The organism is Archangium lansingense (assembly GCF_026626635.1).
GTDB lineage: Bacteria > Myxococcota > Myxococcia > Myxococcales > Myxococcaceae > Archangium > Archangium lansingense.
In genome coordinates this window covers 12,516,091-12,572,379 of the sequence record NZ_JAPNKA010000001.1, presented here as the reverse complement: position 1 = coordinate 12,572,379, position 56,289 = coordinate 12,516,091, and the positions used below count along the sequence as shown (strand labels likewise).

Here is a 56,289-nt window from a genome sequence, read left to right as displayed (position 1 = left end):
ACGGTGATGATGCCCGGCCGGCCCGGGGAGCCGGTGCTGCCGGGGGCGCTGAAGGACGAGGAGGGCACGGTGACGTGGAAGCTCGCGGAGAGCTTCGGGCGCGTGCCCGGGATGGCGGTGGTGGCGGTGGCCAACCGCTTCGGCGAGCTCTACGGGGTGGTGGACGTGCACGGCCGGCCCACGGCACAGGTGCTCGGCGAGGCGCTGGAGTGGCTGGACCTGGCGCAGCGCCAGTGCGGCGAGTGCTCCGCGCCGCTCTGGGACTGAGACTACGGGCCGGGGCTCCGGGGAGGCATCACTCGGATGGGCGGCTCGATGAGGCGGGGCGGAGTGGCCTCGGGGTCGTCCGGCTCGTAGGCGGGCGCATAGGGGCTGGCGTGCGTCTCCTTCCACTTGCGAGGCACGCGCTCGAGGCCCACGGGGAAGACGGTGAGCTGCCCGTCCTTGTCGATGCGCAGCCGCAGGAAGTTCTTCCAGTCGGCGACGGCCAGGGAGATGAAGGCCTCGTTGGAGTGGGCCTTGAAGGTGTTGACGCTCACCATCAGGTACAGGCCCATGATGAAGGGCCCGACGAGGAAGCCGCCGAGGAAGGTGAAGAAGGCGCCCATGAAGAACTTGCCCCACACGTGCATCCACCCGGCGGCGCACAGGGTGGCTCCGGGGACGAGGATGGTGTTGCCGGGGAGGATCTCCTGACAGATGCCCATCCCGTTGGCGGTGAAGTACATGCCGCCCCAGGCCACGAGGAAGGCGGCGGTGATGTGCGCGAGGCCGTGCAGTCCGCCGGCCAGCCAGCGCCAGCGTCCGAAGTCCTTGTCCGCGAAGCCGACGAGCCCGCCGAGGGTGGCCAGCCCCAGGGTGAGTGACCAGGGACGGGTCACCACCGAGGAGGCCACGGCGGAGAGCACCTGGGGGAGCTGCGTGAGCCCGTAGGAGCCGATCTCCGTGTACGTCGCCAGCGCGAGCAGCAGGTAGAGCGCGCCCGTCATCAGCCCGAAGAGGGGGCTGTGGCGGATGAGCATGAGGTTCTGCCGCGCCAGCTTCCGGGATGTTTTTTCGTCCGGGAAGCTCTTCTTGTGCACGTACCCGTCGCGCAGCCGCCGTGCCGCCGGAGCGTGGGTGGGGTGGAGGAAGGCCCCGCCGCCGCCCGCGATGATCTTGTGTTTGCCGTCGGGATTCTCGTGGCGCCGGTAGTGGTGCAGGTCGCCGGCGAGGAAGAGGCTGATGCGCCGGCCGAACACCTTCTCCTGGAGGTAGTCGAGGTTGTTCTCCAGGTAGCCGCGGCGCCGCTTGGAGGTAGCGGCCATGACCCAGGCGGGCTCGGCGTTGCAGAGGATGATGCGATCCTCGGGCTGCATGTGCGTGGCCACCTGGCGGAAGTACTCCACCTGGGGCACGTCGATGTCGCTGTCGAGCTGCACGTCGGTGCCGATGAGCCACCAGCCCTGGGGCAGCTTGAGAGCGAAGTAGCTGCGGCTCTGCCGGGTGCGCCGGCCGGCCAGCCAGCGGTTGGCGCAGAACAGGCGCATGAAGGAGGACAGCCCGTCGTACCAGTCGTGGTTGCCGGGGATGGCGAACAGGTCCGGGCTGGGGTGCTGGGTGCGGCCCAGGGCCTCCTCGTAGGGCTGCACGAGGCGCTCCTCGTACGTGTCGCGGCTGGCGCCCGGGTACACCTGGTCCCCGCCGAAGACGAGGATGCGTCCGCGCTCGATGGCGTGGGCCTGGCCCTGGGGATCCTCCACCTCGAGCGAGGGCAGCGCGAGGAGCCGGGCCACGGCGTAGGTGGAGTTCCACCCGTCGCCAGTGTCGGCCACGTAGTCCAGCCAGAAGTCCTCGCCGGGGGACTCCTGCGAGTAGTCGAAGTAGGGAGGCTGCGGGCGCACCACGGCCTCGATGAGGCGGTGGTCCGCGCGAGCGCCGAAGACGGCGGCGACCAGTGCGTCCATGCCGGTGCGGATGAGCATGGACGGGTGGAGCCAGCGCACCATGTCCGCGTGCTGGTGGGGTTTCGTCGCGGTCCCGGTGTCGTCGGGAGGGCCGGCCTCGTGGAGGGTGCGGTCGACGGAGGGCTCTTCGTACCTCTCCGCGGGCTGCGGCTTCTTCGCGGTGGCGGGCTCGTGGGGTGTCACTGGAGGTGACGGTCTCCCAGCCCCGTGCTCCGGTCAACTCCCCGACCTGATGCGTGAGGTGGCTGGTGGGTGGACACGGAGAGCGCTTCCGCTCTCGCTCTCTTGGCGGGCGAGCAGGCTGACGATTCCGGTTGCTCGGAAGCACCCACCGTGATGCATGCCGGCTCCATGAACGAATTTCCCATCACCGTGCGCTTCCCCGTGCAGTGGGGCGAGATGGACGCGTATGGCCACGTGAACAACGCGCGCTACTTCACCTGGTTCGAGGCGGCCCGGATTGCCTACATGGCGCGGGTGGGACTGGTGAGCCCCGAGATGCAGAAGCCGGAGGGAGGGGTGGGCCCCATCGTCGCGGCGACGAACGCGGAGTACCTGCGTCCGGTCGTCTTCCCGGCGGACGTGGTGGTGGGTGCGCGGGTGACGCGGATTGGCACCACCAGCCTCACGATGGAGTACGCGGTGGAGGATGCTCAGAGCGGGGTGCGCTACGCGCGCGGCGGCGCGGTGCTCGTGACCCTGCGCTACCCCACCTACGAGAAGGTGCCCGTGCCTTCGGAGATTCGCGCCGCCATCGAGGCGCTCGAGGGCCGCATCTTCGAGTGACGCCCTACGGGGCGGAGTTGCGGGAGGCGCGTGGGGTGGGCACGCACCTCCACGGTTCCTGCTCTGTCTTGCGGTGGCAGGTGAAGCCGGGTTCGCAGGACGAGGCGTCCTCGGGGGCGCAGGACGGGTGGCAGCGGTACTGATGGCAGACAGTGCCCTCGGGGCAGGCAGGAGCGCCCTGGCCGCAGGCAGAGGTGCACTGCATCCATACCGCATCTGCGGGCTGCGGGGATGTCTGGAGCAGGCAGAACTGATCCTGGGGACAGGGGCTCTGCTGGCAATCCTGCCCATACACCGTGGCGCAGATGGAGGCGTGCCGGCCTTCGAGCACGGGTTTGTCGAGGGCAATGCACCGCTGGCCATCAGGGCAGGTACGGCCCTCACAGGTAGGCAGACAGGAGGGGCCGTCCAATGGCCCCTCCTGACAGAAGAAGCCTTCGGGACAGGACGAGGGCTCCTCCGGTTGGCAGGGTCGGCCACATCGGGACTGGCAGAGCAGGTCCTTCTCGCAGGCGTAATCGTTGGAGGGAGAATGCTCGATGCAGACTTCCCCCTCCTTGCGCTCGCCTGCCAGGGAGCAGACTCGGAGGGGAGTTCCGTCCGAGGTGCTCTGGGTCCGGCAGACGAATCCTTCCCGGCATTGCAGATCCGTCACGCACCGGCTGTCCGTGCAGTAACGGCTCATCGTGTGGCTGCTGAAGAAGCACCTCAGGGGCGCTTCGCAGTCCTTATCCGAGACGCACGATTGCCCGTAGGTGAGCAGCTCTCGGCGCTGCTCGTTGGAGAGCATGGGGACGGGCGTCTTTCCCTTCGCGTGTGGCGGGTTCATGCCCTGCTCGAACATGGCGGCATGGAGCAGCCACACCAGGGGCAGCATCAAGAGGATGCCGGACAGGGCGGCCAGGAGTGCATGCCATCTCATGGGGCTCTCCAGCCTCACGGGTTGCCGGGAGGGCGACTGGGACGGCACTCCGGTGGGCAGAGTTGCCGGGCCATGGAATTGCTCTCTCTTTCGTAAAACGTCGCGCAGAGGTCGAACCACTCTTGTTTGTCGAGCGTGCAGTCTCTCAGCGAGTAGTACTCGCTTACGTCCCGCTCCAGGGCTTGCTCGATCGTTCCATTCCTGCCCCATGCATGGGGGCAACCCACCGTCGCGATGAGCAGCAGGGGCAACAGCGTCAGCAGCGTGACTCGGTTTGTCATGCGGCCTCTTCCTGGACGCGGCGGTTCGGCTCGGACGCTACCCCCCGCGGCGCGCGTCCGCGGGGGCGTTGGGGTGGCGCTGGAGTAACTGGCGCAGCTGCGGTTGCCGGCGGACGGCCTCCTGTTTGAGCAGGTGGACGATGAGGGCCGGCGGCGCTGCGCTCCAGCGCGCGATGTTCTGGATGAGCATGGGCGAGCGGTAGGTGCGTCCGCACAGCAGCGCCGCCGTCTTGCCGTCCACCGCCAGTCCCACCAGCGAGGCCAGCACCCGGCCTTCGGTGTTGAGGATGAGCTCCACACGCTCCTCGGCCGGCGCCGTGTTGAAGCGCGTGCGCATCACCTCGCGCGCGGTGCGGCGCGTGCCCTCAGGCACGTCCCGGTCCATCGCCACCTTGTACTGCTCCATCAGCCGGCGGCCACTCCACAGCCGGCGGAAGAGACTCGAGGAGAGCTGCGGGTTGCGCACCAGCCAGCGGCGCACTCCGGCGTCCGACGCGAAGGCCGCGCGGCCACACAGCGCCTCCAGTCCCACCGGGTTGTGGTGGTGCCTCGCGATGAGCCGTGCGTGCCCCAGCCCCACCCGCATGTTCTCCAGCACGGACTTGATGACGGCGGGCACCGGGTCGAAGCAGAAGGCGGACAGCTCCGGGTCCTCGGCCCCCCGGGCGCGGCTGGCCCGCTCGTCCTCGGGCAGCGGGTGCAATCTCCGCTCGAAGAGCTGCCTCCAGTTGCCCGCGGCAGCCTCGGCCTCGGCGTCTTCGGGTTCCTCCTCTTCTTCCCTCGCGGGCTCCTCCTCTCCGGTGGGCAGGGGCTCTTCACCTCCGGCCTGTCGCTCCTCGGAGGTGGCCCCAGCCTTCGGAGAGGGTGGTGACGCAGGGGCCGGGGTGGGCGCAGGTAGCACGGCGCCGTGCTCGACCAGCCGGGCCAGGATGGCCTGGATGCGCTCGGGGGGAAACCCGGTGAGTGCGGGCAGGTGCCGCACGGCCGTGAAACCGTCCAGACGCGACAGGACGAAGCCCTCTTCCGGCGTGAGGGGGAGGCTCGCGAGGGCGGCGGAGGGAATGGGCTTGGGCGTCCAGTCGTTCACGATCCGTCTTCCCGGAGTGCGTCAACCCTAGGCCGAATGACACCAGATCGCCAAAGAGACGTGGCAGAGGGTTGACGAATGGGGAGGCTCCGGACGCACAATTCTCCCATGAACGAGCGCATCCCGACCTACGCCGAGTTCTGGCCGTACTATCTGCGTGAGCACTCGCTGCCCATCACGCGCTGGTTGCACTTCCTGGGCACCTCGGTGGCGGTGTGTTTGGCAGTCACCGCCGGGCTGACGGGCAAGGCGAACCTGCTCCCGTTCGCGCTGGTGTCCGGCTACGGCTTCGCCTGGGTGAGCCACTTCACGCTCGAGAAGAACCGCCCGGCGACCTTCAAGTACCCGCTGTGGTCGCTCTTCTCCGACTTCCGCATGGCGGGGCTGATGCTCGTGGGCCGCCTGTCCAAGCACCTCGCGCGCGCGGGTGTGCGGGACGAGGACGACCAGTCCGGGGGTCATTGGCGGCGGGTGCCGGTACCGGTTCCGGTCCGTACCCGCCGCAACGGCCGCTAGAACGCGGCACTCCCTTCGGGGAACAGGCGCCTGGGACTCGTCCTGGGCGCTGGTGTACACCAGGGCGTGATGCGCACCCGACTGCTCGCCGCTCTGTGTTTCCTGCTTCCCTCCCTCGCCGTCGCCGGTGATGCCCGCTGCAAGGGCACTCCCAAGGCCCGCGCCGCCCGCTTCTCCGAGAAGGCGCTGAAGGGCAAGTCGCCGGCCGAGCGCTACGCCGAGTACGTCCGCGCCTGCTCGCTGGATGCGGTGGTGGAGCTCACGAAGTCACTTGTCCGCTTCAAGACCGTCAGCAGCGAACTGCCCGCGGCGAAGAGCCCGGAGGTCGCCGCCATGGGTCGCTTCCTGGGGCAGTGGGCCAAGATGCACGGCCTGGCCTTCCGCACCGTGGGCGACAACGAGGTCTTCGAGCTGTCGTGGGGGGAGGGGGAGCCGAGGCTGGGGCTCGTCTTCCACGGCGACGTCGTCCCAGCGCCTGCGCACGAGTGGAAGAAGCCTCCCTTCGAGCCGTATGTCGAGCAGGGCCGCCTGTATGGCCGTGGTGTCGAGGACGACAAGGGGCCGCTGGCCTCCACCCTCGTGGCGCTCGCGATGGCAAAGGAGCTGGGGCTGAGTCCGACCCAAGGCCGGGTGCTCGTCATCATCGGCAACGGTGAGGAGAGCGACTGGCGCGGCATGGTGCAGTACGCGGAGACGCAGAAGCCACATCCCACGCACGTCATCTCGGTGGACTCGAACTTCCCGGTGGTGGCGGCGCAGGGGGGCTTCGTCGCCTGGACGCTCGAGGCCGCGCTGGGCCCGCCACCTGCGCAACCCACGCCGGGCCAGCTGCGCGCCGTGGACGTCTCCGCTGGCGAGTTCCTCACCCAGGTGCCCGGTGCCGCCGCGCTGAAGCTGGAGCCCGCGGGCATGGAGCCGGAGAAGGCGCTCGCCGTCATGAGGGAGGCCGTGACCGCTGTGCGCACGGCACGTCCGTCGCTGAGGGCCGAGGTGAAGCAGGAGGGCTCCCGGCTCGTGCTCACCACCCACGGCACGGCTGTGCACGCCTCGGTGGCGGAGGAGGGGGCCAACGCGATGTGGGACCTGGCCGCCATCGCCGCGAAGCTGCCGCTGGAGCCCAACGGCATCGAGGCCATGCTGCGCTTGGTGGCGGAGCGCTTCGATGGAGACCACTGGGGCGAGAAGCTGGGGATGGCCTACCAGGACGCGCTGATGGGCCGACTGCTCGTCGCGCCCACCGTGCTGAGGGTGAAGGATGGCAAGGTGAGCCTGGGGGTGAACATGCGCCGACCCCAGGGAAAGGACTCCGCCGCCTTCCACGCCTCGCTCGACGAGGCCGCGGCCCAGCTCGAGCGCGACTCCGGCGGCCGGGTGAAGGAGCTGAAGGGGGGCGAGGGTGGCCGCTACGTGGGGGACCCGCACGTGGCGGACACCTCGGGGCCGCTCGTCACCACGCTGCTCGACATCTACAAGCGGCACCGCAATGCCCCGGACGCCAAGCCTCAGTCCGTGCGCGGCGGCACCTACGCGCGTCTCTTCCCGCGTGCCGTGGACTTCGGGCCTGCCTTCCCCGGAGACCTCTACATGGGCCACGCCCCGGACGAGTCCATCTCACTCGACAACCTCGATGCCACCACGCGAATGGTCGCCGAGGCCCTCTACACTCTCGCCCTCACGCCGCCCGCGAAGTGAGGACGGGGGGACTCTTCGGGCTACTGCGTCAGGTCGTCCAGCACATCCGCGAGTGTGCTGGCTTTCAGGGCCCGGTCGAACCAGCGATCCAGGGTAGCCACGTCCATGCAGGTGAGGATGCGTTGCCGGGCCTCATCGCCGACGTGTACGCCTCGCGCGGCGAGAATCCGCAGCACATCCTCGGCACGCCCTCTCGCCAGCCCCTGTTCGATGAGCTCCTCGCCCCAACTCTTCATCAGCTCCTCCGCGTGCTGCGCGTCCACCACCGAATGTAGCACCCGCCCCGTTGCTTCGCGGGCTGTGCGGTCCCCGATATAGAGCAGGTAACGGACGACCATCCGGAGGTTCTCGGCGCCGTCTGGGGCAGCCTGCACCTGTGTGAAGAGTGCCATCCAATCCGGTAGACGCTCGGCCAGCTCCTCGGTGCGCCCATAGCGCAGAGCCAGCCACGCCAGCCGCACCAGGGGCGGACCGGGACACTGGAAGGGGATGTGCGACAGCGAGTGCAGGGGGAGAGTGTGATACTTCTATCCCTGGCATGAGCACTTGGTCCCCCACCTCCTGGAAGACGAAGCCCATCACCCAAGACGTCCGCTACCAGGAGCCGAAGGAGGTGGAGGATGTCGTCGCGGCGCTCGGCCGGCTGCCTCCGCTGGTCACCTCCTGGGAGGTGGAGCGGCTGCGCGCGCTGCTGGCGGAGGCCCAACAGGGCCGTCGCTTCCTGCTGCAGGGCGGGGACTGCGCCGAGTCGCTCTCCGACTGCCGCCCGGACATCATCACCAACCGGCAGAAGATCATCCTCCAGATGTCGCTGGTGCTCATCCACGGAGGGCACCGGCCCGTCATCCGGGTGGGGCGCATCGCCGGCCAGTATGCCAAGCCGCGCTCCAAGCCCACCGAGGTGCGCGGGGGCGTGGAGCTGCCCAGCTACTTCGGGGACCTGGTCAATCGGCCGGAGTTCTCCCCCGAGTCGCGGCGGGCGGACCCGCGGCTGATGCTGGCCTGCTACCACCACGCGGCGATGACGCTCAACTTCGTGCGCTCGCTGAGTGACGGTGGCTTCGCGGACGTGCACCACCCCGAGTACTGGGACCTGAGCTTCTTCCGGCAGGCCGCGGTGCCGGCCGAGCTGCGCGAGGAGTACGAGCAGACCACTCGCAAGCTCAGCGAGGCCCTGCGCTTCATGGAAGCCCTGGGCGAGCGCAACGTGGCCGAGCTCACCCGCGTGGACTTCTACACCAGCCACGAGGGCCTCAACCTCCACTACGAGTCCGCCCAGACGCGTCAGGTGCCGTGGCGCAATGGCTGGTATGATCTGACGACGCACCTGCCGTGGATTGGCGAGCGCACCCGGGCCCTGGACGGGGCGCACGTGGAGTTCTTCCGCGGCATCCGCAACCCCGTGGGGGTGAAGCTGGGCCCCAGCGTGTCCCCCGCGGACGCCGTCCGGCTGACCGAGCAGCTCAACCCGGACAACGAGCCGGGGAAGATTGTCCTCATCACCCGCATGGGCGCCCAGCGGGTGACGGATGCGCTCCCCCCGGTGGTGGAGGCCATGCGGCGGGCGGGCCGGCTCGTGCTGTGGGTGTGCGACCCGATGCACGGCAACACCGTGAGCACCTCCTCCGGCATCAAGACGCGCAGCTTCGATGATGTCCTGCGCGAGGTGGAGCTGAGCTTCGATGTGCACGAGCAGCTCGGCTCCTTCCTGGGCGGGGTGCACTTCGAGCTCACCGGTGAGGACGTCACCGAGTGCGTGGGCGGCGCCGTGGGCATCACCGAGCAGGACCTGGAGCGCAACTACGCCACCCTGTGCGATCCACGGCTCAATTACCGCCAGGCCCTGGAGATGAGCTTCCGCATCGCCCGGCGCATGAGCCGGCTGCCCCGCGCGCCTCGGCCCTGAGCCGAGCAGCTCATTTCGGCTCGGGGGCACCGCGTGGCAGCCGTACGGTGAAGGTGGTGCCCGCTCCCTTTTCGGAGCGCACCTCCACCTCGCCTCCGTGCGCGCGCGCTACCTGCTGGACGATGTAGAGCCCCAGCCCCACGCTGCGGGTAGCGGCCTTGCCGGTGGTGCCGCGCCGGAAGGGTTGGAAGAGCGTCGCCATCAGCTCGGGGGGAATGGGCTCTCCCTCGTTGTGCACCGAGAGCAGCACCTCGTCCCCGGTCTCGCGGACCTTCAAGCACACCGGCGTGTCCGGCCTCCCGTGGTGCACGGCATTGCTCATCAGATTGCCCACCACCTGCGCCAGCCGGTCCGCGTCCCACCACCCCCATCCGTCTCCCCTCACGTCCAATTCCAACCGCTGGCCTGGGTGGCTCACCTGAAGCTCTTCCATCGCGTTCCGCGCAATGTCATGCAGGTTCACCCGCTCGCGATACACCGGCAGGCCACCGCCCACGCTGCTGCGCGCGAAGTCGAGGATGTCATTGAGCATCCGCGCCATCCGTGCCGCGCTGTTGCGGATGCGCTCCACCGCGCGTGTCGCCCCGTCGCTCAGCTCCTCGCTCCTCTGCAGCAGGTAGGCCGAGGCGCTGATGGCGTTGAGGGGGTTGCGCAGGTCGTGCCCCAGCACCCCGATGAGCTGCTCGCGTAGCTCGCCGGAGCGGCGCAGCTCGGCTTGCACCTCCTTCTGCTGGGTGATCTCCACCACCACGCAACCCAGTCCCAGCACCTCGCCGCTCTCGGTGCGCACCGGGTAGTAGTTGCCCAGCCAGTGGCGCGCGGGGCCCTCGCCGTCCGGGCCATGGCTGATGAACTCGTGGTTGGACACCGGCTCGCCCGTCTCCAGGATGCGCAGGAAGAGGGGCTCATAGGTGTCAGCGACATGGCCTGGCAGCACCTCGCGCGGCGTCTTGCCCAGGTGGAAGTCCACCGGGTGGCCGTTGATGGCGGCCAGGGTCTCGTTGATGCGCAGGTAGCGCAGCTCCCGGTCCAGGAAGCCGATGCCTACCGGCGAGGCCTCCAACAGTGTGTCCAACTGCGCCAGCGAGCGCTGGGCCTCGGCCCGGGCGAGCCGCTCACGTCCGGCCAGCTCCGCCTGCACGATGAAGCCGGTGGCGCGGGTGACCATGGCCCGGAAGAGCAGTTTGTCGGACTCGCTGAAGTCGAAGACGGTCCGCGAGCTCATATGCGCCACGCCGATGAGCATCTCCCCTTGGGTCAGCGGGACGCTGTAGGCCGCGCGGATACCCAGCTCGCGCAGGGGCTCGTAGCTCAGTTGGGGATGGGTGGCCGCCGAGCGCACCTCACGCGGCTGCCGCTCGGAGGCCGTCTGGCCCGTGAGGCCCTGGTCCCGCGGGATGCGGAAGCCCTCCGCCAGCGCTTGCTCTGCCCCGAGTCCCACCGCTGCGCGCAGCCGCATCTGCTCCCCCTCGCGCAGGAGGATGGAGGCCCCGTCCACCGCCACCGCCGTCTCCATCAGCAGCTGGAGCAGCCGGGGTAGGAAGGTGTCCAGGTCCTCGCTTTCGAGCGCCGCGCGTGACACGCGCTCCAAGGCCTGGAGCATCCGCTCGCGCACGTGAGCGTAGCTGGTGATGGCACCGATGATGCCCTGGTCGATGGTGTCGTCGAGAAGCTCCAGCTCGATGAAGCTCGGCCAGTGGCCCGTGCGCTCCATGCGCTGGAGGATGCAGTGGCGCAGCAGCCCGTACTCCAGGGCGACCTCGCCCGGCTCGAAGCCCAGTTCCAGTCGCTGCAGGCCGTGCTCGCTGGGGATGGCCTGAGGTATCGCTGGCGGCTCCTCCCCGTGGGCATGCTCTGCCGCGTCCGCCAACCGGTCGAGGAACTCGGGCATCTGGTCCCGCAGGAGTGCACCGTACGGCTCCTGCTCGGGGTGGCGGGCCTGGATGGCACGCTGCCAATCCGAGAGGATCTCCTCGCGGTGCCGTCGCAGGAAGTCCGCCAGGCGGTACTGTCCACCCGGCCCGGACGGTGGCTCCTGGTCCCTCATTCACGCTCCCCCAAGGCGTTCCCCCGCGGCCCGCCTTGAGAGTGCTCATGGTGGAAGGTCACGGCCTCGTACCAGGGAACCAAGAGGAGGAGTCATGGAGGCGGACGGCGCCTCCCTCTGTCCGCGGTGGGGCCTGCGGACCCTCAACACCCCGGCTGCCCCTCCTCGGAGGGCAGGCGGCGCTCGCTGATGACGAAGCCCCACCCAGGGAGGGGGAAGGGTTAGGTTGGAGGCACGATGAGCACGCTCCTTCTCACCCGCAGCGATGTCGTCCGCCACATGGAGGCCCTCACCCTCCTCTCGGAGATGCGCGAGGCCTTCCGCACGGACGCGGAGAGCCGCCCGGCGGAGCCCCAGCGCGCCCGGGCTCCCCTGCATGACAAGGGCAGCGCACTGGTGGTCTTCCCCGGCACCCTGGCCGGCATCCCCGCCTACACCGTGAAGGTGCATGCGAAGTTCCCGGGCCGCATTCCAGCCATCCAGGGCGTGGTGCAGTTGCATGACCTGGAGACGGGAGCGCTGCTGGCGGTCATGGACTCGGGGCACCTCACGGCGCTGCGCACCGGCGTGGTGGGCGCGCTGGCCGCGGACGTGCTCGCCCGGCAGGATGCCTCCCGGGTGGCGCTCATCGGCGCGGGAGCCCAGGCCTCCATGCAGCTCAAGAGTCTGCGGATGGTGCGCAGCCTCAACCACGTGCGCGTCTTCGACGTGGACGTGGCACGCGCCGTGGAGTTCTCCACGCGCATGTACCACGCGCTCAACCTGCCGGTGCGGCCCGCCATGTCGGTGGAGGAGGCGGTGGAGGACGCGGACATCGTCATCACCGCCACGCCCTCGAGCGAGCCCTTCCTCTACCCGGGCATGTTGCGCGGCGGCTCGCACGTCACCGCGCTGGGCGCGGATGAGCCGGGCAAGGCCGAGCTCTCCGCCGGGCTGCTACGCCAGTCCACCTTCTTCTGCGACCACCGGGCGTTGAACATCGCCATGGGCGCGCCAGCAGGCGTGGGCCTCGGCGGAGAGGTCATCCACGCGGAGCTGGGCGAGGTGTTGGCCGGCAAGAAGTCCGGGAGGACCGATGCCGGCCAGGTCACCCTCTTCGGGGCGGTGGGCCTGCCCTTCCAGGACCTGGTCGCGGCCTGGCACATCTACCAGGTCGCGCGCCTGGATGACGCGGTCCAGCGCGTGGACTTTGGCACCTGAGTGTCGCCTGGGCCTCACGTGGGGACCGGGGTTGGCAGGTGGAGGCCGCGCCGGGGCGCGCGCTTGTGCCAGGGGCGCCTGCCAATCATCGGCCCGAGGGAGTGGAGCACATGGGCCACTCGGTGGGCCTGCTGGAGGAGCTCGCGGCCCGACTCCACGTCATGTCCCGTGCGCTGCCACACCTGAAGCTCGCGTCGCAGCCGCTCTCCGAGCGCGCGCGCCTCCAGCAACTTGGGGAGCAGCTCGCTGGCGGTGTGCCCTTGCAGCAGCGTCTTCTCCACATGCTGGGAGGAGAGTCCCACCATGGAGCCCAGCAGCGTCAACATGCCCATCAGGTGGCGGATGACACCGATCGGGATGGAGTGCAGTTCGCGCGTTGTGACGGGGCGTCCGGGCCGCTCGCCCTGGGGGACTCAGTGCGTGGTGCGGCGCGGCGGACGGGAGATCTCCCGGGGCCCTGACAGGAGGCTGTCGGGGCCGTGGTGGAGGTACACCTCGTCCGCGATGATCTCCCGCACGTCCTCGAGTGGCACGGCGTAGTCCTTGCGCCAGACGAGCAGGCCCTTCTCGACGATGAACGCTTCGTCCGTCACCTCGACGACATGTCCGAGCTTCTCGCCCCGGTGAGTCCACACCACCATGCCCTCGTGCAGCTCCGAACGTTCCACCATGTGCCCGTTCCTCCTCGCTCTGGCGGGGCAGCGGGCGCGGCCCCGGAGACTCAAACTAGGAACGTGACCCAGGTCCGTCACCGGGCAGGCAACCAGGCTCGGGGCGAAGGTTGGCCGGTGCACGGAGGCGGCGAGCGGCCCGGAGGCGCTGGTGTCGTCTGCCCTCGCATGCCCATCTTCCCCAGGTCTGGAGGTGCGTGATGATGGTGGGCTTCATGGCTTCGAGGACGGGACGTTGGACGCGCATGCTGGTGGGCGCGTCCCTGGTGGTGGGTGGGCTGTCCTCCGACTCCGTCAAGGGGAAGGTGATGGCGCTGGTGGGGCTCGTTCCCCTGCTCGCGGGTGCCTTTGACGTCTGTCTCTTCGGTCCACTCTTTGGCCTGCCCATCCAGGGCGAGGCCATCCGCCGCAAGGTGGGGCTCATCGGTGAGGACTCTCTCTTGCCCCATCCGCCCATGCCCCTGACGGAGCGCCCCACGCTGCTGCACTAGGAGCGCACGCCAAAGGGGATGCCAAGGGTGCCGAAGTGCTCTCCGGTGCGCGCGTCCACCAGGCGCGCCTGGAGGGTGACGCTGCCCTCGCGCTCGCTCACGTTCTGGAAGTAGAGGAATCCGGTGAGGGTGCCGCCCGTGTCCAGCGTGCCCTCGGGCAGGACTTTGCGCAGCATGTCCCGCGTGGGCAATGGCTCCGGTGGCGGGCTCCAGTACCAGGAGGAGTAGGGCCCCCAGAAGGGATCATAGAAGCCCGGCCCGTACCCGTACCAACCCGGGCCATACCAGGGGTTGTACCAGCCCGGTCCCCACGGGTGGCCCCCGACGAACGCGCTGGGGAACGGGCTCCAGCCCCAGCCCCAGCCCACGCCTACCCCCACGGACAGGGCGACGTTGCCCCCCACTCCCGAGCCGCCCACGGCGGCCAGGCCTTCGTCGTGCAGCTCGAGGGGCGAGATGGCGGCGTATTCGAAGTGGGAACCGCCCAGCAACGTGAAGGAGGCGTAGTCGATGCGCAGGGGCCGGCCGCTCTGGTTCTCGATGCGCACCAGCACCGGAGTGACGATGCGCTCGAGATCCGAGGGGGTGCCGCGCCACGCGTCGCCATCCGCCACCAGGCGCACGCCATCGGCCTCGGCGATGGCCGAGCCCGCCTGGGTGGTGGGGGTGCTCGGCAGGGGTTGCAGCGTGGTGGTGGTAACGCAGCCGGCGGCGAGCAGCAGCGCCGCGAGCGCGATCCAGGGAGCGCGCGTACGCATGGGGGTTCTCCTCCCCGAAAACTAGGAGTGGACCCCGGGACATGCGTGAGGCGCGGCGGTGGCCGCCTGGGGTGGAGGCTAGTGCCCGGCGGCTGTGGTGTCGCGCCAGGGGGTGCCCAGCAGCGCGTCCCAGTCCTGCGCGCGCGCCCAGTCCTCGAAGGTGTGCCAGCCCACCTCGGGGAAGTCCCGGCGCAGCAGGGAAATATTGGCGTGGTAGCCCACGCGCTGCAGCCACTCGAACATGTGTCCCAGGTCCTCGTTGGCCGAGCGCACGGTGTCGAGCGGCGTCTCCTCGTAGTGCAGCTTGTGGCCGCTGACGTAGGAGATGAGGGCAGCGGCCTGCTCGCCTGTCACCTCGTCGGAGGCGACCTCGAAGCGCTTGCCGAAGAGCTCCTCGGGCCACTCCATCACCCGGGCGCAGAAGGCCGCGAGGTCCGCCATGGGCACCATCTGCAAGCCCTGGTGGGGCGGCAAGGGCAGGGACAGCACCCCCTCGTGCAGCCGCTGGGCGAAGGAGGGGCCGAGGAAGTTCTCCATGAAGAAGACGGGGGCGACGATGGTGTAGGGCAGGCCGCTGCGGCGCAGGTGCTCTTCCACCACGTGCTTTGTCTCGAAGTGGGGAATGCCGGTGTTCTCGTTCGCGCCGGCCACCGAGGAGTAGAGGAAGTGGCGCACGCGGGCCAGCTTGGCGGCGTCGATGAGGTGGCGGCCGTGGCGCACCTCGCCCTCGAGCCCCCCGCCCTGGAAGGGCGTGGCCATGGCGAACACGGCGTCCACGCCCTGCATGGCGCGCTCGAGGCTCTCCGGGTCGTCGAAGTCCCCGGCAACGAGCTCCGCGTGCCGTTCCGCCAGCTCCTGGGCCGCGGGCGAGTCCGGGGAGCGGACAAAGGCGAGCACGCGATGGCCCCGCTTGAGGAGCAGGTGGGCCAATGCGCCGCCCTGCTTGCCGGTGGCACCGGTTACCAACACGGTCAGGGGTCGGAACATACGATTCCTCCGGACAGCACTTCCCCAAGGTGGGGATGGGCGGCGCTTGGGTCGAGGGTCAGAGCCCGGGGCTAGCGCTTCTTGCCTGGTCCCTTCTTCTTCGTTCCGCCCTTCTGCTCCTTCTGGGTGGAGCGGCTCGTCCGGGTGGACACCTCGCGGGCAACCCGGCGCACGCCAGAGAACGCGTCACCCGCCAGCTTCCGAGCCCCAGTGAGCGGGTGGCCCTTGGCGGCCTCCTTCGCTGCCTCCAGCACGCTGGACACCGCTTGCTGCGCCAGGCTCTTCAGGTTGTCGATCCCAGGCTCGTCCGGCTGGAAGGCCTGGCGGTCCTCGACGTCCGCCTTGTCCCCGAGGAGGGGCTCCTTGCGTTGGGGGGCCTGCCGCTCCGTGACCTCAGCCGGAGGAGCCTCAGCGCCTGGCGGCTCCTCCTGGACGCCGGAGACACGCATCTGCTCCGTGCGCTCGCGTTCCTCGCGATGCTTGCGGTACAGCTCCGCCGTCTGCGCGTGCTGTCGCCCGTAGTGGAGCTGCCCCTCCTCGGAGGGCGGAACCCCATGCTTCGCCTGCTCCACGGGGGGCGTATGCTCGGCCCCGCCCGGATTCGTCGTGCTGGGTTCCGGTTTGTCCGCCTGGAAGTGATCGAAGCTGTACGTGCGCATTCCTGTCTCCTTGCCGTCAGTTGGAGTCCAGCACTGGTCGGAAGGTAGGGAGTACCTTTCGGGACTGGAACCGAAGCCGGACACAGGCAGGAGAGCGAGGCCTACGCTGCCAGGCGACTCAGGGTGGCTCAGCTCAGGTAGGACGGGGCGAAGTCGTGGGCGTGGACGATGGGCTGCCGCCCAGCGAATCCCCCCTCCAGCTCATGCCAGTGCGCCACCTCGGGCTCGCCGTAGCGCCAGCAGAGAAGCACCGGGCGCCCGGCCTTGAGGGCGCGGAAGTCCACCAGGCCGTCCGCGGCCTTCACCTCCACGCCCAGCTCCTGGAAGTGCTCCAGCTCGGTGTGGATCTGCTCGATGAGCACATCGCGCTCCTCGCGCAGGGAGGTCATGCGCTCCGGTTCAGTCCCGGTGCCCTGGAGTGCTTCCAGCTCGCGGACGATGGCGTGCACGCGCTCCACCCGCGGCCGCACCACGGAGAAGGTGTGGGTGAGCAGCGGGATGAGGCGGTTGGCTTCTTCCACTCCGAAGTAGCGCATGGCGGTCCCGAGCTTATCGCTCCGAACCGGCGAGGAGGGGCAAAGCTGCCCGTCAGCGGAAATGCCGTAGGCTCCTGGTCGTCTGTCTTTACGGAAACGTCACCCCCTCGACGACGAAAGTCTTGGCCCCGCTCGCGTCCCAGAGCTTGAGGGTGAAGGGGCCCCGGACTTCTTCACCCTCAAGCTCCGCTTCCACCCATACTTCGCCCGGCTTTGGCTGTCCCGGACGGATGGGGGGGGCTGCCACACCCGCACCTCCGGCCGCACGCCGCCTTTGGCCGTCAGTTGCGCGCCCTCGGCCGTCCAGTCCTGCGCGCCCAGGTTCTTCAGTTTCAGCCGCATCGCCACGCGGACTCGTCTCGCCTCTCCCTCGGAGCCACTGACGGCGGTGCGGAAGCTGTGGACCCGCACCAGCTTGAGCGCATTGTCCGGGGCGAGGGTGAGTGTCCGGAGGTCAAGCTGCTGCACACGCACGCCCGCATCGCCCAGCAGCCCGTCGGCGGCAAGGCCGATGAGGCCCCCTTTTCCGCTGCATTCCGCCCGGCTGCGCGCCAGCGACACCTCACACTGCTGGCGCTTGTGCCGCTCCTCGCGGGCCTCCTGGCAACAGTCCTCCGCCGAGCGGGGCTGGCGATACACCTGCACATGCGTCTCGGCGTGGGCCGGGTGCACCACCAGGAGGAACTCCGCACTCGCGGGCACCCCTGCGTCCGCGAAGTGCACCGTCAACCGCAACCGCTTCCCCGGCTTCATCTCATGGGCGAGCACCAGCGTCAGGACGCGGCCCTCTTCGTCCAGGCTCACCACCCGGAAGCGCTCCCGCTCCTCCACTTCGACTCCGCCTTGGCGGATGGGGCGCAGCGGCGTGTCGAAGATGAGTGTGAGCGCGAGCCTCGGGGTGAGGCGCACCTCCGGCGTCTCTCCAGAGGCGTTGGCGGACAGCTCCAGGTGGCGTACGCCCAGCTCCCAGGCGTCCACGGGAGGTTGGGCCAGGGCGGGAAGGCCCAGGTGGAGCAGTAGCAGCACAATTGCGGAACGGGATACGGGCACGCGGACGCAACCTCCAGAGGGATGGGATTGAGGGCGTTGGCCCTACTCGCGCACCGCTTCCACTAGCACGTTGGAGTAGACCACGGCGGTGTCGGGCCCGGAGCGGCTCTCGAGTTTCACCCCCAGCTTCCTGTCCCAGGTGTCCAGGATTTGCACGCACACGGGGAACCACTTGCCCTCCGGGGTGCGGGCCTCGGTGAAGCGGCCGTAGACGCGCTCTTCGCCGAAGACGAGCTCTCCGGTGAGCACGGAGCCTCCGGGCATTCGCCCCCAGTCCTCGATCATTGTGAGGGAAGCGCCATACCCCCTGCGCACGGGAGTGTTCCCCGCGTCCCCCTCCACGGGGAACCAGGCCGCCTCCGCGTCGCTGAGCCGCCACTCCTTCATGGCCTTCTGGGCCTCGGGAGGGCAGTCGGCGGGAGTCAGGGGTCGCACCTGGGCGGCGGGGCCGGTGCAGGCGAGCTGGCCCACGGCCCAGAGCATGACGCAAGTGCCGGCCGCACCGCTGGGCAGCGGCTCGTGCTTCTCCTGGTACTTCGCCTGCTGGGTGGTGGAGTCCTTGTGCGGAGTCTTCATGCGCGTGTCCTTGGCGGGCGTCGCACGGGCGACGGGCGCAGGGATTGCCGCCGCTCGGGGCGCTGCGCCCCCTGCACCTTCCGGCCCCCCGCTCACGGGCGCCACTTCCTGGCCGGGCCCGGCCCAGCCTTCCGGAGAGTGGATTCCGGTGCTCAACGGCAGCTCAGCGGATGCGGCGGGTGCCAGAGGCGGCGGCGCACGGGTGATGGCGAGCAGGGCCCACACGGCCAGCAGCAGCGCGAGACCGAGGAGCGCCCATACAGTCCATGCGGGCGTGGCCCTTCGCGGTGGCACCTCCTGGGGCTCGGCCTGTCCGGCTTCTTCCTCCTCCTGGGGCGCCTCCCGCGTGGGAGGCTGGAGCGTGGCGCTCTCCCCGGGCGGCGGTGCCATGCATTGCCGATACAGGGGCACGTCCCATTCGGCATCCGCTGTTTGCAGCGCCTGATTCACGGCGGCCTCCAGGGCCTCGGCGGTGGGAAGCCGTGCCCCGGGCTCCTTCTCCAACATGCGCAGGCACAGCTCACTCAACGCCCGGGGCACACGCGGGTTGCGCACGTGCGGTGGCTCGGGGCTCTGGGTGAGCACCGCGTCCTGGAAGGCCAGCTCGTCCGCAGCGTCGAAGGGGTAGGCGTCCGTCAGCAGGCGGTAGAGGGTGACGCCCAGCGCCCACAAGTCGTCCAGCACGCTGGCCTCGTAGTGCGTGCCGGGCCGGCGCTCGCGCACGAAGCGCCACACCTCCGGGCCCCGGTAGAACCAGCTCCCCGGAGGCAGGCCCACCGTGCGCCTGGGCGCCCCACGCCAGGTGCTCGCCCCGAAGTCCACCAGTACCGGCTGGCCGCTCTCCAGCCCCACCAGGACATTCGCGCCCTTCACATCCCGGTGCAGCACCTGCTGGGCGTGGACGGCCGCCAGCTGCCGCGCCAGCTCCAGCAGCACCTGGGCCACCTGCCGCACCGTGGGGTTGTTCTCCCGCGCCCAGTCGTACAGCGGGCGCCCGCGCACGAACTCCATGGCGATGAAGAGGAAGAGCGGCGAGGCGTCCGGCCATTTGCCGTGGCCCTCCAGCTTCACCACCCCCACGCGCTCCAGGCGCGGCAGCACCTCCACCTCGGCGCGAGCCCGCGAGCCGGCCACCGGCAGGTAGAGGAACTTGACGGCGTACAGCTTGCCGCCGCGCCGGGCCCGGTACACGGTGCCCTGGCCACCCCTGCCCAGCTTCGCCTCCAGGTGGTAGCCACCCACCGTGCTGCCCACCGGCGGCAGCAACGCCCCCTGCATCTCCGGTTTCCACAGCAGCTTGCTCAGCCACCAGCGCCGGGCCCGCTCCCCGCCCGCCCGCGACCCACCCGGGACTTCCTCCATGTGCTCCACCTCCGAGGTACGCCACCCTAACATGACCGCTCGCGACACATGGGCGGCTCAGGGGCGCGGGTAGACTGCTCCCTTCACGCCGTGCTCCACGCCGCTGCGCGCGGCCTGCTGGGGAGGTACCGCGTGTCCACTCGTCGTGAGAATCCGCGTTTGGAAGTGGGTGCCCCCGGGTGGGCGGTGCTGTTGCTGGGGGCCCTGTTGCTCGCCCCCGGGTGTGTCACGCCGGGCTCGCACACCCTGTCCAAGCGGCGAGAGGCAGGGGGTGGGACGTCTCCGCTCCAGGCGCCGCTCTCCGCCGCCTCCATGGAGGAGGGCGAGCCGCAGCGGTTGCACCGGCGCCGGAGCGCCCGGGGGCTGGGCTCGGACACGAGCGTGGGCGCGGGCGAGGCGAGCGTGCATGGGGTGGCCAGCGGAGGGACTGTCCCCCAAGGCCCCGCCACCTGCGGCGGGCAGGCCGTGCCCCGGGGCTGGCCCGACTTCTCCTCCGGCGACAAGCAGCTGTTGGCGCCCTTGCTCACCTGCACCTCGCCCGCCGAGTACGTCACGTTGCAGCAGCGGGTGGACATGCCCCGGCTGGTGGAAGCCCTGGATGACTGGAGCGCGGTGCGGCTGGGCGCCCTGGGGCCGGTGCGAGAGGACGCCGCACCCCTCCTGCAACGCAAGCGCGCCGACTTCCTGGTGAGCGCCGCCGAGCGCTACGGCCCCTTCCACGCGGAGGTGTTCGCCCTCTTCGTGCTGCACTCGGCCCACGACGACGAAGTGGACGCGGTGCTGCGGCTGCTGGCCGGGGACAAGCTGCTGGGACAGACGCTGGCCCTCATGCCCGCGGTGTGCGAGGAGTTGGAGGCGCGGGGCCTGCCCCTCTCTCGCTACCCGGAGCGGGGCGAGCAGTCCGGGGACGTGCTGCGGGGCCTGGGCCGCGCCGCCAGGGACGCGCTCGCCACCAGCCTCACGGTGGACGGCGGACGCTACCTGGAGATGACGGGGCGGTGGGCACAACTGCCGCCGCCCTACCAGCATGCCGCCCGCGAGGTGGAGCGGGCCCTGGCACTGCGGCACTTCTCGACGGGCAGCGTGGCTCTGGGCACCTTTGACAGCCTGACGTTTGGAGTGCCGCTGGGCTTCTACTACCTGGCGGCGGGCACGGGCCAGGGCGCCTACTCCCTCAGCCAGGGCCACTACGAGCAGGCCGCACGCGAGCTGGCGCCCGCCCTGCTGCTGGGGACGCTGTACGCCGGTGGCAAGGGCCTGCGCGCCCTGTCCCAAGCCCGGGGTGCCGGGACGCCTGCGCTCAGCGGGCTCCAGGCGATGGAGCAGCGCCTCCGGGGCTTCCTGGAGGTGGCGCGGCAGGTGGAGGCGAAACTGGGCGTGGACGGCCTGCGGGAGTTGGCCCGGTGGGTACAGCAGCGCCGGGAGGTGGGCCACTTCGTGGCCGTGGGAGGAGTGGACGCGGCGCTGGCGCTGCACGAGGCCCGGGGCAACGTGGCCCAGGCGCAGGCGATGATGTCCAGGGCCCGGCCCGGGGCCACGGGCTCCCCGGCGGCGGGAAGCACAGCGCAGAAGGGCTCCGGGCAGGTGGCCCCCGTGGCGGACGACGCCGCACGCGCCAGCCTCGAGGCAGGTGCGGCGGAGCGCGCCGGGGGACTGGCCTCGCTGGTGGACAAGCGGGCGGGCCTCACCCTGGAAGTGGTGGAGGCCCGGCTGGCGCTGGTGGAGTTGGAGGCCACGGGCCCGCGTCTACCCCGGGACGTGGCGGTGCTGGAGAAGCACCGCCCCTCTCCAGACGCTCCGCTGCCCGGAGGCGAGGGCAACCCGAGATGGGGGGAGTACGTCGCCTACTACGAGGGGCGCCTGCGGGAAATCAAGCAAGGCAAGGCCGCCGAGGCGCCGCTGCACTGGGCGCCTTACGAGCGGATGCGGGGGTGGTTCGCCCGGGGGCTGGCCTTCGAGCGCCTCATGGTGGAGTTGCTGGAGGCCGATGCGCTGCGGCCCCGGGCCGCTCGCCGCTTCCTGGTAGCCTTCGTCAAACCTCGCATCTTGAGGTCCGTGGGAGTCTGGAAGCCGGAGAGCGGCCTGCGCTATGTGGATGTGCTCGTCATCGAGGAGGGGGGGCCCACTGGAGCGCCCCCTCGCGTCGAGACGTTCAGCTTCAAGAGCCGCGACCTGTCACTTTTGAAAGGCAGGGCTCTGGTAGCGCAGATGATTGAGGATGCGCGCGAAGCGCTCCAGAAGTATGGAGGGATGCTGGACATCCGCCGGGACTCCCTCCAGCGTCTTCTTCGCGGGGGGAGCGACGTTTCCGTCCAGCGGGTCCGCCTCGTCTATGAGGGGGGCGACCTCAAGCCCCATGAGCCAGCGATCCTGGATGCGGCAGTGCGAGAAGCAGAGAGCGAGATTCCGGGAGTGGAGGTGTTGTTCCAATGAAGGTGCTGGAGTTTCACGGCGTGAAGAGTGAGGACCACCTTTCACTCACCCTCGAAGGCATCTTCGACTCACATGCAGTACGGGAAACTGAACTGGAGCCCTTTTTCCAGGCGCTCGAGGAGCACGCCGATGGGTGGATGCCGGATGTCGCTGAAGGCAAGCGGCAACGCAAATACGCCCGCGCCGCCCTCTGGAAAGCCCTTGCGGAGGGGCGTGACGGGCACAGCACGTCCCTCGGACTCTACCGCACGAAGTGGCCCGCGTTGGACATGACACTCTGGCTCCGGCTGCCTCCCCGGCCTCCCACGCTGGATGTTTGGCTCAAGGTGAAACCGCTCTCCTTCTTCGCGGAGGCGGAGCGCTGTCGCCGCTTCGTGGAGATGGTACGCGCCTGGGCCTGCCGCTACCCGCTCCCCTATGCGAAGGCTCACAGCAGTGATGACACGCAGTTGACGGGCTTTCCCAGCTTCGGCCGCGATAAGGAAACCTGGTACCGGGATGGTTTCGACAAGATCTACGAGGTGTTCTGGCTCAACGTCTTCGGCTCGAAGCTGGTGGAGAGCGTCGGCCGCGAGCGCGTGCTGTCCACACCGGCCTGGCGGGTGGAGGAGTTGCCCAACGGCTGCGTCCTCCTGGTGACGTGGCCCACCGCCGCGGACTTCGCCAGCGACGAGGCGCGCCTCGCACAAGCCCGGGCTCACGCCCACCTGCGGCCGGACCTGGACTTCGACACCATCCTGCGCTCCCTGCGCGAGCGCAGCGCCACCCTCGCCCCCGTGGAGCCCCGCTTCCACCCGGACCTGGCCCCGCTCCTCTCGCGCGTGGTGGATCGCACCGCCAGCCACGAGCGCCAGCGCAAGATCGTCGAGCTCAACGCCTGGCAGCCGCCCGAGCCCGAGGAGTGGCGCCCCGCCGACTCCGCCCTTCCTCCGGACGTGGACAACCCCGGGCGCGCCCTGGAAATCTACAGCACTCTCGCCGAGCACCTCGTGGCCCTGCTGCACACGCAGGTGTCCTCCGTCTTCGACACAACGCCCGAGTCCCTCACGGACGTCGACTTCTACTTCTGGCGCGAGGACTTCCCGAAGAGCCGCCTGCGGGAGAACATCGAGGCGTACGCGGTGCCCGCCATTGGCGCGTACCTGGGCGAGGTGCTGGTGCGCAACCTCGGGGGCCGATGGATACCGCGCCAGAAACTCGACGAGGCCCAGGTGCTCGTGGGCAACCGCATCTGGTTTCCCTTTGTCCGCGCCCGCCACTACATGGCCTCGTGCCAGGCGCTGCTGGACTTCTCGCTGACGCGGCTCTACCGCGTCGCCGAGCGCCACCGTTCAGGCCAACCTCGGTAGGGGGAGGGGGTCGTTTCCGCGGTCGCGCTTCAGACGCCACTCGTCATCATGACAAGTGTGTTTTGAATTATCCCACATATTCATAAGGCTTCACTCGTCATCATGATAAGTGAACACGCCGCCGCCCGGATGGCGCCCGCTCGGCCCCGATGACGAGTTGCTGCGCACGCTCCTGCCCGACGAGGAAGTCTGAACCTCAACCCTGGAGAGGACTCCCGCAGCCAGAAATGGGCCATGGGGTTGAGCTCGGGCGTCTAGAGACCCAGATACGCGAGCAGTGCTCCCAGGTCCTGATTGGACAGTGCTTCTTGACTGTACGGCGGCATGTTGCCCCCTACGCCGAAGAAACGGCCGTGCCGCACCTTCTCGATGAACACCAGCCCGGCGGGAATCCCAGGGAAGAGCTGGCCGTAGTCCTTGGCCACCTCGGGGAGGATGGAGGCGAACTCCGTGTTACGGCCATTTCCGGTGTGCGTCTCGCCGTGACAGTCCTGACAGGCGGCCTTGTACACGTCTGCGCCCCGCTCGGCGTTGCCTCGCGGCACGTCGGTGATGTCCTTGACGATGGTGAAGGGCTGCGCCGGCGCCTGGGTCTCCGGGCTGATGCTCACCAGGTACTCGTAGAGGGCGCGGCTCTTGGGGTCCTCCGGCGCGAGCGGGGTGACGCCGCGCATGAAGGCCGTGTAGCAGAAGTTCACCGCGTCCAGCAGGCGAGTCTCGTAGCCGCCCCACCAGTGGGGACGAGCGGCCACGTTGTAGAGCGAGAGGCCCGCGTACAGCTTGTCTTGGGGCTGCGTGGCCGTGGTGGCGTGGCACGTGGCGCACGAGAAGGCGTTGTATTGGCTCTCCGACAGCGTCGGGTCGCGGAAGAGCTCCTCTCCGTACTCCGCCGCGGGCGTGGGGCCACAGCCTGCGGCGAGCAGCACCGCTCCCACTCCCAGCCACTTCATGGCTTTCTCCGCAGGATGCCCACCGAGTCCGGGTAGATGCCCACCTGCACCGTCTTCACCACCTCGCCCACCGTGCCGGCCCGCAGGTCCAACACGTGCAGCGTGCCCGGGCCCTGGTGATCTCCCTCGCACACCGCGAGCGCGTGCTGACCCTCTGGCGTCAGCTCCACCTGGTGCACGTTGAGGCAGCCTACGGTGGATAGGTGAATCTCGCCTTTCACCGTGGAGGTGGCCGTGTCGACGACGGCCACGGCGTCCACCGCCTGGTAGGGCATGTAGAGCGTCTTTCCATCCGCGCTGACGGCGCCGAACATGGGCGCGCCGCGCAGGCCGTAGATGGCGCGCTCGGGCACCACCGTGAGCGTCTGGGGATCCAGGTAGTGCACCGTGCGGCTCTTGAGCGAGCTCACCCAGAGGGAGCCGTCCGTGGGCGACAGGGTGAGTGCATACGGCTCGTGCTTCGGCACCAGGGCGGTGCCCGGGTTGGACATCTTCACGCGAGCGACGACAGTAGGCGTCGGAGTATCGAGCTGCACCACGGTCACCTCGTCCGAGATGCAGGCGACATAGGCGCGCTTCTCGTCGGGGGACAGCCGCACCGCGTGCGGCGCGGGGCATACCGAGACCATCGCCTTGCGCGTCATGCTCTCCGCGTCGAGGATGGCCAGCCGCGCATCCATCTTGCGCTCATCGGTGATGCCGTTCTTCGCCGCGTCGGTAATCTTGAGCAGGTCGAAGTGCGTCTGGTACAGCGTGCGGCCATCCGCGCTGAGGATGAGGTCGCCGGGGTTGCGGTCCACGCGCACCGAGCCCACCAGCCGATTGTCCTTCGCATCCAGCTTGAGGGCGTAGCCGTCCGCGGTGCCGCTGCCGTGGTTGCCGTGCGGGCCCGAGCCGCCGCCTGGCACGTAGTAGGAGAGGCCCACGTAGTAGTAGTCCCCGTTCGGCGAGAAGGCGGCATGGTGCGGCCCCTCCAGCTCCACGGGGTTGAGCCCCACCGGAACGCGCGCCAGCTCGCCCCACTCTCGCGAGCCCATCGAGTCCAGGTCCAGCAGGCTCACGGTGTCGTCCAGGCTGTTGGTGACGACGATGCGCCCGCCGCCCAGGGGAGGCAGCTCCCTCCCCGACGCCCATGGCGAGTCGATGGCGTAGTCGAGCTCGGTGCTGCACGCCCCGAGTGCGAGCGGGGCGAGCACTGCCAGCAGGTACCTCTTCACTGCGCCCCCCGGCGGAAGGTGCGAGGCTCGGCGAGGCGGAAGGGGCCCTCGGTGACGCGGTTCTGCACGAGGTAGGCGCTCATCACCTGCACGGTGAGGTCCTTGCCGGCGTGCTTGCCCAGCTCGGCCCACGTGGTGGGGTCCATCTGCCAGGACAGCTCCGAGGTGAGCACCTGGGCCACGGGGCACTCGCCGCCCGCGGAGATCTCCAGCCAGTAGAGGTCTCCCGTGTACGGAGGCAGGTGCGCGTGGGCCGTGGGCATGAGCAGGTCTCCCAGCCATGCGGTGAAGGAGCGGGAGGGCCGGGGCGCTGTCTGCAGCGCGAGCATGCCCTGGCTGGGCCGCTGGAGCGAGGCGCGCAGAGGTGAGGTCCACTCCCAGGCGGGCGGGGTGGCGTCGGCCGGGTACACCTGGTCCTCGGAGGGGGAGAGGAGGTCGACGGCGCGGGACGCATCGAGGGGCCGCTGCTTCACATCCACCAGGGCGCGCCAGGCCTCATCGGTGGACTTGCCGGCGTAGATGGGCTCGCCGCAGTCGGCGGGGGCCGGGTCACAGGCGGACGTGGCCAGGGCGAGGGCGGTTACGCAAGCGGTGCTCAGCTGTCTCACGTTCATGGGTGTCGGTTCTCCGGGTTGCGCCGCCGCGGACGGCGGAGGGTCGAGAGCGCGAGGAAGCAGGCCGCGGGCAATAGTCCGCTGGCGGAGGAGCAGCCGTCCTTCTTGGGCGGGGCCGGGGGCGGCTCGGAAGGGCCGGCATCTGGGGCAGTCGTTCCCGCGTCGGGCGAGCCCGCGTCCGGCGTTCCCCCATCTTCCTGCGCGGGGGGTGGAGGCAGGGCGGGGTTCGCTTCAATGGTGGGGGCGAACTGGGGCCAGCGGGGGCGGCAGATGTCATACACCGGGCTGGCGTAGGGGCACGCGGGGGGCTGGGTGTCGGGCAGGTTGAGGAGGGGCGTGTACGTCTGGCCCTCATCGGGAGTGGTGGCGAGGGCCCAGTCATGGAGGCGGGAGGCGCCGCAGACGAAGAGGGTCTCTCCCTCGCGCTGCACGCAGGCGTTGCCATCGGGCAGGGACAGCTGGGTGGCCCGGGCTTCTCCGGCACGTACGCGGAAGAGGCGCGTGGGCGTGGCGGCCCAGAGCGTGTTGCCGTCGGCGGAGACCTCGATGCCCATGAGCTGCTCGTCGACGGCATCGCGCTCCTGGCCCTCCGGGTGGAGGATGGAGCGGAAGGTGCGGCCTCCGTCCTTGCTCTCCAGCACGTACGTCCAGCCTTGCCAGAAGACGCTCGCCCAGAGCCGGTCCGGGTCGGTGTCGGACACCCGCAGGACGAACAAGTCGTACGCGCGCGGCGGGTACTCGGGGAAGGGATGGAGGAGCTCCTCCCAGGTGGCGCCCTCGTCGTCGCTGCGGTAGATGCGCTGGCTCTCGTTCGTGCTGCCGGAGACGTAGAGGCGCCGCGGGTTCGAGGGGGCCACCTTCACGGAGGTGAAGACGACCGTCTCGCTCCGCAGGGAGGTGGGGGTGAACGTCTCTCCGCCGTCGTCGCTGCGGTAGACGCCGTTGGGAAAGCCGGTGCGGCTTGTCGACACCCACAGTCGCGAGGGGTTGGACTCGGGAGAGGCGAGGCTGGCGGGCCACAGCCCCTGCGACTTGAAGTAGCTGTGCACTGTCCAGCTACAGCCGCCGTCTTTCGAGCGGATGAGGTCAGCGCCGGTGGCGGCGAGCAGGGTGCCGTCGGCCTGCCAGAGGAAGGAGCTCGGGAGCCAGCCGCCATAGTGCATGGCATCCGGGCAGATCCAATGCCAGTTCTTCCCGCTGTCGCGGGAAATGAGAGCCCCGAAGGTGGCGCCGACGAACATGTCCTCGGGGTGGCCGCGGCGCACGGTGACACTGGTGGTGTCCGGGTAGCCGAGGTGCGCCAGGGCGACAGGGGTGTGCAGCGCGAGCACTGCCGGCAGCAATCCGCGGCAGAGCGAGGGCAGGAGTTTCATGGCAAGCACTCCGTGGGCGGAACCCGCACGATAAACGTCTAGAGCGGCACGGTATACCGGGGGCTCGGTAGGAGGGGACCGATATATGCCAGACGCCCGCTCGTTCACCGGGCGTGCGCGAGGGCCGGGCACTGCCCGTTGCGGGGCACGGTATCGTGAGCGTACCGAGCCACGAGAGAGGAACGCTGACATGAGGTGGACGCGTCGCGCCTGTACGGTCCTGGTCGCTGGAGTCCTGTCGATGTCCGCCTGCAAGCCCGAGGAGCCAGAGCCTCCTCCGCCGCCTGTTACCACCGACTCGCAGGGGGACTGGGAGGATACGGGCCGTTACGCCGCGTGCGAGGTGGTCAATAGCTCGGCGATCGCCTGCGGGGACCTGGAGAACGTCAAGGTCTCCGGGTGTGATGTGAGCACGCTGGCCAGCATGCCGCGGGACGGCATCTACACGATGGTGTACCGGAACGACGCAGCGGTGCCCGCCATCGGCGTGGGCTCCTTCCGCGTGTCGGCGGATGGGAGCCTCGATGCCTTCCGGGGAGCGACGCCGACGGAACGGCAGGTGGACTCGGACACGTTCTTCCTGTCGAGCACGCGCAAGCAGTCGTCATCGGTCACGGTACGCTACTCGGTGGTGGGCTGTCGCGCGGAGGGCAACCGGCTGTATGGCTGCTACGTCAACTGCCGCAACGGCAAGGCCAACGGTTCGGGCACCTTCCTGGCGGAGCGGTGGACGCGGCGGGCGGGCGAGGCGGAGGCCTCGGGTCTGACGCTCACCTCGGAATCGGCCGTGGAGGGAGGCCTGCCGGTGGACATCTACGTCACCCAGGGCCACGCGTACGTGGTGTCCATTCCGGATGGGGCCGAGCGGGGAGGGCTCACGGTCTTCGACGTGAGCAACCCAGCGGCTCCGGTGCTCGAGACGCGGATCACCCAGCTCAACGACAACTACTGGAACGGGGTCTGGGCGAAGGGGAACGCGCTGTACGTGGCGAGTGCGAGCTCGGGAGTGGTGGTCTTCGACATCTCGGAACCGGCGAACCCGAAGCTGTTGAAGAGCCTGCCCTCGGGACGGGGGCAGATCGACGTGCACACGGTGTTCGTGGAGGGGGACCGGCTGTATGGGATGTCACCGAGCCCGTCGCCGCAGACGCTCATCTTCGACATCCAGCGTCCCACCGAGCCGGTCCTGCTTGGAGAGTACGCGGAGCCGGGGGCGACGACGGATCCGACGGTGGGCTTTCCGCATGACGCGCTGGCGTTCGAGGGGATGCTGTACATCAACCACTGGTCGAGCGGGTACCTGATGGTGGACTTGAGCGATCCGGCCAACCCGAAGAAGGTGGGCTCGTACACGTACCCGTACGCGACGAGTCACGCGAACGCGGTGGGGAAGTTCGGCGATCGGCGTATCGCCTTCGAGGGCGGGGAGAGCTGGGGTGCGCACCTGCGGGTGGTGGACGTGACGGACCCGGTGCACCCGGTGCGGATCGGCGAGTACAAGCTGGAGGCGAGCGCGTCGATCCACAACATGGTGCTGAAGGGGGAGCGGCTCTACATCTCGCACTACCATCACGGGGTGAGGGTGCTGGACGTGTCGGTGCCGGAGAACCCGAAGGAGGTGGCGTACTACAACACGTTCCGTGAGGCGGATCCGGGCCGAGGGGAGAGCTTCTACGAGGGAGCGATCGGCATGAGGGTACCGGGAGACGGGTACGTGTACGTCATCGACACCTCGAGGGGCCTGCTCATCTTCCCCGAGCCCTGAGGGGGGGGAATGGAAGTCCAGTGGCCGGGGTTACATCCCCAGCCGCCAGTCACGGGGCCCACTTTTCGGAGACATTCGGAGGGGGGTCCCTAGGCACGAGCCTCGAAACGTGACACACGGCAATGGCCGCCCCCCTATAGGGGCGCGGCCTCCAGCCCCGCTCATTGGGGCTGGACAAGAAAGAAGACGAGTAAATGGCAACTGGTACCGTGAAGTGGTTCAACGACGCGAAGGGCTTCGGTTTCATCTCGCAGGAGGGTGGGGGGGATGACCTCTTCTGCCACCACAGCGCGATCCAGTCCTCCGGCTTCCGCTCCCTGCAGGAAGGGCAGAAGGTCGAGTTCGACGTTGCCCGCGGCCCCAAGGGTCTGCAGGCGCAGAACGTCCGGCCTATCTGAAGCGCGTCCGTTAGGACCCGCACCGGGCCCAGTCTCCTCAGCGAGGCTGGGCTTTTTTCATTCTCCGGTGGGGTGGGCATCCGTGGCCCGGATGCTTAATCTGCTCTCTCACGAGCGGTACCGTGAGGGGTTCCCAGGAGAGGGGCGGCTTGACCGTCTCCTCGTCCGCCCGGCGGGCCGATTCCAGGCTCATCAAGACTGTAGGCACGGGCCTGGTCTCCAGAAGGAGGCAGGGCCTTTCCCTTTTTCCTTTGGATACTCATGACGGTTACATTCATCAAGCGGCAGAAGGAGCGGGCTCGTCAGCAGCGCAATCAGGACAAGCAGCTCAAGCGCGAGGAGCGCAAGCGCGAGAAGGCCGAGCGCCCCGCCCACGTGGACGGTGGAGTCGACCCGGACATCGCGCACATCGTCCCGGGGCCGCAGGCACCGCTGGAGTACTGAGCGCGTAGCTCGTGGACACGGGCTCGCGGGGGAATACGCTCGGCGCCTCTGCAACGGAGGCAGCCATGACCCTGAGCGTTTTCTCCACCCACCGCCGAGCCTCGTGTTCCCTCTTTACTGCGGTGCTGCTGTTGGCCACGGCCTGCGCGCACCAGCAGCCCGAGGCGCGGCACGAAGAACCCTCCCACACGAAACACTCCCACGGTGAGCACCACGGAGCGATACCGCACCGCTTCGAGAACGCGGAGGAGTGGGCGAAGCGCTTCGAGGAGCCGGAGCGTGACGCGTGGCAGAAGCCGGACGAGGTCGTGAAGGCCCTGGCCCTGCCGCCGGACGCGAAGGTGGCGGACATCGGAGCGGGGACGGGCTACTTCGCGGTGAGGCTGGCGCGAGCGGTGCCCCAGGGGCGGGTGTACGGAGTGGACATCGAGCCGGACATGGCGCGCTACCTGGGCGAGCGGGCGAAGCGCGAGAGCTTGAGCCACCTGGAGGCGGTGCTGGGCGAGCCGGGGGACGCGAAGCTGCCGGAGCCGGTGGACGTGGTGCTCATCGTGAACACGTACCATCACATCGGGGACCGGGTCGCATACATGAAGCGGCTGGGTGAGAAGCTGAGGCCCGGGGGGCGGGTGGTGATTATCGACTTCCGAGAAGAATCGCCGAAGGGGCCGCCGCGGCAGCACAAGCTGTCGCCCGAGCAGGTGCGAGGGGAGCTGGAAGCGGCGGGCTACGGACTTGCCCATACGCACGACTTCCTGCCGGACCAGTACATCCTGGTGTTCCAGCGCGGTTGAGCGTCCACGCCGCCAAACGCTGGCGTGTGGTGGGTGTTTGTTAGTCTGAATCCGCCAGCGCACGTAGGTGAGGGGGGGACCTCAGAGGTGCCTGCGCAGGATGGTTATGCATTCCATGTCTTCCGTTCGTGCTTCGCAGTCACCCCGAGGAGCGCCGCACCTCGGGGTAGTCATGCTCATGGCCCTTCTGACGACGGCCTTGGGTTGCCCGGATCCGAGGCCGGAGTGCCTCTACAACTCGGATTGCGAGGACTCGGCCGTCTGCAAGAGCGGCATGTGCGTTGCCGAATGCCTGCGGTCGGTGGACTGTGAGGAGGGCTATGTCTGCACCGATCAGCGCTGTGTGCGCGAAGACCTGGGCGGCGGAGGGGGCGACGCGGGAGTTCAGAGCTGCGTCTACAACTCGGACTGTGCGGAGCCGAACCTGTGTCTGCAGGGCGTATGTCGTCCCGAGTGCGTGCGGACGGTGGACTGCGCGGAGGACTACGTGTGCCGGGAGTTCCGGTGCATCAAGAACAACCCTGATGGAGGCACGCAGCCGGATGGCGGAGTGGAGCCGGATGGAGGCACGCAGCCGGATGGCGGAGTGGAGCCCGACGGAGGCACGCAGCCGGATGGCGGAGTAGAGCCGGATGGCGGGGTGGAGCCTGATGGAGGCACGCAGCCGGATGGCGGCACGGGGCCGAATCCCACGGATCCGAACAACGCGACCAAGGACACGGACTGCGATGGCCTGAGCGACAAGGTCGAGTTCGAGACGGTTTATGGCGGGCTGCGGACCGACCCGGGCCTGGCGGATACCGATGGAGATGGGCTCCAGGATGGACTCGAGCTGGGAGTCGACCAGCCGGTGGCGGGCACCCAGTGCATCTTGCCTCGGGACGCGAGCGCCGCCCTGAAGACGAACCCGGTCAACCCGGACACGGACGGCGACGGCCTGCGGGACGGCGTGGAGGACGCGAACAGGAACGGTAAGGCGGACGACAACGAGACGCACCCACTGCTCAAGGACACCGACTGCGACGGGCTGCTCGATGGACCGAGCACCGGGAGCGTGAAGGGTGAGGATCAGAACGCCAACGGACACTGGGAGAGCACCGAGACGGATCCGCTCCAGGCGGACACCGATGGTGACGGCCTCGTGGACGGAGTGGAACTGGGCGTCACCAGCAACATGGACCCGGTGGCCTGCCCCAACTTCCTCCCGGACATGGACCCCAGTACGACCACGGATGCGACGAATCCGGACACCGATGGTGACGGGGTCATCGATGGCGCCGAGGACACCAACCAGAACGGAATGGTGGACCCTGGCGAGCTGGATCCCAGGACGCCTGATGCGACAGGGCCAGTGGCCCAGGTCTGCACCGAAGACAAGCTGCGCCCGGTGTCCTTCCAGTCCGAGAGCGGGCCGGACATCAAGTTGGCGCTGCCGCCCTCCTTCTCGGAGGTCACGCAGATCAAGTCCGGTGCCGAGGTGAAGGGACTGGTCGGCTACGACAGCACCTCGAAGATCGCCTTCCTGGCGTTCCGCACCACCCCGCCCGGGGGCTCCGCGGACCCGCTCGGTGACGAGGATGCGCTGCTGCCTCTCCTCGCGTCCAAGGGCGCGCTGACCAACCGCACCGCCCAGGTGTTCAAGACGTGGGAGGGCTTCGAGGCCGTGCAGGCCTTCTATGACCAGGCGGGCTCGACCACGGACCTCAAGCGCCGTACGGACGAACTGGTGGACGCGCTGGTGCCGGGCAGCACGGGCCGCCTCAGCAGCGCCGCGGCGGGCGTCACGGGCAACTTCCGCCTCCAGACGCTCTTCGTGCACCGCTCGAATCAGAGCCTCGTGGTGGTCATCGCGGTGGCGCCCCTGGCGGGCGTGACGGGCAGCAACAGCAGCACCCCCGCCGCCTTCTCCGCCAAGGACCTCTCGGATGGTTCCGCGCTTGCCCAGTTCGGCGAGTCCACGGCGGTGCAGTGCGAGCGCTTCCAGCTCCCGAGCTCCAAGGTGGACTTCCTCTTCGTCGTGGATGACAGCGGCTCGATGACGAGCTCGCAGATGGCGCTGGCCGCGAGCGCCCAGTCCGCGGCCAACGCGCTCAACGCCTCGTCAATGGATTGGCGCATGGCGATGGTGACCTCGTCCTACCACCTGCCCACGGGCAGCAATGGCAACGCGTTCAGGCTGCGGCGTTTCACCCGCAACGTGAGCAATGTGAAGGCCTGGCTCACCGAGGGCAGCGCGTGCTCGGGCACCCCGGGCACGTGTAGCTTCACCGCGCCGTCCGAGCCCGCGACCTGCCCCGGCGATACCTCCGAGGGAGTCAACGGCGGCTGCTGGGTGGGCGTGGCGGGTAGCGGCACCGAGGGCGTGCTCGGCGCGGCCCGCAAGGCCATCGACGACATCACACCGGGCACCGAGCCGGGTGCCTCCGAGTCCGGCACCCTGGTACGTAAGGACGCCACCCTCGTGGTCGTGCTGCTCGGGGACGCGGATGATCAGACCTCTGGCTACACCACGACCGTCACCAACTGCGGTGCGGGGGGAACCTCGGACAAGGCGGGGTCCGGCTGCGAGAGCGTCGTGAACTTCGTGAAGTTCTTCGGTGACCGCGCGGGACTGACGCCCACAAACAAGACGGGGCAGCAGATCTCCGTGCACGGCATCGTGTGCCCGTACGGAAGAGCCTGCGGCTGCTCCACGGGAACCGCCTGTACCTTGAGCGAGCCCTCCCGCGAGTTCAACCCGCAGCCGGCCAACGGGCCGCAGCGCCACGCGACGGTGATCAACGCCTCGGGCGGCGTGCTCGGCTCCATCATCGATACGGCCTCCATCGGGGCCGCGATGGACGCGATCATCGCGGATACCATCGGCAACGCGGGCTACAAGACCCTCAAGCCGCCCATCGGCGCGTCCATCAAGGTGGCCGTGGCGAATGTGCTCGACCCGGCGGTCTGCACCGCGAGCAACAACCTGCCGCGCAGCACCGTCAACGGTTTCGACTTCGATGGCAGCGCGCGCACCCTCTCCTTCTTTGGTGCCTGCCGTCCCGTGAGTGATGCGACCCAGGTGGCGGTCTCGTACCAGTACTGGAAGGACTCGGTGAAGGCGCCCAACGGCGGTGTGCCATGTGAGGACGACCCGAACTACAGCCCAGTCGAGCCGGACCACTGTGCCGGCCCCCTGGAGTGCAGCGCCGCGGGCACCCAGTGCGTCTGCAAGCCCGACTGCGGTGGCACCTGCGGCCCGGCGGCGCGGTGTGACATGGCGCTCTGCGCTTGCGTGCCGTAGGAGCGCAACCTCCTCCAGGCGATCGAGCTCGGCTACCCCGTGTACTGGAGCGTCCTCCTGTACACGGGGCGCCGGCCCCAGGCCGGCAACCGAGTCACTCTTCGAGGGGGCGGCGCTTCGCGGTGAGGACGATGTAGCCCATGCAGCGCAGCGCGTGCTCCGTGATGCGAGCCCATTGGCCCTGGACGCCCGCCAGGAAGTCCTCGCTGTACGCCTGCCGCACTTCCGCCTCCTTCTCGCGGAGGGCGGAGGCCACCGCGCCAAACGTTGGCAGGACGTTCTCTCTCACGTCCAGGAGCTGCTCCAACTCGAAGCCCGCGTCGCGAACGAGCGCGGGGTAGGCCTCGGTGGTGCTGAAGCTCCGGGCAACGAAGGCGCGCTGGAGGAAGGAGCGATCCTCCGGCGTCGCGTCGGCCGAGAGGACGATGTCGGCGATGAGCATCCGCCCGCCGGGGCGAAGGACGCGTGCGAGCTCGCGCAGCACCGCGGCGCGATCAGGCATGTGGAAGAGCGATTCGATGGCCCAGGCGGCATCGAAGGACTCGGCGGGAAATGGCAATGCCATGGCATCGCCTCGGTGGAACGTCGTCTGTCCACCCATCCCGAGCTGGTTTGCCCATCTCCCGGCCTGTGCGGCCTGTAGTGGGCTGATGGTGATTCCCTCCACCTTGCACCCAGTGCTCCGCGCGAGCTGGATCGCCGGCTCCCCGAGGCCGCACCCGACGTCGATCACGCGTTGACCCGCCTGACTCCCGAGCTGTCCGAGCAGCAGGTCCGTGAAGCGCTGCTGGGCCTCGCCGAAAGAACCGCCAGCGTCACCTTGGGGCCAATAGCCGAAATGCAGGCTCCTGCTGCCGATGATTTCGTAGAACGGCGTGACGGAGTCGTAATGCCGCGCCACGGATTCCGGGGTCGCTTCGATTTCCGTGCTCATCGCGCTGCCTCGTTTCTCCTGAAACATTCGCACCCCTATGCGCGGCATGGGAACCCTGGCAGGCTGATTGGGTCCGAATGCGAAGCTATCAGGTCTTTCAACCCACCATCGACGCAGCCTGGGAGCTTCTGGAAACACGGCTCACCACCCTGCCGCCTCCGCTCGATGCGCTGGCGCGCCGCTTTCTCTCGCACATCTCCGAGGGAGAGAGAGGCCACCGAGGTTACTTCGCCAGCCGGCTTGCTCCACCGCTCGTCTTCCTCCCACTCTGGCTGCGCGAGCGCTTCCGGCGCGAGCACCCCGCCTCCGCGCTCTCGGAAGAGGTGACGGTGCGCCTCGTGGCCGCCGCCATGTGGGGTTATCTGTATATCCGCATCCAGGATGATGTCCTCGACGAGGCCCACCCGGAGCGCTCGCGGACGCTGCTCGGCAACGTGTGCGCGTGGGAGATGGCGCGTCTCCTGGAGGCACTCGTGGGGGACTCGGTCGCCTTTCGCACGGCCTTCGAGCGGGCCTGGCTCGACTTCACCCGGTGGACGCTCGCGGAGCACGAGCAGCTGCTGTCCGGGGCCGAGTACACCGAGGCGCAGTTCGAGCAACATGCGCGCAAGGTGGCCTTCGCGCGTGTGCCCGCGCTCGCCCTGTGCATCCTCGCTGGCCGCCCCGAGCTCGAGCCCACCCTCGAGACGCTGGTGGAGCAGCTTGGTGTCGCCTACGGGTTGACCAACGATGTGGTCGGTTGGCAGAGGGATCTCTCCAATGGCCATCGCACGTTCCTGCTCGCGCGTGCTGGCTTCACGCGCGGAGAGCCCCTGGAGAGTGCGCGCCGCAAGGTGCGGGAGGCCCTCTACGGTCGTGGTCTCCTTGCCGCGACCCTGGACTCCTCGGCCACGTGGCAGCGCCGCGCCGCCCAGAGCGCGGAGGCTCTCGGCCTCGCGGAGTTCTCCGACTACACACGCGAGCGGCTCGCGCTGCTGGATGAGCTGGCGTACGAGGCCAGTCTGTTCCAGCTCCGCTGGGTGCTCGCTGGGGAGAGGGCCCGTTCATGACGCCCGACCAGGTTCGCGCCACCTACGACGAGTCCTACGCTCGCCGCTACGACGCCTCGTTCCTGCTCAATCCCTCGCACGGCTTCCGCGACAAGACGCTCCTCGAGCTGTTCCTCCTGCGGATGCTCACGCTGCAGGCGGACTCGTGGCTGGATGTGGCGTGTGGCACCGGCTTCTTCCTCCGCCACGGGCGCGGCAATCCGAGCCTCCGCTGCACGGGCTTGGATCTCTCTCCCGCCATGCTCGCGCGTGCGCGCGAGGCGAACCCCGAGGCCCGGTTCATCGAGGGCGACTTCCTGGCGCCGCATCCGGAGCTCGAGGGGCGCTTTGCCCTCACCACCTGCATGTGGGGCGCCTACGGGTTGCAGGAATCGGTGGAGCACATCGCTCGGCTCGTGGAGAACCTTGTCCGATGGACGTGCCCGGGTGGCACCGTCTTCATGCCGGTGTTTGATCCGGCGGGCTTCGTCACCCTTCAGGCCGAGGGACGGCTGATGAAAGTCGTCACGCTTCGCGCACCGGATGGCACACGCTGGTCGTATCGCGAGCCCGACGGGAAACTGCACGAGGACGTGCTCGCGCCGCCACTCGACGTGATGCGCGCGATGTTCGAGCCCGCCTTCGACAGCGTCGACCTCAGGCCATATCCCGACACACCGATGGCCGCCCTCATCGCACGGGGGCGCCGCGTCCCGGGCGGGTAGCCCGGAGTTTCTTCATCACCTTGGAGGGGAGAGCATCATGGATAGGAAGATCATCGACGAAATCATCGGCCGTGCCATCACCAGTCCCGAGTTCCGCAAGGCGCTGATCGACGACCCCAGGAAGGCCCTGACAGACGCCGGTTACCCCGTGGACGACGCGTTCCTGGCGCTCCTGGATCCCGCCCACCTTCAGGAGCTGGACACCATGGCGACCGAGTACGAGCAGCGCTTCCTCGGCGGAAAGACCGTCCATGACGCCGTCAGTGCCAGCACCACGGACGATGGTGGCACTGGCGACAGCAGCCCCGGCACCATGGGCTGAGGCCCCTCTATTCCGGACCGGGCGGGTGTCTCAGGACGCCCGCCGCTCCTCGGTGGGCTCGGCTTCCGGCAGCGAAGCGCCGATCGTGCCCAGCACCCGCCGCGCGATGGCCTCGTCGCGCTCGCGCTCAACCAGGATTTTCGCGCACGCGGCGCGCTCGAGCAGCCCCTGCGCCTCCTCATAGGGCGTCTTCAGGGTGCGGGCGAGGTCCACGGAACGCAGCGTCGCCGTCCGGGCCTGCTCCAGGCGTCCCTGAATTCGTGCCAGCCGGGCCTCGATGCGCGCGGCCGAGGTTGCACCGAAGCGGAACACCTTGGTGAAGCCCTGGAGGGCCTTCAGGGCGAGCCCGATGGCCTGCTCCGACTCCTTGCGGGCCTCCGCGCTCAGCCCGCCGCCAGCCAGCAGGTTCAGGTGGTAGTCCGCCACGTTGGCGAGGCCGATATCGAGCGCGTAGTGCAGGCCGGGCTGGAACTTGAGGAGCGGCGCGGCCATGCGCGCCACGGCCTGGGCCGTCTGCGGCTGGGTATGCGTGAGCACGCTGAGGGCAATCAGCTTCTCCGCCGGGAACTGCTGCTCACCGATGAGGCCGAGCGCCCGCTCCGCGTACTCGCGCGCGGTGTCCAACCGTCCGCGGCGGCGCTCCACCTCGGCGAGGAAGGTGTACGCCTGCATCTCCGAGACCGTGTAGCCGCTGCGGCGGGCGCTCGCGGCGACCTCCTCGAGGGCCGCCGCGCTGTCGGCGAGCCGCCCCGTGTAGAGCAGCACGATGCCCCGGTTGAAGCGCGGGTGCAGCCCCGCCTCCGTCTGCCGGGCGCCGAGCTGGTCGTCGATCCCCACCGCCTTCTCGATCATCGGCAGGGCGGCGTCCCAGTCCCCGTTGAACAGGTGGTACAGGCCGCAGATCTGGTTCACGTAGCTGATGGTGACGAGATCCTGGATGCCCGGCAGGGCCTGGACCGCGCTGTCGTAGTAGGAGCGGGCGATGCGCTGCAGGCCCAACGTGCTGAAGAACGCGCTGGCCTGGACCCACGCATTGACGAGCTCGTTGGACGGGCCGGCCTCCTCGGCCTCGTTGAGCTGCCGCACCAGGGCATGCAATCCCTGCAGGGGCTGTCCGGCGAAGAAGTAGAGCTTGAGGTGGCTGCGGCGGATGTTCGCGGCCTGGAGCAACCGCTCGCGCCCGGTAGAGCGCGGCTGGGCCGGGCGCACCAGACGCCGGTAGGCGTGCAGGCCCAGCTCCTTGAGCATGTCCACCGCCAGGGGGGCGGTGCTGTCGGGCACGGGGCAATCCAGCAGCTTCAGCGCCTGCGTGTACTCCTTCAGCGCGTCATCATGCCGCCCCAGGCGCAGCAGGGCCTCGGCCCGCATCTGCGTGCGCTGGCTCAGGTCCTCGTGGCCAGGCTTGAGCGAGCCCTCCTTCTCCAGCCGCTCCGCCTCGGTCAAGAAGGTGAGCACCTCGGGGTTCGCATAGGCATGGAGCGCCTGCTTCGCGGCCCGCATCAGGTAGGAAATGGCCCGGGGCTTGTCGTCCGCCATCGTCCAGTGGTGCGCGAGCAGCGGCAGGAACTGCTCGATGTCCTCGGCGCGCTTGCGTTCGATGAGCTCCGCGAGCGCGCGGTGCAGATCCCTCCGCTGGGTGAACAGCATGAGGTTGTAGGCCACGTCGCGCGTGATGATGTGCTTGAAGATGTACTGGAGCTGCGGCAGCGGCGACTCGAGCGGGGTGAAGCCCATGGCGTCGAGCGCGGCGAGGTAGGAGTCCAGGTGGGGCCGCTCATCGGCGACCGGGTAGATGGCACTCAGCGTGTCCGGGTCGAACACGCGGCCGATGACGCTGGCGACCTTCAGCGGGAGCTGGAGGTGGGGCGGGGCGCGGTCGATGCGGCTGGTGATGACGCCCTGGAGCGTGTTGGGCAGCGAGATGGCGCTCAGGTCCGGCACGAGCAGCCGGCACTGTCCGTCCTCCACGGCGATGGCGCGCCGCTCGAGCAGCTCGCGGACGAGCTCCTCGCAGAAGAAGGGGTTGCCCGAGGCCTTGTCGCACAGCAGGGTGGCCAGCTGCTCCGGCAGCTTCTCGACGCCGAGGCGGCGCCGCGCCAGCTCCAGGCTCTCGCTCGGAACCAGGCCCTCCAGCTTGAGGTTGAGCGCGCTCGGCTCGCCCAGCACGGCGTTGCTGTCCGGCGTCGGCGATTCGATCTCCGGGCGCCGCGTGAGCACCAGCACCAGCCGAGACATGTCCTGCCGCAGGCGGTTGAGGAGCTTCCACGAGGCCGAGTCGAGCCAGTGCGCGTCCTCCAGCACCAGCAGGAGGGGACTCTTGCTGGCGCGCGCGCGCAGCATCTCGAGTACCAGCTCGATGGTGGACTCGCTGCGCGTCTCGCCCGTTATCTGCGAGGTGACGTCCGTCTCGGGTAGCTCGGCGGAGAGGAAGGCGTTGAGCAGCGGAGCGAAGCGCTCCATGCCGGACTTCACGCCGAGGTCGCGCAGCACCTCCTCACGTCGCGCCGGCTCGTTGGCGCCGGGCCCGATCAGCTCGGCGATGATGGGCCTCCATGCGAACCACGCGGTGTTCTTCTCGAAGGCGTCCGCCGCGCCCCCCAGCACCGAGACGCTGAGGCGATCGGCCTGGGCCAGCAGGTCGATGATGAGTCGAGACTTGCCAATGCCCGCCTCGCCCTCGATGAGGACGAGCCGCGAGGCGCGCTCCTCACTGAGCTGGCGCAGCGTCTCGGCGAGCTGCCGGCGCTCCTCGGTGCGGCCGATGAGGCTGGTCAGCTCCGGGAGCGGGGCGGCGGGAGCGCTGCGCCGGCGCGGCTGGAACATGGGCACGGGCTCCGTGCGGCCACGCACCTTGCGCGGGGGCAGCGTCTCGAACTCGAGCCGCGCCTTGGCACCCGCCTGAGTGGCCTCGTCGCACAGGATGTCGTCCGTTGCCTCGGCCATGATGCGCGCGGCGAGGTTCATCACGTCGCCGATGAGGGCATAGACGCGGCGCTCATCATTGCCCACGGTGCCGGAGAACACGCGGCCGGTGGTGATGCCGATGGAGCAGCGCAGGCCTTGCTGCTTGACCGCGTCGCGCACGGACAGGCCGGCGAGCGCGCCGCGCTGCGCATCGTCCTCGTGGGAGAGCGGCGGCAGGCCGAAGGCGGCGATGACCGTGACGCCTTTCTCATCCACGCCGTACTGATAGATGCTGCCCTCGTAGCGGTAGACCGCGCCCTGGATGGCCGTCATCACCGAGTGGGCCTGCGCCAGGGGCGTGCGCTCACTGAGCTCGGGCAGGTTGATGAAGAGGACCGTCACCTGGCGCAGCTCCGCCAGCCAGTCGTGGTGGCCCGCCTCGATGCGGGTGCGGATGGCGGCGGGCAGGAGCGCCTTGATCGCCTGCTCGCACTCGGCCGGAAGCTGCGGCCTGGGCTCGCGCCGCAGCGGCAGCGGGTTCTGCACCCGCGACAGCTGCATCCAACCGCCGGACTGGGTCTGGCCCTGGACTCGCTCGCGCAGGAGCGAGGCCACATCGGGCGAGAGCATCACCCGACCTGGGACGAGCGGGAGGTCCCGGCTGTAGATGCGCTTGAGCGCACTGCCGCTCGCATAGGTCTCCCAGCGGTCGCGCACGCCGCCAGCGTAGACGAGCGCCACCTCGCCGACGTCGATGGCCACCTTGAGCTCGAGCTTCTCGGAGGAGGTGGCCGCGGTCTCGGCCATGCGGCTCTGCAGGGCCAGACCACACTGGGCGGCACGCTGCACCACCTCGCGGAGGTCCTCGCCGTACCAGACGCAGATCATCGCGTCTCCGGCGGAGCTGAGCACGTCGCCGCCGTGCTCCAGCACCGTGCTCATCATCATGCCGAAGTAGGCATTGAGGATCGTCGTGAGCTCATCGATGCCGGCGGGGCCTCGGCGTGCGAAGCGCTCGCAGAGCGGGGTGAACCCCGACACGTCGAAGAAGAGCACCGCGCCCGGCCGGGCTTCCCGAAGTGGCTCGTTCAGGGGTGCGGTGCGTGCGCGAACGGCTCGCTGCACCTGCATGGGAACGTAGGCCTGGAAGATATCAGTCAGGGTTGGCATGGGGCGCCCTCCGGAGTGGCGCGGAATGACTTGAGTTTACTCCATGTATGGAGATTCAAAAAGCCACGTGGAGTGATCGCAGGCGCCGGCCCAGGGGCGGCAGCGGCCTCCACTCCGGGGCCGCGGGGGCTGGACGGAGCCGGGGGATGCGCTCCAGAAGTGTTTGAAAGCAGATCTGCCCCTGCAAGCGGGCAAGCGCTGCACCCAGGCAGTAGTAGTTTCCCGTACCTAAAGCCAGATGCCGGTTGGGCCTCCGGGTGATGTCGAACCGCTCCGGCTCGGGAAATGCCTGGGGGTCGTGGTTGGCGGCTTTGTAGACGAGGACGAAGAGCTCCCCGGTGAAGAACCGCCGGCCACCCAGCTCCAGCGGCTCCCTGCTGACCCGGACCATCGCGTCCGAGGCCCCGTCGTAGCGCAGCATCTCCTCGATGGCCGAGGCCATCAGCTCCGGTTTGTCACGAAGCAGTGTCAGCTGCTCGGGGTGCTCCAGCAACAGGTGGAGGCCGCTGGAGAGCAGGTGGCTGGTGGTCTCGTGCCCGGCGAAGAGCAGCAGCGTGCAGTTGGCGACGATCGCCTCCGGCTCGCGCGCGAAGAAACCCTCGTTCCGGGACACCAGGGCGCTGATGAGGTCCTCGCGCGGCGCTCGGCGGCGCTCGGCGATCAGAGGACGCAGGTACTCTCGCATCTCCAGGAGGCTGCGCTGGCCGCGATGCAGCCCCTCCAGGTTCACCTGCTGGAAGAAGCTGAGGAGGTCGGATGACCAGCGCAGCAGCAGAGGGTGGTCTTCCGGTGGAAGCCCGAGCAGCTCGCCGATGACCCTCGCGGGCAGGGGACGGGCCAGCCCCTCCACCACCTCCAGCTCCCCCTGCGCCTGGGCGGCGTCGAGCAGCTCGTCGGTGAAGCGCTGCACGCGCGGACGCAGCTCCTCCAGCCTGGTGGGGGTGAAGTACTTCTTGAGGGCGCCCTGGAAGTCCTGGTGATCCTGCTCGCTGCTCAGTCCCGCCCACAGCCGGATGGAGTCCCGCGCCGGTTGGAGCTGCTGCTTCGTCTGTGCTGGCAGTCCGTCCCACCAACCCGTTCCCGGCGGGGAGAGCAGCCGCTCGTCCCTGCCGGCCGCGAGCGCGTCCGCGTAGCGCGTCAGCACCCAGCCACGAAACTGGGGGCTCCAGTAGATGGGGTGCTCGGTGCGCAAGCGGCGCAGGAAGGCGTGCGGATCCTTCACCACGGACGGAGCAAAGAAATCGTAGGTCTCCGCGGAGGACATGCTCCCCCTCTTCCATGTGAGAGCGCCCGCTGTCACCATCCCTCACACAGCCGTCGCTTCGCGCGACGTACGTGGGAGAGACATCGTGGGTTCAACGAGCGAGGTCCTGTTCAGCCAGAGGATACCGCTGGAGGACGTTCGCCGCCTCCCCATCTTCGAGTCACGCGAGGAGAAGATCCTCCTGGCGAGCCAGATGGAGGTGCTGCTCGACAAGTTCTACGTTCACCTGCCGCTCAAGGAGAACATGCTCGGGGTGAGGCCCGTCCAGCAGGCGCGGCTGCTCCAGGCGAACGTCGAGCTCTATCCGGATGACTACTCGTTCATGGCGGCGTTGCTGCAGCTCTCCACCGGGTTGCGTGACTTCCACACCATGGTCGATCTGCCGGAGCCCTGGTCGAGGTTCACCGCCTTCCTCCCGTTCCAGCTCCATGAGTACTTCGACGGCGCGGGAGCCCCCCACTACCTCGTGGGCGAGGTGTCACCTGGAGCGGACCTGGGCGGGGACTTCGTCAGCGGCGTCGAGGTGACGCACTGGAACGGCGAGCCCATGGCGCACAAGGTCAAGCGCCTCGGGAGGATGACGGCGGGCTCCAATCACCAGGCGCGGTGCCGCCGGGCCCTGGAGTCGCTGACGCAGCGCATCTTGAAGTACGGCCTTCCTCCCGATGAGGACTTCGTGTTCCTCTCCTACCTCGGCAAGCGGGGGCCCACCGACATCAAGCTTCCCTGGCTCGTTCGGGAGGCGCCCCTCCCAGGTCAGTCGGCCGCCAGTTCGGCGACGACCACCGGTCTCAACGAGCACTCCATTCAATTGCAGCGGCTGCGCAAGGAGCTGTTCTGTCCCGACCGCGTGCTGCAGGAGCAGAAGATCTCGGAGCTTCGCGAGCAGAACTCGCCGTCGGCCACGTGGTCCCTCCTGGAGCGGACCCTCCAGACGGACAGTCTCTATCCCGAGAGTCTGTCCTTCCGCGTCGTGGAGACCCCCAGCGGGACGTTTGGTTATCTCCACATCGCCAACTTCATGGTCAGCGACGTGGATGGCTTCGTCCGGGAGGTCGAGCGCATTGTCCGGATGCTCCCCCAGACGGGTCTCATCATCGACGTGCGCGGCAACCCCGGCGGTGCCATCCCCGCGGGTGAGCGCATCCTCCAGTTCTTCACTTCGGCCCGCATCGAGCCGGAGCCCGTCTCCCTCCGGTGTACCGACTTCACCCGCAAGCTGAGCGAGTCCGGTGAGGGGTGGGCTCCGTGGCGGCCCTCGCTCCGGCTGGGCGTCGTCACGGGCGAGCTGTTCTCCCAGGGGTTCCCGTTGACCCCGGTGGAGCAGGCGAACAGCACCGGGCAGATCTACAAGGGCCCAGTGGTGCTCGTGTGCGATGCGCTGAGCTACAGCGCCACCGACTTCTTCATCGCCGGTTTCAAGGACCACAACATCGGGAAGCTCATCGGCGTCGACTCACAGACGGGCGCGGGCGGCGCGAGCATGTACTGGCATCAGAAGCTGGTCAGTGATTGGCACGATGTGCCCGGCAGCCCGTTGAAGCCGCTCGCGCGCGGAGCGGCCATGCGCGTGGCCCTGCTGCGCTCCACCCGCGTCGGCGTGAAGCGCGGGCTCCCCGTGGAGGGGCTGGGCGCGGAGATCGACATCCGCTACCGGTACACCCGGGACGATGTCCTCCACGGGAACGTGGATTTGATGAACCGGGCCGGACAGGTGCTTGTCTCGGGGGCGTAGGGGCACGGTGGGGAACCCGGCACCCTCACCCCGACCCTCTCCCGGCGGGAGAGGGGTGCTTGCTCAACCTGGTATCTCCTGGCTCTACGTCATGGCGATGGGGTGGGACCGCAGCCACTCCTGGGCTCGGCGGATCCGCTCGGCTGAGGTGGGCAGGTTCATCTCTCCCATCAGCTTGCGGTACGGCTCCAGGTCCTCGGCCGTCCACCGCGTCTTGGCCTCCAGGTCCGCCCTCACCACCTGCTCCTCTGCCGAGCGCGCCTGCGGCTCGCTGTAGGAGGTCAGGATGGCCGCGAGGATCATCCGCACTGGCTCCGCCTCGAAGGCCACCGCCGCATCCGAGAAGAAGGCACGCGTCGCCTCGTCCAGGGCCGCGTCCTTCGCTCGCGCCCTCATCCGCTCCAGCATCCCCGGCAGCACCTCGTGGTCCGAGTCCAGCGCTGACCTCACCGCTCCGAGGAAGGCAGACACCGCCGCGCTCCGGGCCTTCGCATCCATGCCCGGCACCTTCAACGCGTTCAGCGGCTCCCACAGCACGCTGGTGAGCCACACCTGCTCCTCCGGTGTGAAGACAGACGGTGTGATGCTCTGGCGCATCGCCGTCTCCACTCGCGCTGATCTCTCCTTGGCCTCCTGCGTGATGCGCGCGGCCAGTTGTGGATCCGACTCCACGTACTTCACCAGGGGATCCATCTCGCCTTCACCCGCCTTGCGCAGCACCTCGCGCGCCTCGTCCGAGAGGTCCGCGCTCGCCGCGAGCGCCTCCAGCTTCGAGGCGAGCTGCTGCCCATGCCGGGCGCCCCACTCGCGGAACTGGACGCCGAACACCACGTCCAGCACGGGCCGATCCTCGGGCTGGAAGCTGCCGCTCTTCGGCGTGGTGGCCAGCAGCGCCCCCAGGCACAGCGCCTGTCGATCTTCCGAGGACAGCCCCGCCGTGGTGGCCTTCACCAGCAAGGTGGTCCGCAGCTTCTCGAGGAACGCACGCGTCCCCAGCTCGTGCACCGTTCCCAGCCGCAGCGTGTTGCGTGCCTGGGCCGGGTCCCTCTCGACGGCCGCCTCCAGGCGCTCCAGCTCGCGCGACACGTGCTTGTCGAAGGCCTCCGCATCGAAGCGCAGCCCAGGCCCGGGGCCCCACTCCGTCAGCAGCTCTCCCAGATGATCCAACGTCTCGGACACGCGCGACATGTCCCCACTGCCCAACATGTCCAGCGCCGCCTGTAGGTCACCGGCGAGCGGGTGCGCGGCGGGCGCGGGCGCGGCAGCCGCCTCCTTGGCCCGGTCCTCGGCGGCGTGACAGGACTTGTATTTCTTGCCACTCCCGCAGGGACAGGGGTCATTGCGTCCGGGCTTCTGGCGGCTCATGTCCTCACACCTCATCCAGGTAGAAACGACGGGGCCCGGCACAACCTGGTGCCGGGCCCCATCCTCATCCAGGTGTCCTCCCTAGCAGGGCGGACGCGTCAGGGCGAGTAACCGAGCGTCAATCCAATCACGTGGGCCATGCCGTTGTACGTGCCCGGCAGGGGCGGGAAGGTGCTCCGCTGCTCCTGCAGCAGGACGAGCTGGTAGCCCGCGTCCACCCGGAAGGCGGAGAAGGCATACCCGGCACCCACCGAGATCTTCAGCCGGTCCGCGTCCGGCAGGTCCGGCGCGAGCGTGTCCTCGGGGGAGGGTGTCGGGTCGTAGACGAAGCCCGCGCGTACCGCCAGCGCGTCCGTCACCTTGTACTCACCACCCACGCGGACGTTCCACCGGTTCTCCCAGTTCTTGACGGAGGGCTGGTTGAACTGGGGAGTGGTCTCGAGCTCGAAGAGGAGCTGCTCGATGGTGGACCACCGGACCCAGTTGACGTCGGCGGTCAGTGTCAGCTTCTCATTCAGCGGGGTGAAGGACACGCCCAAGCCCAGCGAGGCCGGCAGATCGACGTCCAGCGAGACGGGCTGGTCCGGGAACGACGGGGCCACCGGGTCCGGGAAGCCCGAGAAGTCCGCATTGCCCTGGGTGGACATGGCGATCCCGCTGCGGAAGTGCGCGCCGAGCGTCAGCAGCCCCGGCATCACATCCGCCTGGACGCCTGCGTTGTAGCCGAAGCCCCAGTCATTGGTCGCCAGTTCCACCTGGCCCGTGGCACCCGCGGCGGGCGAGGGTGGGGGAACGACGATCTGCTTGCGGACATTGATCGTGCCGTAGACCGCCTGGAAGCCGACTCCGAGCCGCAGCCACTTCACCGGCGCGAACGCCAGCGTCGGGTTGATGTCGTAGGTGGCCACCCGCGACTCCAGGGCGAGCTGCCGTCCCACGAAGTCATCCGGCCACTTGCTGTTGGCTCCGAAGGGGGTGAAGACGCCCACGCCCGCGGCGAGCTGCTCGTTGATCCTGTAGACGAAATAGCCGTATGGCGGTGGCGACACCGGACTCTGGGACTGCTCGACTCCCGTTGCGTCGGGCGTGAAGCCCAGGTCCACCAGGATGAGCGAGCCGCCGAGCTGGATGTCCAGTTTGTTCACTCCCATGATGCCGGCCGGGTTGTAGTAGATGGCCGATGCATCCTTCATGCTCGCCACGCCCGTCGAGCCCATGCCCGTGGCCCGGCCTCCCTGGGTGTCAATGGTGAGGCCCGCTGCCTGGCTAGCCCCCGCGGCGAGCAGTGTCACGACCGTCAGTGTCTTCTTCATACATGCGAGCCCTTTCTCGCGACATCCGACTGCGTTTGACTTTGGGAGGGTAAGGTTGAGTCGTACTCGGAGTGAGGCATCCCCCTCCTGCGGGCCATGGTGCGTGCGCTCCCGGACAGAGCAGGGCGCCGGGCCAACCCTTCTCGTCGGGTGGAAAACGGACGATGCCTGGGGGCCTTCACTGGGTATAGGTTGGGCCCATGAAACGACTGCTCGGTGCAGTGACCCTCATGGCGGCCGTGGGCGTGGCCCAGGCCCAGGCGCAGCAGACTCCCCCGCAGGCCCCGGCGGCGCAGCAGGCCCCGCAGGGCGCTCCAGAGGCGGGCGGGCTCACCTGGACGTCCCCCTCGGGCTGGGAGACGCAGGGCGCCCGGCCCATGCGCGTGGCCACCTACCGCATCGCTCCCGCCAAGGGCGATACCGACTCCGCCGAGCTGGCCCTCTTCTACTTTGGTGCCGGTCAGGGCGGCGCGGTGGATGCCAACGTGAAGCGCTGGCTGGGCCAGTTCCAGAAGGCGGATGGCAGCCCCATCTCTGAAAAGGATGCGCGCTCCAAGAAGGAGACCCTCAACGGCCTCTCCGTCACCACCCTGGACGTCAAGGGCACCTATACCGGCGGCGGCCCCATGATGGGCCCCTCCACCCCGAAGCCTGGCTACCGTCTGCTGGGCGCCATCGTCGAGGGCCCCGAGGGTCCCCTCTTCTTCAAGCTCACCGGCCCCGAGCGCACCGTCGCCAGCGCCGAGAAGGGCTTTCGCAAGCTGCTCGAGTCGGTGAAGAAGAAGTAGGAAAAAGTTTTCCCACTTCCATCCGTTGACACCCTTGAACGTCGGGAGCGCGACGCGCTCCTGGCTCGGGTGTTCTGTGTTTCAACAGGGGGTTGCGTTCTCTCTGCACGGCACGGAAGGCGGACACACGTTGAGCGGTGAGCCGGGGCGTGTGCATTCCGACCCATCACCTCGAACCCCACGAGTGACCGCGTACCAGGGCTCCTCCTCCCTGGATTGGGGAGGTGCACCCTCATCCCCTTGTTTCGGATGGAAAGCGCCATGAGACGTCCCTTCCTGACCTTGATGATGCTGGCTGTGCTCGGAGTCGCTTGCAGTCAGCAACGGCAGCCAACCCCCCTGGCGCAGGTGGATGCGCAGCAACTGGCGGAGGACTCGCGCGTCATGGCGCGGTACTACGCGCAATGGCAGGCGTCCCTGCACGCGCAGGCCCTCAATAGCGGCAACAACGAGAGGATGCCGCTCGACCTGAACAATGAGGAGCACTACCGCTTCGTGGTGAACCGGCTCCAAGCCTCGGGGCTCTCCCCGCTGAATGCCCCGCGGCTCTTCCTGCGCCTGGAAGAGCTCCACCGCCGGGTGCGGTTGTCCGAGCGGCCCATGGAGGTTCCCGCCGGGGCGCCGCTGCAGGCCGCGGGCATGCAGGTCACGGAGGAAGGGGCGTTGTGCGGGCACATGATTCCGCTCCACGCCACCGGAGGGGATGCCACTCATGCCCGTTTCCAGGGCACGGGCCTCACCTCCTGCTTCGGCGGCTCGGACTACGGCTACGTGGACTTCAATGCCTACTCCACGGACGAGCAGCAGACGCTCTTCGAGCTGCTCACCAATGAGTCCCACGAGGAGTACGCCGGCAAGGTGTTGGAGACGACGCCCGTCTCCCTCTCCGTGGAGCGCAAGGAGGGCCGTCAGCTGCTCGTCGATTCGCTGGCCATGGCTTTCAACGAGACGACGGGCGAGGATCAGATCACCTATACGTCGGTGACGGCCACGCTGCATCTGTCGGGAGCGGGGGAGATGGGCCTCTTCCTCGAGCACCCGCGGGAGCTGCTCGTCGAGTCCCCGGACAAGGCCATCCGCATCTGCCTGGAGCGTGGGAGCATCCACGGCTTTCTGGACTGTGATTACGGCTCGGTGCGCATCCATCCGGATGGGACGTGGCAGCCATTTCCGGGCTCGGGCGCTACGGGCATCGTCGCGGTGGATGCCCCCGCCTCGAAGGCCACCGCCATCGGAGGAGGCACGCCCACCTGGATTCCGGACAGGACCGCGTACTGGGCGCCCACCGGGGGTGCTTTCGACACGTCGCGCTTCCAGGTGGCCTTCCGCGGCACCTTCTTCCCCCACGTCATCGACGGGTGCCAGGTGACGAGGGTGACCAGCAAGGTGGCCGCCATCCTGATGGACACGGGCGGGTGGTGCCAGGCGGGCTCGGCGCCCGGAACCATCGTGGGCAAGGGCGAGCTTCCCTGGACGGCGCCCACCGTGCCCAAGGAGTTTCCCTTCGACGGCATCCTGGATTTCGGCACGGGCAACTGCCTGAACAGCGCGCAGAACGTCCGGTTGGAGGTCTGGGCCTACGCCGAGGGCACCTGTCCGGACCCTTGGGGCGGACCGCCCGAGCCTTTCCTCTGCCCCGCGAAGGCAGAGGTGAAGCCCGTGGACTACAAGAAGATCTGCATGGCGGAGGGGACACGGGTGACGCGGGCGGATGGCAAGAGCGTCCCGGTGGAGCAGGTGAAGGTGGGCGAGAAGCTGCTGGCCAATGGCCAGGGCCTGGCGCTGACGGTGACGACGGTTCACCGGGGCGGAGAGAGCAAGCCGTTGGTGAAGCTGCGTGACGAGCAGGGCCGCGAGGTGCGGGTGACGGACACGCACCCCCTGGTGACGGCGGCGCGCGGGGTGGTGCAGGCCGGAGCACTGAAGGTGGGCGATGCGGTGTTGACGCGCACCGGCGCGAGGAAGCTGGTGGCGGTGGAGCGCGTTCCCTATGAGGGGCTCGTCTACAACTTCTCCCTGGGCACTCCGGAGGAGCTGGCCCACGTGGGGCCCGAGGCCCGCACGCTGTACGCCGAGGGCTTCCTGGTGGGGGACAGCCAGATGCAGACGGAGCTGGAGAAGCAGAAGCGGGTGGATGCGCGGGCGGTGCTGGTGCGGCTGCACAGCGAATGGCACCAGGACTTCCGCCTGTCCCAGGCCAGGCACCTGAGCACTCGCCGGTAGCCCGCCTCCCAGCCTTCGAGGTCCCCGAGGGGCCGTCCCGGACAGACCGGGGCGGCCCTTCTGCTTTTCCTCCCCGCCCCGTGTACCCCTGGGTGGAATCACACCTACCCCCACCTTTCTACAGGCCAGAAGGAAAGGAAAAACTTTTCCCAATCCTTTCTACAGACGTGTGTATGGGAAAGGCTTTACCCAATCCTTTCTACAGCATTCTGCGTGGGCAGTATGAAAGTCTTTCCGTTTCTCCTTCTCCAGACGAGGGGAGGCGGGCCAGGGCATCCGCTCGCCCGGTCGTGAGCCCTCCCCAGCGGACGCAAGTCATTGTTCGCTGTTCCCTGGGTTCCTCGAAAGGTGTCTGTGTTTGGACAAGGAAGGAAAAGCTTTTCTCGGACCGTCTTCCCATCCAGCGAGGCGTCCCCACTTTCCGGCCGTTGTCTTCATCCCCTGAGGTCATCCCCATGAAACTGACGTTGAACGCCTCATCTCGGATGCTGCCGCGTCTTGCTCCTGCTCTGCTGTGCCTGGCCATGGCCGGCTCGGGCTGCAGTCAGCAGAAGATGCCCGCGCAGCAACAGGAAGCCGACAAGCAGGCCCTGGTGGCTGATTCGCTCTACATGGCCCGGCTCTACGCCGGCTGGGAGCAACAGGTGGAGTCCCAGGGCCTCAGGCGCGGCGGCCGGGCTTCGCACATGGAGATCGATCTCTCCGATGACACCCAGTACCGCTTCGTGACCAACCGCCTTCAGGCTGCCGGTAGCACGCCGAAGAACTCGCCGCAGCTCTTCCGCAAGCTGGAGAAGCTCCGCAAGGACAAGAAGTCCGGCACCCCGCGCATCCACACCCGCGAGGACAGGCTCGCCTCGGCCGCCGCCGAAGAGGGCGCGGAGAACACGTGGTGCGGCCACCTGCTGCCTCTCACCGACGTGGCCAACTCCGATAAAACGGTGGCGAAGTTCCAGGCCTCCGGTCTCGTGACTTGCTTCGACGGCTCGGACTACGCCTTCGCCAACGTCACCGCCTTCGCCACCAATCGCGAGCGCACGCAGTTCCGCGTGCTCGGCGCCGAGTCCCTCGAGGAGTACGCCGGCGTGGTTCTCGAGACGCCGCCGCTCGACATCAATGTGGCGGTGAACCCGGACGAGGAGCTCTTCGTCGACTCGCTGGCCGTGGCCTTCGACGAGGAGACCGGCGAGTCACACCTGTCCTATGCGGTGGCCGAGTCGTCCCTGCTGGCGGTGGACGACGTCAACACCATCGGCTTCTTGCACCCGAAGGAGCTGATTGGCAGGCACCTGCCGGACAACCCCATCCGCACCTGCCTGGAGCGCGGCTCCGTCGCCGGCTTCCTGGATTGTGATTACACCTCGGGCAGCAAGGACCCCGCCACCGGCGCCTTCAGGCCGTTCGCCGCGCCCTTCACCGGCGTCGCCGCGGTGGATGCCGAGGCCAGCCGGACGCTCTGGGTCCCCGCCAAGAACGCCTACTGGGAGCCCTCCAACGGCAGCTATGACATCAGCCGCCTCTACCTGCCCATGCGCGGCACCTACCAGGTCACCCTGCCCTCCGACTGCACCCTCAACGCCCTGACCAGCGACGCGACCATCGTCCTGCTGGAGCGCGGCGGCCGGTGCAGCGCGGGCACCGCGCCCGGCACCAGCGTGCTCAAGGGGAGCATCCCGTTCAAGACGCCCTTCCTCGACGACTATAACCGGACCCTGCTCAACGTTCCCTTCGACGGGCTGGTGGACTTCGGCAAGGACTGTCTGGCCGTGTACCAGAACGTGCGGCTCATGACCCGTGCCACCATGCGCGCCACCTGCGTGGATTACCGCACCGGCAACACTCGGACCCTGACCCGCTCTCGCTTCGAGAACATCGAAAACCTCGACTGGCGTAACGCGTGCCTCGCCGAGGGCACTCGCGTGACGAAGGCGGATGGCTCGCAGGTCCCCGTCGAGCAGGTCAAGGTCGGTGACAAGCTGCTGGCCAACGGCAAGGGCCTCGCGCTCACGGTGACCACTGTGTCGCGCGGTGCCGAGAGCAAGCCCATCGTCAAGCTGCGGGACGCTCTCGGTGGCGAGGTGATGGTGACGCAGACCCACCCGATGCTCACCGCCTCCCGCGGTGTGGTTCAGGCCGGCGAGCTGAAGGTCGGCGATGCCCTGCTCACCCGCACCGGCTCGGCCAAACTCGTCGGCGTCGAGCGCGTGCCCTACGCCGGTCAGGTGTTCAACTTCGCCCTCGGTACGAAGGAGGAACTGGCCCAGGCTCCCGCTGAGGCCCGCACGCTGTATGCCAATGGGTACCTCGTCGGTGACAGCCAGATGCAGTCCACCCTGGAGAAGCAGCGCACCCAGGACTCCCGCGAGGTGCTCACCCGCCTCAACGGCGCCTGGCACGAGGACTTCCGCCGCCACCAGGAGCGGAACACGAGTGCTCGCCGGTAGGTAGGGTGTTCAGAGTGGACCGCTGAAATTTCGAGGGCCGTCCGGGTTTCCGGGCGGCCCTTCGTGTGTTGGTGCGCGTGCGTGAATGTCGATGTTGTTTCCCGGGGAGGGCGTGCTCCCCGGCTGGTTGAATTCCTAGACTCTGTCTCGTCTAGCGTCGGGCGTGGTGTAGGGCGTCAGCAGGATTGCCCCCGTCTCGCCATTGTCGGAAATGGAGCAGACCAGGCTCTGGTGGGTGGATGCATAACGCCTCACGAAGGAGCGCGTCGCAATACAGAGTGCCGCCACGCCACTCGCAGCGCCAATGTCTCCGAATGACACGCAAGGCACAATCGTCTTTACCCCGGCGAGGTCGACATGCTCCTGGAGCAGCGCCTGGGCATGGCCCCAGACCCGTGCTTTCCACTCCTCGCCGTTGAGGTCGACGAGAATGTCACCGCGAAAGGGCTCCTTCCCATCCGCGGCTTGCAAGGTCTCGATGATGGCCGACACCAGGTTGCGAGCCATGGCGGGCGCGAGCCGGACGCGGGAGGCGCCTGGTGACTCTTCGTCCATGGCGCCCGGGGCCGGCCGGAAGGCCGTGGCGAGAATGCGTGCCTCGGTCCGGGCGCCCCGCCGCCTGGCCGGCGCCGCTCGCTCCACCAGCACGCAGGCCGCGGCCTCGCCTGGGCACAGTCCCGCCGGTTGCTCCGCCGTCTTGAGCCGACCTTCACGGATGAGCACGTCCATGCTGAGGCGGTCCAGCCACGAGTCGGAGCCCATGAGGAGGACACGCTCCAGAGGCTCCCGGGCAAGGACTTCGTGAATCCTGCCCAGGGCCGAGGCGGCACCGGCGGGCCCGGCGGTGAAGAAACCGCGGGGAATCATCCGCAGGGGCAGCTCGGAGAGATCGGCGAGCAGGCGCGTGCAGGAGCGCTCGAGCAGCGCGGGAACCTCCGCCCCCGGCCACATGAAGCGCTCGAAGCCCATTTCCGGTAGGATCCATGCGAGCGCCGTGGAGCGCCAGAACGCATGGTCCTCCGGCCCGGGCAGCTCGCCATAGCGCACCATGTCTTCCAAGGCTTCCAGTGCGAGGCGAACCCAGACTCCGGACTGGATGAAGCCGTCGGTGAGCCCTTGGATGGGCGCTCCGATGACGGGGGCATCGAGCTCGCTTTCATCGAAGCACCAGAAGTCATCCAGGGGCTGGCGCCGGACCAGGCCGGCCCGCTGCGCGGCACAGGCCGTCGTCACGTCCCACCCGAGGGTGGACACCATGCCCAGGCCACTGATGAGAAGCGTCCCAGCGGGTGGCATCAGTCTCTCAATTCGGGCAGGGAGCGGAAGCGCTCTGGAATCCGCCAGCTATCGGGGGCTGGGAGTCGCCGGAGGTGGAAGCGCCGGGCCACGCCTGGTGCAAGAGGGTAGTCCGGCTTCACCTTGAGCCCGACCCGCCCGGCGAGCTCAAGCAGGGCAAGGATTTCGGTGGAGACGTGCGCGGTTGTCGAGGCCTCGTCGGGATGGAGACTCTCCTCCTTGCGGGCCTGCTTGTAGGCGCCGAGCTTCTGCTCGAGCACCGCTGCCAGCCCCTCGTCGAACAGTTGCTGGTCGGCCTCCAGCAGACCCCGGCAGAGGGGGATGTGGGGATCCGGATTCTCCGCCGTCAGTTCGGCGAAACGGTCCAGTTCGGCCTGAAGGCCGTTCCGGGGAACTCCTCCGTAGAAGTGGGCCATCAGCAGCCGGAGGTAGAGGAAGTCCTCCTCGTACTCGCGCGTGGTATCCGGGGTGGCCGGACAGAGGGATGCCATCGTCTTCGCCGCGTCGTCATCCCGGCAGGCCACGGCATCGAAGAACGGCTCGGCCTTCGACGTGAGCTTCTGATCGGGTGGGGCGATTTGGAGGAAGTGCTGAAATGCCCTGGCGCTCTTGAACAGGTAGCCGTAGAACGGCCGTGGATCGCTCGAGGCCAGCAGCGAGCCAGCCGCCAATCGCCGGTACATCTGGCATACGTACAGATAGAACTTGAGCGTCGGTGGTGCCGCGATGACCCGTGGCAGCACATCTTCCAGCGCGATGCCGGAGTTCTTGATGGCGATGGGCAGGAAGTTCGGCTTCATGTCTGACTGTGACGACGTCTCGCGCGTAGAAGTCTACGAAGAGGAGGGGGGCCCATCAAGCGCATGGTGTGCTACCCTCCCGGGCCGAGAGTCATCCTGCCTTCCTGGGGCACTGGGGGCACTTCATGTCAGATAATAAGAAGGGACACTTTGGCGACGCGGCGCTCTCCGTGCTCCACAACGTCCAGAAAAATACGACGGAGAACGGTGCCTGTCTGACCGGGCACCTCGGGGGGTTCTCGAAGTTCAGGAACAAGAGTTCCTGCAACTACCGCTATCAGGCCTATGAGCGAGCCAAAGAGAACGTAGAAATCAAGAAGCGGCTCCAGAGTTATAAAGCCCGGTTGTCCACGAATTCGATCGAGACCTCGGCATATCCGGCGGAGAGCGAAAGCATGACTCCCGCCTACTACTGTGCACGCTTGCCGGCGCCCCAGGCGGGTGACTGGGACGTCACTGGCCCCAACCGGGTCGTGACCCGTACGACGTTTTCCAAGAAGACGTACGGCATACCCATTGGTCACAATTTCACTCAGGACACCTGGCCCTATTGGAATAACGCCCACCATCTCATTCCAAAGGGGACTCTGAAGGAGCGGATCCTGGAGGAGGATTCGCAAGTCAGCGAGCTAATGCAAAAAGCCTTGCTCAAGGCGAAGTACAACATCAACCACAAGTTCAACATGTTGTTGATGCCGCAGGATCGCGAGGTCGCGGAGTTGTTGGACCTGCCGCGTCACATCCAGTTGAAGGACGACGACGAGCCTGATCTCGCTGCGATGTGTACGGATCACCCGGCCTACAACGAGATGGTCCGTGAAATGGATTCGGGATTGGATGCGATCATCCAGGATTACAAGGAGATCTGCGACCAGAAAATTGAGGAGGGTGAGCACGATGTTCCTGATGGCCTGCTGGACAAGGCGAGGCTGGAGAGCTTGTCCAAGAGGCTGCTGCGGATCATCCTCGATTGGGGAAGCGATGCCAGGGGCGGCTCGCTCGAAAAGATGTCCATGCGAGAAAAAAAGAAACAGAAGGCAACGGGCGCGCCAGAAGGAAGTCGTGGCAGCGTCAAGCGGCGGAAGCTGGGCGATGGGAAGTGATTTCAGATGCGCTACTATTTGATTGACCTGATGCCCGAGGACAACCCGGACTTCTGCTTCCTGGATTCCTACCCCGAAGGTCTTGGCCTGAAGACGTACAAGCTCGGTAAGGGACAGCCGCTGAAGGACGATTATCCAGCGGATGCGCGCATCTACATGTCCGACAAGGAGAAGGGCATCCAGGTCCCCGACCTGGTGGGCAATAGCCGCTCCATGCTCATCACGAGCCAGCGCGTCAAGGAAGTCATCGAGCGCGTGAATCAGGGGCCCACGGAATACCTGCGTGTGGCGATCTACAACCACAAGAAGCGCGTGGCCTCTCCAGACCACTTCATTCTCAATCCTCTCGGAGTCGTGGACTGCTTGAACCTGCGCGCCTCGGAGATCGAGTATTTCCAAGGAAAGGTCGTCCACGTTGACCGGCTCGTGCTCGATCCCGGAAAGCTCGAGAAGGCTCCGGAGCTCTTCAGGGTGCGTGAGAACTCGAGAGCGTACGTCATCAGTGATCGAATCGTGGACGAGGTGGAGAAGCTCAGGCCAGGCGTCTCCAACTTCTGGCTCGAGGAGCTCGATCAGGAGCCATCAAGGGAGCAGGGCGGCAAGACTTGATGATGCAGGGGCTGAGGATGGCTCAGAAGGGCAGCCAGCTTGGTTTTACGCTCCTCGGGTTCGTCAGCGTGTAGGCCAGTTGGTTCTGCAGGTCCCCGAACGCCAGGTTGTCCAGGTACATCGCCTCGATGCGCTGCTTGCCCACCGCCAGCTCGATGTTCTTGCCGCCCCCC

Annotated in this window: 49 protein-coding genes (2 of these 49 cut by a window edge); 23 read left to right on the top strand and 26 right to left on the bottom strand. The window is 68.3% G+C overall.

The features are described 5' to 3' along the window. Positions 1–267: the 3' portion of a hypothetical protein gene (locus tag OV287_RS50430; protein WP_267541255.1), read on the top strand. The gene continues 195 nt to the left of window position 1, outside the view; only the last 267 of its 462 coding nucleotides appear in the window; its start codon lies off the left edge, out of view; it ends in the stop codon at positions 265–267. 2 nt (positions 268–269) lie between these two features. Here OV287_RS50430 and OV287_RS50425 read toward each other — a convergent pair whose 3' ends face one another. Further along, positions 270–1,988 carry a metallophosphoesterase gene (locus tag OV287_RS50425; protein WP_267542581.1) on the bottom strand — a complete coding sequence of 573 codons (1,719 nt, stop codon included), beginning with the start codon at positions 1,986–1,988 and terminating at the stop codon, positions 270–272. Between the two features lie 309 nt (positions 1,989–2,297). Between OV287_RS50425 and OV287_RS50420 the strand changes: the two genes are divergently transcribed. Further along, entirely contained in the window at positions 2,298–2,732 is a 435-nt protein-coding gene (locus OV287_RS50420) for an acyl-CoA thioesterase (RefSeq protein WP_267541254.1), read from the top strand. Between the two features lie 4 nt (positions 2,733–2,736). Here OV287_RS50420 and OV287_RS50415 read toward each other — a convergent pair whose 3' ends face one another. Genes OV287_RS50415 through OV287_RS50405 form a run of 3 tightly spaced genes read right to left on the bottom strand, consistent with a single transcriptional unit; the run spans position 2,737 to position 5,022 of the window. Further along, complete coding sequence (locus tag OV287_RS50415; RefSeq protein WP_267541253.1) at positions 2,737–3,654, bottom strand: hypothetical protein; 918 nt, start codon at positions 3,652–3,654, stop codon at positions 2,737–2,739. Between the two features lie 14 nt (positions 3,655–3,668). After that, positions 3,669–3,935 (bottom strand): hypothetical protein, encoded by a 267-nt coding sequence (locus OV287_RS50410; RefSeq protein WP_267541252.1) that lies wholly within the window; start codon positions 3,933–3,935, stop codon positions 3,669–3,671. A 37-nt stretch (positions 3,936–3,972) separates the two neighbouring features. Next, complete coding sequence (locus tag OV287_RS50405; protein WP_267541251.1) at positions 3,973–5,022, bottom strand: hypothetical protein; 1,050 nt, start codon at positions 5,020–5,022, stop codon at positions 3,973–3,975. Positions 5,023–5,130: 108 nt separating this feature from the next. On the opposite strand from OV287_RS50405, the gene OV287_RS50400 reads away from it, so the two are divergent. Both OV287_RS50400 and OV287_RS50395 read left to right on the top strand, forming a co-directional pair. Beyond that, on the top strand, positions 5,131–5,538 hold the full coding sequence (locus OV287_RS50400; protein WP_267541250.1) for an Mpo1-like protein: 408 nt from the start codon (positions 5,131–5,133) through the stop codon (positions 5,536–5,538). A 69-nt stretch (positions 5,539–5,607) separates the two neighbouring features. Further along, on the top strand, positions 5,608–7,230 hold the full coding sequence (locus tag OV287_RS50395; RefSeq protein WP_267541249.1) for a Sapep family Mn(2+)-dependent dipeptidase: 1,623 nt from the start codon (positions 5,608–5,610) through the stop codon (positions 7,228–7,230). A 20-nt stretch (positions 7,231–7,250) separates the two neighbouring features. Here the strand turns inward: OV287_RS50395 and OV287_RS50390 are convergent, their stop codons facing one another. Then, positions 7,251–7,691 carry an RpnC/YadD family protein gene (locus tag OV287_RS50390; RefSeq protein ID WP_267541248.1) on the bottom strand — a complete coding sequence of 147 codons (441 nt, stop codon included), beginning with the start codon at positions 7,689–7,691 and terminating at the stop codon, positions 7,251–7,253. 77 nt (positions 7,692–7,768) lie between these two features. Here OV287_RS50390 and OV287_RS50385 point away from each other — a divergent pair, with 77 nt between their 5' ends. Continuing rightward, positions 7,769–9,136 carry a class II 3-deoxy-7-phosphoheptulonate synthase gene (locus tag OV287_RS50385; protein ID WP_267541247.1) on the top strand — a complete coding sequence of 456 codons (1,368 nt, stop codon included), beginning with the start codon at positions 7,769–7,771 and terminating at the stop codon, positions 9,134–9,136. 10 nt (positions 9,137–9,146) lie between these two features. Here OV287_RS50385 and OV287_RS50380 read toward each other — a convergent pair whose 3' ends face one another. Beyond that, complete coding sequence (locus tag OV287_RS50380) at positions 9,147–11,183, bottom strand: ATP-binding protein (protein ID WP_267541246.1); 2,037 nt, start codon at positions 11,181–11,183, stop codon at positions 9,147–9,149. A 237-nt stretch (positions 11,184–11,420) separates the two neighbouring features. Between OV287_RS50380 and OV287_RS50375 the strand changes: the two genes are divergently transcribed. After that, a complete protein-coding gene (locus OV287_RS50375) occupies positions 11,421–12,383 on the top strand; it encodes an ornithine cyclodeaminase family protein (protein WP_267541245.1) in 963 nt (320 codons plus the stop codon). Between the two features lie 14 nt (positions 12,384–12,397). On the opposite strand, the gene OV287_RS50370 is transcribed toward OV287_RS50375, so the two are convergent. Both OV287_RS50370 and OV287_RS50365 read right to left on the bottom strand, forming a co-directional pair. After that, positions 12,398–12,709, bottom strand: a complete 312-nt coding sequence (locus tag OV287_RS50370; protein WP_267541244.1) for a hypothetical protein — start codon at positions 12,707–12,709, stop codon at positions 12,398–12,400. Positions 12,710–12,796: 87 nt separating this feature from the next. After that, positions 12,797–13,054, bottom strand: coding sequence for a hypothetical protein (locus OV287_RS50365; RefSeq protein ID WP_267541243.1), 258 nt, complete (start codon positions 13,052–13,054; stop codon positions 12,797–12,799). A gap of 200 nt (positions 13,055–13,254) precedes the next feature. On the opposite strand from OV287_RS50365, the gene OV287_RS50360 reads away from it, so the two are divergent. Continuing rightward, positions 13,255–13,545 carry a YgaP-like transmembrane domain gene (locus OV287_RS50360; protein ID WP_267541242.1) on the top strand — a complete coding sequence of 97 codons (291 nt, stop codon included), beginning with the start codon at positions 13,255–13,257 and terminating at the stop codon, positions 13,543–13,545. Here the strand turns inward: OV287_RS50360 and OV287_RS50355 are convergent. From OV287_RS50355 to OV287_RS50330, 6 genes are all read right to left on the bottom strand, one after another. Next, the gene (locus OV287_RS50355) at positions 13,542–14,303 is read right to left on the bottom strand and encodes a hypothetical protein (protein WP_267541241.1); all 762 of its coding nucleotides are present in this window, start codon (positions 14,301–14,303) and stop codon (positions 13,542–13,544) included. The two genes, OV287_RS50360 and OV287_RS50355, sit on opposite strands and share 4 nt — an antisense overlap. Positions 14,304–14,381: 78 nt before the next feature. Then, on the bottom strand, positions 14,382–15,290 hold the full coding sequence (locus OV287_RS50350) for an NmrA/HSCARG family protein (protein ID WP_267541240.1): 909 nt from the start codon (positions 15,288–15,290) through the stop codon (positions 14,382–14,384). A gap of 71 nt (positions 15,291–15,361) precedes the next feature. Continuing rightward, positions 15,362–15,949, bottom strand: a complete 588-nt coding sequence (locus OV287_RS50345; protein ID WP_267541239.1) for a hypothetical protein — start codon at positions 15,947–15,949, stop codon at positions 15,362–15,364. 128 nt (positions 15,950–16,077) lie between these two features. Next, a complete protein-coding gene (locus tag OV287_RS50340; protein WP_267541238.1) occupies positions 16,078–16,485 on the bottom strand; it encodes a DUF2203 domain-containing protein in 408 nt (135 codons plus the stop codon). A 99-nt stretch (positions 16,486–16,584) separates the two neighbouring features. Continuing rightward, positions 16,585–17,535: a DUF2381 family protein gene (locus OV287_RS50335; RefSeq protein ID WP_267541237.1), complete on the bottom strand. Its 951-nt coding sequence runs from the start codon at positions 17,533–17,535 to the stop codon at positions 16,585–16,587. Positions 17,536–17,577: 42 nt separating this feature from the next. Further along, on the bottom strand, positions 17,578–19,473 hold the full coding sequence (locus OV287_RS50330; RefSeq protein WP_267541236.1) for a serine/threonine-protein kinase: 1,896 nt from the start codon (positions 19,471–19,473) through the stop codon (positions 17,578–17,580). Between the two features lie 132 nt (positions 19,474–19,605). Here OV287_RS50330 and OV287_RS50325 point away from each other — a divergent pair, with 132 nt between their 5' ends. Together OV287_RS50325 and OV287_RS50320 are read left to right on the top strand one after the other, a co-directional pair. Then, complete coding sequence (locus OV287_RS50325) at positions 19,606–21,906, top strand: hypothetical protein (protein ID WP_267541235.1); 2,301 nt, start codon at positions 19,606–19,608, stop codon at positions 21,904–21,906. Then, positions 21,903–23,255 (top strand): hypothetical protein, encoded by a 1,353-nt coding sequence (locus OV287_RS50320; protein ID WP_267541234.1) that lies wholly within the window; start codon positions 21,903–21,905, stop codon positions 23,253–23,255. The genes OV287_RS50325 and OV287_RS50320 overlap by 4 nt, the downstream gene beginning before the upstream one ends. A 254-nt stretch (positions 23,256–23,509) precedes the next feature. On the opposite strand, the gene OV287_RS50315 is transcribed toward OV287_RS50320, so the two are convergent. Genes OV287_RS50315 through OV287_RS50300 form a run of 4 tightly spaced genes read right to left on the bottom strand, consistent with a single transcriptional unit; the run spans position 23,510 to position 27,409 of the window. Continuing rightward, positions 23,510–24,205: a c-type cytochrome gene (locus OV287_RS50315; RefSeq protein WP_267541233.1), complete on the bottom strand. Its 696-nt coding sequence runs from the start codon at positions 24,203–24,205 to the stop codon at positions 23,510–23,512. Further along, a complete protein-coding gene (locus OV287_RS50310) occupies positions 24,202–25,422 on the bottom strand; it encodes a beta-propeller fold lactonase family protein (RefSeq protein ID WP_267541232.1) in 1,221 nt (406 codons plus the stop codon). Before OV287_RS50310 ends, OV287_RS50315 begins: the two co-directional genes overlap by 4 nt. Continuing rightward, positions 25,419–26,036: a hypothetical protein gene (locus tag OV287_RS50305; protein ID WP_267541231.1), complete on the bottom strand. Its 618-nt coding sequence runs from the start codon at positions 26,034–26,036 to the stop codon at positions 25,419–25,421. The genes OV287_RS50310 and OV287_RS50305 overlap by 4 nt, the downstream gene beginning before the upstream one ends. Beyond that, positions 26,033–27,409, bottom strand: coding sequence for a WD40/YVTN/BNR-like repeat-containing protein (locus OV287_RS50300; protein ID WP_267541230.1), 1,377 nt, complete (start codon positions 27,407–27,409; stop codon positions 26,033–26,035). The genes OV287_RS50305 and OV287_RS50300 overlap by 4 nt, the downstream gene beginning before the upstream one ends. Before the next feature lie 190 nt (positions 27,410–27,599). Between OV287_RS50300 and OV287_RS50295 the strand changes: the two genes are divergently transcribed. From OV287_RS50295 to cglD, 5 genes are all read left to right on the top strand, one after another. Next, a complete protein-coding gene (locus OV287_RS50295; protein ID WP_267541229.1) occupies positions 27,600–29,174 on the top strand; it encodes an LVIVD repeat-containing protein in 1,575 nt (524 codons plus the stop codon). 194 nt (positions 29,175–29,368) lie between these two features. Further along, on the top strand, positions 29,369–29,572 hold the full coding sequence (locus OV287_RS50290; RefSeq protein ID WP_267541228.1) for a cold-shock protein: 204 nt from the start codon (positions 29,369–29,371) through the stop codon (positions 29,570–29,572). Positions 29,573–29,833: 261 nt separating this feature from the next. Continuing rightward, positions 29,834–30,016: a hypothetical protein gene (locus OV287_RS50285; protein ID WP_267541227.1), complete on the top strand. Its 183-nt coding sequence runs from the start codon at positions 29,834–29,836 to the stop codon at positions 30,014–30,016. Between the two features lie 65 nt (positions 30,017–30,081). After that, positions 30,082–30,810, top strand: a complete 729-nt coding sequence (locus tag OV287_RS50280) for a class I SAM-dependent methyltransferase (protein WP_267541226.1) — start codon at positions 30,082–30,084, stop codon at positions 30,808–30,810. Positions 30,811–30,982: 172 nt separating this feature from the next. Next, the gene (cglD, locus tag OV287_RS50275) at positions 30,983–34,093 is read left to right on the top strand and encodes an adventurous gliding motility lipoprotein CglD (protein WP_267541225.1); all 3,111 of its coding nucleotides are present in this window, start codon (positions 30,983–30,985) and stop codon (positions 34,091–34,093) included. Positions 34,094–34,187: 94 nt separating this feature from the next. On the opposite strand, the gene OV287_RS50270 is transcribed toward cglD, so the two are convergent. After that, positions 34,188–35,027: an SAM-dependent methyltransferase gene (locus OV287_RS50270; RefSeq protein WP_267541224.1), complete on the bottom strand. Its 840-nt coding sequence runs from the start codon at positions 35,025–35,027 to the stop codon at positions 34,188–34,190. Positions 35,028–35,104: 77 nt separating this feature from the next. Between OV287_RS50270 and OV287_RS50265 the strand changes: the two genes are divergently transcribed. Genes OV287_RS50265 through OV287_RS50255 form a run of 3 tightly spaced genes read left to right on the top strand, consistent with a single transcriptional unit; the run spans position 35,105 to position 37,102 of the window. Then, positions 35,105–36,076 (top strand): isoprenoid biosynthesis enzyme family protein, encoded by a 972-nt coding sequence (locus OV287_RS50265; RefSeq protein WP_267541223.1) that lies wholly within the window; start codon positions 35,105–35,107, stop codon positions 36,074–36,076. Further along, the gene (locus OV287_RS50260) at positions 36,073–36,780 is read left to right on the top strand and encodes a class I SAM-dependent methyltransferase (RefSeq protein ID WP_267541222.1); all 708 of its coding nucleotides are present in this window, start codon (positions 36,073–36,075) and stop codon (positions 36,778–36,780) included. The genes OV287_RS50265 and OV287_RS50260 overlap by 4 nt, the downstream gene beginning before the upstream one ends. 37 nt (positions 36,781–36,817) lie before the next feature. After that, positions 36,818–37,102, top strand: coding sequence for an Os1348 family NHLP clan protein (locus tag OV287_RS50255; protein WP_267541221.1), 285 nt, complete (start codon positions 36,818–36,820; stop codon positions 37,100–37,102). A 30-nt stretch (positions 37,103–37,132) separates the two neighbouring features. Here the strand turns inward: OV287_RS50255 and OV287_RS50250 are convergent, their stop codons facing one another. Beyond that, complete coding sequence (locus tag OV287_RS50250; protein ID WP_267541220.1) at positions 37,133–41,176, bottom strand: AAA family ATPase; 4,044 nt, start codon at positions 41,174–41,176, stop codon at positions 37,133–37,135. Between the two features lie 55 nt (positions 41,177–41,231). After that, complete coding sequence (locus tag OV287_RS50245; protein WP_267541219.1) at positions 41,232–42,440, bottom strand: cytochrome P450; 1,209 nt, start codon at positions 42,438–42,440, stop codon at positions 41,232–41,234. 85 nt (positions 42,441–42,525) lie between these two features. On the opposite strand from OV287_RS50245, the gene OV287_RS50240 reads away from it, so the two are divergent. After that, entirely contained in the window at positions 42,526–44,175 is a 1,650-nt protein-coding gene (locus OV287_RS50240; RefSeq protein WP_267541218.1) for a S41 family peptidase, read from the top strand. Positions 44,176–44,259: 84 nt separating this feature from the next. Here OV287_RS50240 and OV287_RS50235 read toward each other — a convergent pair whose 3' ends face one another. Both OV287_RS50235 and OV287_RS50230 read right to left on the bottom strand, forming a co-directional pair. Then, the gene (locus OV287_RS50235) at positions 44,260–45,540 is read right to left on the bottom strand and encodes a YecA family protein (RefSeq protein ID WP_267541217.1); all 1,281 of its coding nucleotides are present in this window, start codon (positions 45,538–45,540) and stop codon (positions 44,260–44,262) included. Positions 45,541–45,638: 98 nt separating this feature from the next. After that, positions 45,639–46,853, bottom strand: a complete 1,215-nt coding sequence (locus OV287_RS50230) for an OmpP1/FadL family transporter (RefSeq protein ID WP_267541216.1) — start codon at positions 46,851–46,853, stop codon at positions 45,639–45,641. 200 nt (positions 46,854–47,053) lie between these two features. On the opposite strand from OV287_RS50230, the gene OV287_RS50225 reads away from it, so the two are divergent. From OV287_RS50225 to OV287_RS50215, 3 genes are all read left to right on the top strand, one after another. Next, positions 47,054–47,641, top strand: coding sequence for a hypothetical protein (locus tag OV287_RS50225; RefSeq protein WP_267541215.1), 588 nt, complete (start codon positions 47,054–47,056; stop codon positions 47,639–47,641). Positions 47,642–47,902: 261 nt separating this feature from the next. Next, positions 47,903–49,864 (top strand): Hint domain-containing protein, encoded by a 1,962-nt coding sequence (locus OV287_RS50220; RefSeq protein WP_267541214.1) that lies wholly within the window; start codon positions 47,903–47,905, stop codon positions 49,862–49,864. A 455-nt stretch (positions 49,865–50,319) separates the two neighbouring features. Beyond that, on the top strand, positions 50,320–52,308 hold the full coding sequence (locus OV287_RS50215) for a Hint domain-containing protein (protein WP_267541213.1): 1,989 nt from the start codon (positions 50,320–50,322) through the stop codon (positions 52,306–52,308). A gap of 135 nt (positions 52,309–52,443) precedes the next feature. Here the strand turns inward: OV287_RS50215 and OV287_RS50210 are convergent, their stop codons facing one another. Together OV287_RS50210 and OV287_RS50205 are read right to left on the bottom strand one after the other, a co-directional pair. Further along, a complete protein-coding gene (locus tag OV287_RS50210) occupies positions 52,444–53,604 on the bottom strand; it encodes a hypothetical protein (protein ID WP_267541212.1) in 1,161 nt (386 codons plus the stop codon). Beyond that, complete coding sequence (locus OV287_RS50205) at positions 53,604–54,404, bottom strand: Imm49 family immunity protein (RefSeq protein WP_267541211.1); 801 nt, start codon at positions 54,402–54,404, stop codon at positions 53,604–53,606. Before OV287_RS50205 ends, OV287_RS50210 begins: the two co-directional genes overlap by 1 nt. Before the next feature lie 125 nt (positions 54,405–54,529). On the opposite strand from OV287_RS50205, the gene OV287_RS50200 reads away from it, so the two are divergent. Then, positions 54,530–55,507 (top strand): AHH domain-containing protein, encoded by a 978-nt coding sequence (locus OV287_RS50200; RefSeq protein WP_267541210.1) that lies wholly within the window; start codon positions 54,530–54,532, stop codon positions 55,505–55,507. Between the two features lie 6 nt (positions 55,508–55,513). Continuing rightward, positions 55,514–56,116 carry an imm11 family protein gene (locus tag OV287_RS50195; RefSeq protein ID WP_267541209.1) on the top strand — a complete coding sequence of 201 codons (603 nt, stop codon included), beginning with the start codon at positions 55,514–55,516 and terminating at the stop codon, positions 56,114–56,116. 22 nt (positions 56,117–56,138) lie between these two features. Here the strand turns inward: OV287_RS50195 and OV287_RS50190 are convergent, their stop codons facing one another. Next, a protein-coding gene (locus tag OV287_RS50190) for a hypothetical protein (RefSeq protein ID WP_267541208.1) crosses the window boundary here: on the bottom strand, positions 56,139–56,289 show its 3' portion. Its footprint extends 41 nt past the window's final position; 151 of the gene's 192 nt are visible here — the last part of the coding sequence; its start codon lies off the right edge, out of view — the gene reads right to left on this strand; it ends in the stop codon at positions 56,139–56,141.

Bases quoted from the DNA above. Each gene is read 5' to 3' on its own strand.
- OV287_RS50385 (WP_267541247.1), top strand. From the start codon at position 7,769: ATGAGCACTTGGTCCCCCACCTCCTGGAAGACGAAGCCCATCACCCAA.
- OV287_RS50400 (WP_267541250.1), top strand. From the start codon at position 5,131: ATGAACGAGCGCATCCCGACCTACGCCGAGTTCTGGCCGTACTATCTG.
- OV287_RS50380 (WP_267541246.1), bottom strand. From the start codon at position 11,183: ATGAGGGACCAGGAGCCACCGTCCGGGCCGGGTGGACAGTACCGCCTG.
- OV287_RS50215 (WP_267541213.1), top strand. From the start codon at position 50,320: ATGAAACTGACGTTGAACGCCTCATCTCGGATGCTGCCGCGTCTTGCT.
- OV287_RS50285 (WP_267541227.1), top strand. From the start codon at position 29,834: ATGACGGTTACATTCATCAAGCGGCAGAAGGAGCGGGCTCGTCAGCAG.
- OV287_RS50395 (WP_267541249.1), top strand. From the start codon at position 5,608: ATGCGCACCCGACTGCTCGCCGCTCTGTGTTTCCTGCTTCCCTCCCTC.
- OV287_RS50270 (WP_267541224.1), bottom strand. From the start codon at position 35,027: ATGAGCACGGAAATCGAAGCGACCCCGGAATCCGTGGCGCGGCATTAC.
- OV287_RS50330 (WP_267541236.1), bottom strand. From the start codon at position 19,473: ATGGAGGAAGTCCCGGGTGGGTCGCGGGCGGGCGGGGAGCGGGCCCGG.
- OV287_RS50320 (WP_267541234.1), top strand. From the start codon at position 21,903: ATGAAGGTGCTGGAGTTTCACGGCGTGAAGAGTGAGGACCACCTTTCA.
- OV287_RS50290 (WP_267541228.1), top strand. From the start codon at position 29,369: ATGGCAACTGGTACCGTGAAGTGGTTCAACGACGCGAAGGGCTTCGGT.
- OV287_RS50200 (WP_267541210.1), top strand. From the start codon at position 54,530: ATGTCAGATAATAAGAAGGGACACTTTGGCGACGCGGCGCTCTCCGTG.
- OV287_RS50370 (WP_267541244.1), bottom strand. From the start codon at position 12,709: ATGTTGACGCTGCTGGGCTCCATGGTGGGACTCTCCTCCCAGCATGTG.
- OV287_RS50305 (WP_267541231.1), bottom strand. From the start codon at position 26,036: ATGAACGTGAGACAGCTGAGCACCGCTTGCGTAACCGCCCTCGCCCTG.
- OV287_RS50235 (WP_267541217.1), bottom strand. From the start codon at position 45,540: ATGAGCCGCCAGAAGCCCGGACGCAATGACCCCTGTCCCTGCGGGAGT.
- OV287_RS50365 (WP_267541243.1), bottom strand. From the start codon at position 13,054: ATGGTGGAACGTTCGGAGCTGCACGAGGGCATGGTGGTGTGGACTCAC.
- OV287_RS50260 (WP_267541222.1), top strand. From the start codon at position 36,073: ATGACGCCCGACCAGGTTCGCGCCACCTACGACGAGTCCTACGCTCGC.
- OV287_RS50195 (WP_267541209.1), top strand. From the start codon at position 55,514: ATGCGCTACTATTTGATTGACCTGATGCCCGAGGACAACCCGGACTTC.
- OV287_RS50350 (WP_267541240.1), bottom strand. From the start codon at position 15,290: ATGTTCCGACCCCTGACCGTGTTGGTAACCGGTGCCACCGGCAAGCAG.
- OV287_RS50375 (WP_267541245.1), top strand. From the start codon at position 11,421: ATGAGCACGCTCCTTCTCACCCGCAGCGATGTCGTCCGCCACATGGAG.
- OV287_RS50210 (WP_267541212.1), bottom strand. From the start codon at position 53,604: ATGCCACCCGCTGGGACGCTTCTCATCAGTGGCCTGGGCATGGTGTCC.
- OV287_RS50205 (WP_267541211.1), bottom strand. From the start codon at position 54,404: ATGAAGCCGAACTTCCTGCCCATCGCCATCAAGAACTCCGGCATCGCG.
- OV287_RS50300 (WP_267541230.1), bottom strand. From the start codon at position 27,409: ATGAAACTCCTGCCCTCGCTCTGCCGCGGATTGCTGCCGGCAGTGCTC.
- OV287_RS50220 (WP_267541214.1), top strand. From the start codon at position 47,903: ATGAGACGTCCCTTCCTGACCTTGATGATGCTGGCTGTGCTCGGAGTC.
- OV287_RS50360 (WP_267541242.1), top strand. From the start codon at position 13,255: ATGATGGTGGGCTTCATGGCTTCGAGGACGGGACGTTGGACGCGCATG.
- OV287_RS50355 (WP_267541241.1), bottom strand. From the start codon at position 14,303: ATGCGTACGCGCGCTCCCTGGATCGCGCTCGCGGCGCTGCTGCTCGCC.
- OV287_RS50280 (WP_267541226.1), top strand. From the start codon at position 30,082: ATGACCCTGAGCGTTTTCTCCACCCACCGCCGAGCCTCGTGTTCCCTC.
- OV287_RS50230 (WP_267541216.1), bottom strand. From the start codon at position 46,853: ATGAAGAAGACACTGACGGTCGTGACACTGCTCGCCGCGGGGGCTAGC.
- OV287_RS50345 (WP_267541239.1), bottom strand. From the start codon at position 15,949: ATGCGCACGTACAGCTTCGATCACTTCCAGGCGGACAAACCGGAACCC.
- OV287_RS50410 (WP_267541252.1), bottom strand. From the start codon at position 3,935: ATGACAAACCGAGTCACGCTGCTGACGCTGTTGCCCCTGCTGCTCATC.
- OV287_RS50315 (WP_267541233.1), bottom strand. From the start codon at position 24,205: ATGAAGTGGCTGGGAGTGGGAGCGGTGCTGCTCGCCGCAGGCTGTGGC.
- OV287_RS50425 (WP_267542581.1), bottom strand. From the start codon at position 1,988: ATGGTGCGCTGGCTCCACCCGTCCATGCTCATCCGCACCGGCATGGAC.
- OV287_RS50245 (WP_267541219.1), bottom strand. From the start codon at position 42,440: ATGTCCTCCGCGGAGACCTACGATTTCTTTGCTCCGTCCGTGGTGAAG.
- OV287_RS50420 (WP_267541254.1), top strand. From the start codon at position 2,298: ATGAACGAATTTCCCATCACCGTGCGCTTCCCCGTGCAGTGGGGCGAG.
- OV287_RS50265 (WP_267541223.1), top strand. From the start codon at position 35,105: ATGCGAAGCTATCAGGTCTTTCAACCCACCATCGACGCAGCCTGGGAG.
- OV287_RS50250 (WP_267541220.1), bottom strand. From the start codon at position 41,176: ATGCCAACCCTGACTGATATCTTCCAGGCCTACGTTCCCATGCAGGTG.
- OV287_RS50415 (WP_267541253.1), bottom strand. From the start codon at position 3,654: ATGAGATGGCATGCACTCCTGGCCGCCCTGTCCGGCATCCTCTTGATG.
- OV287_RS50225 (WP_267541215.1), top strand. From the start codon at position 47,054: ATGAAACGACTGCTCGGTGCAGTGACCCTCATGGCGGCCGTGGGCGTG.
- OV287_RS50255 (WP_267541221.1), top strand. From the start codon at position 36,818: ATGGATAGGAAGATCATCGACGAAATCATCGGCCGTGCCATCACCAGT.
- OV287_RS50295 (WP_267541229.1), top strand. From the start codon at position 27,600: ATGAGGTGGACGCGTCGCGCCTGTACGGTCCTGGTCGCTGGAGTCCTG.
- cglD (WP_267541225.1), top strand. From the start codon at position 30,983: ATGCTCATGGCCCTTCTGACGACGGCCTTGGGTTGCCCGGATCCGAGG.
- OV287_RS50340 (WP_267541238.1), bottom strand. From the start codon at position 16,485: ATGCGCTACTTCGGAGTGGAAGAAGCCAACCGCCTCATCCCGCTGCTC.